This is a genomic window from Collinsella sp. LCP19S3_D3 (assembly GCF_052121455.1).
In the GTDB taxonomy this organism is placed as follows: domain Bacteria; phylum Actinomycetota; class Coriobacteriia; order Coriobacteriales; family Coriobacteriaceae; genus Collinsella.
In genome coordinates this window covers 57,672-110,090 of record NZ_JBQKEF010000006.1, presented here as the reverse complement: position 1 = coordinate 110,090, position 52,419 = coordinate 57,672, and the positions used below count along the sequence as shown (strand labels likewise).

Sequence of the window (52,419 nt, the reverse complement as noted above, 5' to 3'; positions counted from 1 at the left end):
GCAAGACGCACATGGCGTCGGCCCTCTGCGCGCTGGCGTGCGAGAGGAGGCTCGAGGCGCGCTTCTTCACGGCGTCCTCGCTCGTGATGCGCCTGAGGCGCGCCCGCGACGACGGGAGGCTCGACCGGGAGGCCGCGCTCATCGGCAAGGCCCGCCTGCCCGTCATCGACGAGCTCGGGTTTCTCCCGCTCGACGCGGACGGGGCGAGGCTGCTCTTCCAGGTCTTCGCCGACGCATACGAGAGGCAGTCGGTGGTAATCACCACGAACCTGGAGTTCAGCAGGTGGGGGTCGGTGTTCGGGGACGACCAGATGGCCGCCGCCGTGATCGACCGCATCGTCCACCACGGGAGGCTCGTCCAGTTCCGCGGCGAGTCCTACCGCGTCCGCCATGCCCTCATGCAGGAGGGCTAGCCGCTCAAAAAGCGTGCGCGCTTCCGATGCTCAGGCTGCTCAATTTCCGATGATCTTTTTGCTCAAATCCTCTTGACGAAACACAGGCAAAGCCGAATGGCGACGCCGCGCGTCGTCGTCGGCTTTGCTCCCTGCAAAGCCGCACCGGAGCGAAGACGGGTCAAGGGAGGTCCATGACGACCTCCACCAACCGGAGCGGAGCGGAGGTTTGTGTGGGGTCTCATGGGCCCCCTTGACGCGGCGTAGCGGAGGTGCCACCCGGCCGCGAAGCCGTGGCCATACGGCGGCGTATGCCGCCTATCGGCAACAAAAAGGCCCGCCTTCGGCGGACCTAAAAGGAAATGACCGTCTTCAAGGTAAAGCGAGGATCCCAACACGCGAACCGGGTGCAGGCTATCAAACCGGGTTCTTGATCTCCGCCGAATCGAAGGCCCAGACCCACCAGCGGCTCAATTCAAGGCGATCATGGCCGATCGCCCTCTCAAGGTACAGGATTGTCTCCCATCGACCGAACCTGACCGCATACTGCCGATTACTGCTTCCGTTCAACACGGGGCCAGGAGGAGAGACTTTCAGGATCTCGTCGATTGGAAACCGCCTGCCGTCGGGCCAATCGACCGCGAACGGACGAACCTCGCCCGAGCTCGTCACCATCACCATGACATCGACATACTGCTTATGGGCGCGGCAGTCATGGTCGGGACCCACCGAGCGAACGGTGCATTCACCTGTAAAAACCGCTTGCGCCGAGCTCATATATGAACCGCCGCCATGCCGGAACCCTTGGCCACGAACCATCTGCCGCCCTCCCACCAGATGGTTTTGCACTGTTTCGCGATGCAGACGCCGACCTCGACACAAAGGTTGCCGAAGATCGCGCGACCATATTCCCGCCTGTCATAAATAGACTCGACTGTCCACGACCGGCCGTCGGGCCAGTGGATCACCCGGGAATCCGCCGGCCCATGGTTGAAATTGACGGACCCCTTGGTATCAACGTCGATATAGATACGACGCTCCTCTACCGGTATCCCACACGTCCCGGCCAGCGAATGCTTCTTGAACAATACGACCCCCATAGTACGAACATATGTTCGATACTATAGACCAATATTTCTACCGTTGAGGAGCATTTTCATGACCGAGCTCGAACAAAATCGGATCTTCGATATCAGCTACGAGATGAGGGGGCTCGCGGCAACGCTCGTCGCCGCCTCACGCGGCGATATCCAAGACCCAGAGAGAGTCATCGAATTCGCCGCAGGCCAAGTTGACCGCCTTGCCGGAAATCTTGTCGATTGCATCACGGATAACGACGCCACAGCGACCGCACAAGGATAGACCTGGCCCCGATATTCAATAGAAAACGCCCCGGCAATTTACTGCTGGGGCGTTTTTTAGAGCTCAATCTCCGCGATTATTTTTTTCATCTCGAGGGCCCATCCGAGCTGTTCCTCGATGTACCCCGGCCATGCGTCCTGGTGGCCCTTGATGGGGTGGCCCGCCTTGTAGAAGCGCAGCCCCGAGGCCTTTTTCGCATCGAAGGTCACCGCCGTCAGCCCGAGGTGATCCTCGAAGACCCCGCTGTTGGCGATGGCGCGGTGCCCGATCTCCTTGTCGTCGTCCACGTACAGCTCGATGCCCGTGCGGCCCTTTTGCGTATCGATGAGCAGGGCGAGATGGTATGCCGAGACCCCCAGGCGAAGCGTCGACCAATGGTCCTTGCTGGGCTTCTGCGGGCTGAACTCCTTGAGGAACTCCGGATGGCCGCCCGCCACATCGCGGTAGGCCGTCCAGTACGCCAGCTTGACCTTTTCGGTCTCGCTGAGCCCCTCGGAGAGCTTCACGGTCTTGGTCCACTCGTTCGGCTGCTCGACCACGCCGAAGCGCGGGGCGGGCAGGGAGTCCCCGATCTTCCAGAGCTCGACCTCGACCAGGAAGAACCCGAAGTCGCTGTCGGTGTGCTGGTTGAGCCACTCGATGGCCTGGCGGTGCTCGTCGCGGGCGTGCGCCACGACCCAGATGACGACCTCGGCGCCCTTGCCGGCGGCATACGTGATCACCTTGCCGAGGTGGTCGTGGTTGGTGTCCTCGAGCTGGTTCTCGATGATCACCTTGCGGCCCGTACCGGACTCCTGCGCGTAGATATCCACGTTGAACGAGCCGACCGACGACTCCGTCTCTATGAGCTCGAGCTCGATTCCGACCGCCATCCCGAGGGTTGCGAGATTCTGCTCCTCGGCCAGCCACTTGGTGAAGTCGTGGGCCTCATGCGGCCACACCTCGCGCAGGGGAACCTTCTGGATGGTGTCCAGGTTATAAGTCTTCATCCGTCACCCTCTCGCCCGATGCGTGCCTTTCGCAGTCTTCAAGTTAACTGCCATATCTGGCTCCTCTTTTTGTTCTAGTTTACCGAATCGGCTTATAGCCCAACGGGGCCCGACCGTTCCGCAGTTGCGGGGCCTGTCGCCTGTGGCAATGACCTGAGCTCCCCTGCAAGTCTCCTGGACCCGCCCTTGAGGCTAACGAACGTGAGGCCGCCCGAGATGAAGCCGCCGACGACCGGAACGACTTTGCTCACCGCGTCGCCGAAACTGCTTTTGGTGATCTTGACGCCGATCCCGGCAAGGACCTTTTTGATGATCGGGTAGTAGCTTGTCTGCATAAGCGCCTTGCTGGCGACCTTCTTGGCCACATTGGCCTGAACCGTTTTGGAAAACGCCGTCAAGGCGGAGTTGGCACCGCTCACCCCGGACATCACGGCCAGGAGAAGGGCGAAGGCCGCCAAGGTCTCATCGTCCATCTCGTCGCAATCGTCGATGAAGGACCGCCAGCCGTAGAGATACGCCAGTTTCTGCATGATTCGAAAGGCGTGGACATAGTACTGCGTCACGTCCGCCGGGATCGTCCCGAGCATCGCGAGTCCTCCGGGCAATCCCGCGGAGAACGAAAGGACGGTCGATTTCTTCGTCTCGAAATCAATAACGTCCATGGCGATGGAGTCGACAAGGCCGGAATCCATCCCGGCGGATGCCGGACTCGTTGAAATCGCGAGCTCCACTCGCTCTTCCGAGACGCCTCGCTTCCGGAACTCAGAACGGAGGAAATGGTCGCGCTCGATCGCCACGCCCTTCAGCCTCATCACCTTTTTTAGGAAAGCAATGGCGTATCTCTGGGCTTCCTCCTCCTGCCGATCGGCCTCGGCCTTTAGGCCCCCAACACCTTCTTTCACAGAATCGGGCTCGGATAGCTCCGCCCCATCTTTCAGCTTTACGGCACTCCTCTTCACGCTACTCACCGACTTTTTCAGCATAGAGATTGAACAGATGGGCAACGATCCCGTTTTCGTCGCCATTGAAGTCGACGCCATATGCCGATTCAACCGCCGCATCAAGCTCCGCATGCGCCTTCATAAGATCCGGAAAGAGGAATTCGTTGTCCGGATTGTACATGTCCGCAAGGGTCGCATCGGGGTGCTCTGCGCGGGCGTCTAGAACCTCCTGTGCGCAGGACTCGATATATCCGTGCTGTTCGGTCGAGGCATCAGGCCAGACGAAGTTGTTATAGACGATGGTGTTCGTATAACGATAATCACTCTTTAAACGGCCGGCGACCTGTCGCATCCAAGCGTTGTGGAACTGGCTTTCTAGGATGCCGAATTCATAAAGACCAGCATTCGAAACCGAAAAAAGCATGTCTCCTGGGATCATCTCGTTGGTCACAAAGCCCATGGGGACGTACTTTCGGCGACCGGAAGAAACCTTGGGAACCGCGATGTAACTCTTACCCTTGGGCGGACGCACCTCGTCGAAGAGCCATGGGGTTGCGGCTTTCTTCTGTGTTGCTGCCTTCTTTGATGTAAATCGAAATTCCCTTACGGCCTGGACGCGGGTGCGGACCAGCGGGAGCTTTGTCAGTACCGCCGGGTCGACGCCATCTAGCCAGATGCAGTAGCGCGGTATGCCGTTGATGTATTCGGCACCCATTGAAAATGGCTTGATATATGGGGCGGCATCCGGTTCGCGGCACAGCAGCTCGTCGCGTTCCTCCTGCGTGAGAAGAAGGTTTCCACCATCGGTCGGCTTACCACCCGCCATCATTGCAGGGACATCGCAAATTGGCTTTGCCCTCCTTGAAACGAAAGCATCCGGTGCGGCTGCAAGATATGCGTTGATGTGTGTTACCTCGCTCTTGCTGCCACTGCAATCGAATAAGTCTTTTTTAGTGCCATTAACCCGGGAGAAACCAACAATGACCACGTGCACATGAGCTTCGTCGGCGGCTTGGGAGTTCCATACGAAGGACTTGTGGGCGAAGTTAATATTGACCTTGTCTTCAAAAAGTGGTTTCCACAACGGTTCCACCTGCTGCCCCTGGCATATGGAGTTGGTTGATACGAACGCGCAGCGCGCCTGCGTCTCACGCGTGTAGTCAGCCGCTTTGCGATACCAACAAGCCACGTAGTCGAGCACGCCGCCCGTTTTGCCAAATATGTCGACGCGGTCGGCCTTTTGCTCCTCGTTGAGGTTCGAATACCCGATGAACGGCGGGTTTCCGAGGACATAGTCGACCTCGTCGGCCGGAACGACGTCGTTCCAATCGATGCGGAGGGCGTTGGCGTTGACGATGCCCTCATAGTCGGTAAGCGGCAGTTCCTGGTAGACACGTTGTGTCACCTTTGCCGTGTCGGCATCTGCCTGCTTCTCGGCGATCCAGAGTGCCGTGCGGGCGACGCAACAAGCGAAGTCCTCCAGCTCGATGCCGTGGAAGTTCCTCAGGCTCACGAGCACGTCGCGGTCTCCCGAGTCCTCGAAGCTGAACGATGCCTGATCGCCCTGAAGCTCGAAAAGTATGCGGTTCTCCAGACGTCTCAGGCAGAGATAGCTTTCGGTGAGGAAGTTGCCGGAACCTGCGGCCGGGTCGAGGATGGAGATGCTGCCGATCTTCTTATGCAGGTCCTTGAGCGCACGGGTCCTCGCGCCGCCCGCGACGGGCTTGGCGCAGGCCTCATCGAACTCGGCTTTGAGACCGTCGAGGAAGAGCGGGTCTATGACCTTGTGGATGTTCTCGGGGCTCGTGAAGTGCTGACCGTTTGCGCGGCGGTGGTCGTGGGACAGCGCGCCCTCGAAGATGGAGCCGAAAACCGTGGGGCTCACGCCCGACCAATCGAACTCCTGGCACCCCTCGACGATGAGCGTATGGCGGAAGTTCTCGGACAGGGGCGGAATCTCCGTCTTCTCGCGGAAGAGGCCGCCGTTCATGTAGGGCAGCTTCTTCAGCCAGGACTCGGCATACTTGTCGCGGTCCTCATCTTTGGTGTCGAGCCAGACGAACAGGTCCTTGAGGCCTCGCCTGAGATCACCCGCCTGGAAGTGCGAGACGTAGTCGCGGAAGGCGTTGGGGGCAACGAGCCCCGAGTCCTCGCAGAACATGAGGAACATGAGGCGCGTCATGAGCACGGAGAGCGCATGGTGGTTCTCGGGCGTGTCGGGGTCATCGAACGCCTCGGCAACCAGGTCGTGCAGCTTTGACATGATCTTGCCGGCCTCTACGGAGACGGCACGGGAGATCGTGGCCGGGGCCTCAGCCCCGCCCTTGAGGAACTGAATGGCTGCGAGGTTCTTGGGGAGCTCCGCGAGCGGCAACTTGAAAAGCGGCTCCCGACATAGCGAGTCCCGCTCGCGGTCGAAGACCCAAAACTCGGCAAAATTGCAAGCGATGATATAGCGCGGCTGTTGGGAGAGGGGCATGCCCTGGGCGTAGGCGTTGCCCTGCTTCGCGGGCGTCACTTTACGGCCCTGGCGCGTCTCCTCCTTAGCGAGGTCGATCCCAAGCGACTTCTGCTCGACGAGGGTTTTTGCCGACGGGATGAAGACGTCGATATACCCTTCATGCGTGCTCGCATCGGTGGAGACGGGCTTTTCGAACTCAAGCCGTGACACCGCGTCCTCGACGCCGAGGACGTTCTGGTAGAAGTCAATCCAGAACCGCTGGGTATCCTGGTTCTCATTTCCTTTGTTCGCCCACCTGCTTGCAAAAGCTTCTGCATCGGCTTTCTTCCCCGGCATACGGATCCTCACTTGATAGCCTTTTCCACTAAGAAAGATTCTACGTGCTAGTCCGGTCTTTTTTACCAGCGTTTAGCTTTATTGCACTCCGGTAGGCTTCTTTGTGCGTGATTCCGTCTTATTTTCTTCGCCATTTCTTCGCCGCACTATTTAGCCAAAAGAAAACAGCCCAGAGAAACAATGCCTCTGAGCTGCTAAAAGTCTTGGTCGCGGGGGCAGGATTTGAACCTACGACCTCCGGGTTATGAGCCCGGCGAGCTACCAGACTGCTCCACCCCGCAATGTCTGGGCGCCTCATATGCGCAAGAAAGAATATTACTCGGGAGTTCGGTGGACGGCAAGGAAAATCTCGTAGAGCATAATTCCTTCATATTTAAAACCCCTCAGCCCATATCGCCGTAAACGAATCGCAGCCGAGCGCCGTCGACAGCACGTATACAATGGTGCGCGTCCTTTTATGCCGAAACCGGGAGTAGACATGCTGCTCGCTATCGATATGGGAAACACGCAGACGGCCATGGGCCTGTTTGACGGAGACGAGCTGGTGCAGTCGTGGCGCATGCCCACTGACCGCTCCTATACCGCAGATGAGATCCATGTGCGCCTGATGGGTTTTTTTAAGATGTACGGCCTTTCGCTCGACGCGGTCGACGCTATCGCCTTTGCGGGCGTGGTGCCGCAGCTCTCGCGCGAATGGCATGCCGTGGCCGACCGCATTGCCGCAGACGCCATCGTCATTGGGCCGCAGACGGCCGCCGTGACCAAGCTGCGCGCGGCGCGTCCCCAGGCCGTAGGTGCCGATCGCGTCGCCAACGCCGTTGCGGCTGAGACTTTCTACGGCGCGCCGGCAATCGTGGTGGACTTTGGCACCGCAACCAATATCGACGTCATCGATGAGGACGGTTATTACATTGGCGGAGCGATCGCGCCGGGCATCCGCATCTCCATGGATGCGCTTGCCGCCCGTGCCGCCAAGCTCGCCAGCGTGCCGCTCGAGGCGCCCGAGCACGCCATCGGCCGCGATACCGAGGAGTGCATCAAGGTCGGCGCCGTGGTGGGCACCGCCGCTATGGCCGAAGGCCTGGTCGCGCGCATGAAGCGCGAGCTGGGCCGCGAGGATGCCACCGTTATCGCCACGGGAGGCCTCGCCGGCATCGTCGCCGATTCGACCGATGCCTTCGACGTGGTCGATGGACAGCTCACCATTAAGGGTATCTGCGAAATCTACCGCCGCATGCAGGAGCTGGGGTAAGACAGGGACCGGAGCCAAGCGTGAGCACTGTCTTAACCCCTCGGTTTCTCTGGCGCACGGACTAGGTGACTCTAGTTCTCCAACCCCTCCGTGAGCCAGATCAAGCGACTACGTTTCATCAAAACAGAAAGACCGACACAAATGCGACAGCGTCGCTTTCGTGTCGCGACGCCGCCCCCTCGGCAAACACGGCGTAGTGTTGCACTAGGTCCGAATGCCAGGCGCACAAGCCCGGCCTCCGTCCGCATCCCGCCTTTCGAGGGCATCCGCAAGCACTTGATAGTAGATAACCGGATCCTGCGCCGCAGCGAGGCCCGACACCTGCCCGTCGCCGGTCTCCACCACAATCCAGGTTCCATCAGCTCGCTCCGCAAAGTCCACGGTGTAGTAGGGGCTCCCAAGATTTGAGCACGCCAGTACAAGCTCCTCGGGCGGCTTCGCAACATTGGTCGGCTGATTTGAATTCCGCCATACGTTGAGGAGATTCCCGTCGAGATAGAAAGCTCTCCATTCATTCGTTGCACCACCGTAGCGGGCCAGATCAACGTACTCTTTGCAGACAATACCGACCGTGAAAAGGTCCCCGCGGAGCTTGACGAACTCTTTAACAATCCCGTCCATGCGCTCTTGGCTCACGGGAGTGTGAAAGCTAACGGGAAACCTCGTCCCTTTGACCGACTTTACATAGTCCTTGACCATAAACTCCGTGAACATGCGGTTGATTACCCCCGCATCAGTCCGATGGCCTAGAAAATCAGAGCGCGAGCTCTCCACGCTCCTCGAACAGTTCCAGATCGAAAAGCCCCACGTCAAGACGCCCCTCAGCACACGCAGACTCATATTCGATGCGCATCAACCCATCTGGAACTATCTTTTCAAAATAGTCAGCTGGAAAGAGTACGTTGGCAACCCTTGGCATAGCAGCCCCCCTTCGCAAACCTCAACCTCACCTTTCTTGCACGTCCACCGACGGCAACGCGACGCTTGCCACAAAGAGCGGTACGCCGGTGCGAGACACGAGCGCTGCATAGAAAGGCCTGTCAAGCGTTATCTTGCGCGGCTCTGGCGGGTTCTCCGGCGGAAGACCCGCGACAGCGACCATCACCGTGTACGCGCCGGCCTCTACGCCGTTCTCATCGACAGCGAACTTCGCGCCATGGACAATCTGCGTTGAAGTCCCCCCTACCCCCACCATAGGTGTAAGCTCCATCGCAGTTGCCGTAGAGACGCCGGCGGCCTTTAGCAGCGAGCAGACGTCCGAGAGCGTCGACTCGCATTCAAAGCGAGGAATCCCCAGGTCGACGGGCTCCCATTCTCCCTCGCCTTGGGACAGACGCTCGAATAGCCCAAGCGCGTCATCAACATGATCATCCTCGCCGCTCGGAAGAACAAAACACACGCCGGCATCGGAGCTGAGCGGCAACGAGAAGGCAACCCTGCCGTTCTCGACGATCACCGCACAATCGCGCTTGCCACGCATAAACGCTGCTTGAACATCGCCGTTCTTTGCATGGAAGGTCTCAACTTTGGTCGATTCGCCGTCAAACGGATCCGCCCATGCATCCTTCATGTAAAGCACGCTCACAAGACAGGCAAGAGCCACTGGTGATAACTCGATGCTTGGCGACAGTAGGCCGTGAGTTTGTTCGGCTATCCAATCGGTCACCCGTTGGCTAACGCGCGGATCGGCCAAGTCATCGATTGACACATGCACGCTGCATTTGTCGCACTCGTGCAGAAACGCCTCCGATGGGCTCGCGGACCTGGAAAGCCAAGCTGCCGTTGCCGAGCTCGCATCATAACCGTCATAGCCCCAGTTCCGCTCCGGCTCGATGCCGAAGGGATCACGCTCGCTAAACATGTCGCCATCGCCCAGGAGCATGTCGAGCTCCCGACATGTGGCGCCCGAGGCACCCTTTCGTACAATCGTCAACAAGCTCGCGACGCACGCAGGCGACCAAACCCCGTTCTTGTCTTGAGCGAGTATTTTCTCGGATAGGGATTTTGCAACCCTCCATGCCTGTGGACACGCCGAATTTGCTTTGTCAGTCATAGTCTGCTCCCATCGTTAGGACATAAACTATTATTTCGCACGGCGCGGACACAAATCTCGCACCGGAAAGGCAGCCCAATGGTTTTCTAAGAGGCTCAAAGCCTTTCTATTCCTCAAAAACGAAAAATTTTCAGTTTTGAGGAACAGGCTCGATGCACGCTACGCCTCGCCGCACAGCCACCTCGCCAGGTCCACGATCTGCACTCCGTCGCGGTCCGTGGCCTCGTGATGCGTGCGGGCGAGAATCATCTTGGGGTACGCGTCGCCAATGCTCAGCAGTGGTGAAATCTCGCGTTCAAATGTCTTATCCGAGCTGATGTCGTCGCTCACCTGAATGTAGAGCTTCTCGCTTCGCTTGATTGCTATAAAGTCAATTTCCTTTTTATAGAGTACGCCGACGTATACCTCATATCCGCGGCGCAGCAGCTCGATGGCCACTATGTTCTCGTACACGCGACCCCAGTCCATATTGCGTGTACCGAGCAGCGCGTATTTGAACGCGTGGTCTGCCAGGTAATACTTCTCGCCGCTCTTAAGGTATTTCTTGCCGCGAATGTCATATCGACGAACTTTATAGAAGGCAAACGCATCGCACAGGTACCCCATGTACGCACCGACCGTCTTGTTCGTAATCTTTAGCCCATCCGCATTTAATGCATCGGTAATGTTGCGTGCCGACGTAATGTTGGAAACGTTGTCCATCATGTAATCGGCAATGCGCAGCAGCGCCGATTCGTTTCTCACGTTATGCCGCCGCACGATATCCCTCACGATGAGCGTCTTAAAGACATTGGAGAGATATTGATAGCGGTGCTCTTGCAGTGGATAAGGGTAAGAGCCGGACATACCGCCGGTTCTCGCGTACTCATCGAAGTCACGGTCGACCTCGCCCTCGTCGCCATAGAGACGATACTCCTCAAACGAGAATGGGAAAACCTCGATCTCGAACGTGCGCCCCGTAAAGAGCGTCGACAGATCGCTCGACAGCAAAAAGGCACTCGATCCGGTAATGAAGATGTCATACTGCTCGGATGCGTGAAGGCTGTTGATCGCACGCTCAAAACCGTCGCACATCTGAACCTCATCGATAAGCAGAAAGTTTTGTTTGCCGGGCACCCGATGATCTTTTACATAAGCGAGCAACGCGTGATACTCGAGCAGGTTCTCGAACTCATCGAGGTTGTAGTTGATATGGATGACATTCGAATTAGGCAGATTTGCCTCCACGTAATCGCGGAGGGCCTCGAGCAATTTTGATTTACCGCTGCGGCGGATGCCCGTGATGACCTTGATATCCGGCACGCCAATAAGACGCGTCAACGTGTCCATATATGACGCTCTATTGATGAGTTTCATCGGGGCCTCCTCGCAGTCTTTTATCGCTATTCCTCAAAAACGAAAATTTTTCAGTTTTGAGGAATAGGCTCTATAGCGAATATACCTCGCGAAAGGCCGAGCTGCCTTAATTCTATTCCTCAAAAACGAAAAATTTTCAGTTTTGAGGAATAGGACCGCGATGCCACCCTGTAGTCGTGCAAAGACCCTCCCCGGCAGAGGCAGTTCACTCTGCCGGGGAGGGTCTTGTAGTCATCGTTATCTTTGAGCGCGAACATCTCGCGTTACAGTCCGCGAATCCGTACGGCCTCGGGCGGAAATTCCTGCTCGCCGGCATCGGTCTTGATGGTCGCGCGACCCCAGATGTCCAGGCCCGCAAACACACCAACCGCAAGCGGCAAGCCGTTGGGTGACACCGCCGCAACCTGGCGGCCCAGCAGCGGCACCATGTCGAAGTACTCGCCCAGCACGGGAGCCAGCGGGCCGGCGGCGCCCTGCGGCGTGTTGGCAACAACCGCCCAGGCGTCCACGCGGGCCAACACGGCGGTAGCCAGCGCTTCGACCAGCGCTTCATCGGTCACATCCACGCCAAGTTCGCCCAGCGCCGCGCGCTCAATATCCACCGTCACGGCACCGAACATACCCGCGGCACCGGCGCCACCGTTGACGGCGACGCGTGCAAACGACGTCTCAAACGCGGGCGCGCCGCACACAATATCGCTCGGCCACTGAATGCCCACCTTGCCGACAAGGCCCAGCCCCGGCGTCGATGCCGTTCCCGCGAGCGCGTCCATCATGCCCATCGCCGCCACAAACGGCAGGCCATGGAAGGCGTGCATATTCACATCCGGGCGCACGACCAGCGAAAACGTCAACGACGCCTCGCCCGCGCTCCAAGCGCACCAGCCCGCGGACACGCCCTCGCGGCCCGCGTCACGCGCCGCGTCGAGCTCGGTACCGGCGGCAACAGCATTCATCTCGATCATCTACATACGCCCCAATTCGCCCACGATATGGCCCACGCGATCCTCGGGCTCCTTGACCTCGACGCCGTTGTAGCGGAAGAACCGCGCCGGGTCGTGCATCAGGTCCTCGAGCGGCACCAGCACAAAGTCGCGTTCGCCAATGAGCGGATGCGGCAGGCGCAGCTTCTTGCCGCCGTGGATCTCGCCATCCATCCACAGCAGGTCCAGGTCGATGGTGCGCGGGCCGTTGACCTTGGCCTTCTTGGATCGGTCGCGCCCCAGCTCGGCCTCGATCTTCATAAGCTCGTCGAGCAGCACCAGCGGCGCCAGCTCGGTCTTGATCTCGATGACAGCGTTGGCAAACGCGTCCTGGCGCGTCTCGTAGGCCGGCTCGCTCTCGTAGATGCGCGAGCAGTTGGACACACAGGTGAGCGGAATCTCGACGATCATGTCGCGCGCGGCGCGGATGTTGTCGCAACGATGCCCCAGGTTGGAGCCCACGGCCACAAACGCGCGACGCGGCTGCGGCTTGGCAACAGCCCAGTAGCCGTTCAGGAACTGCGCAAAGCCGGTGACATCGTGCACGCGCACGATGTTGGCACCGGCCTGGATAGCGCCCAGGCACACACCAAATGTGGCGGCATCGCGCTCGGCGGCCTCGGTCACGCCCGAGACGGCGCCCACAAAGCGCTTGCGCGACACGGCGCACATGAGCGGATAGCCCAGCGACGCCATCTTGGCGGTCTCGCGCTGGATGACGATGTCTTCGTTGGCCGTCTTGCCAAAACCCGGACCCGGATCGATGCAGATACGGTCGCGTGACACGCCGGCGTGGATGAGCGCGCGGGCCTGATCGGACAGAAAGCCCATGACGCGGCGCATGATGGGCGCCGAATCGGGCAGGGTAAAGCGGCGGAGCTGCGAGGTGGGCACATAAGCCTCCTCGCGGCGGGCGCTGCGGCGCATCATGGCGGCCAAGTGATCGCTGGGCTCCGGCGCGGGCTCAGGGGTCGCGGCCTCGGCGGCAGGGGCAACCTGCTCGGCGGCCGGCGTCTCCTGCTTCTGCTCGCCCGTTGGCTCGGGCGCTGGCTCCGGATCGCCAAACGGCAGCGAGGGCTGCACCACGCCACCCGGCAGCTTGGCCTCCGTCTTGGGCTCGCCCAGCAGCTTGCCGCGACGACGGCGGGCGGGCTTCTCGGCCTCGCGCGCGGCCTCGGCAGCCGCCTCGCGCGCCTTCTCGGCAACAAACGCCGCGGCAGAGGTATCGAGCTGCACCGTTGCATGCGTGCGAGCGGGCGCGGCGACCTCGCCGGCGTGCATCACGATGACGCCGCAGGTGCTCGTCGCGACAAACTCGACCATCTTGGGGTCGGTGAATCCCGTCACGTCGTTGACGATCGAGGCGCCGCAGCGCACGGCCGCCTTGGCAACCGCCACGTGACGCGTGTCGATCGAGACGATGGCGCCCTCTTTGGCCAACGCACGCACAACGGGCAGCACGCGGCGAGCCTCCTCGTCAGGGTTGACCGGGGTAAAACCGGGGCGCGTGGACTCGCCGCCCACGTCGATGATGTCGGCACCGGCGTCGAGCATCGCCAGGCCGTACTCGATGGCGGCATCCGGGTCGAAATGCTCCCCGCCGTCGCTAAACGAATCGGGCGTCACGTTGAGGACGCCCATGATGCGCGGACGGTCAAAGCTGAGCTCGTACTTTCCGCACCGCCATGTCTTGCTGTCGTTCGCCATGAACATCCTCCTAAAATGCCCGCGCCGCCACGCTCGGGCGCAGGCGGCGGGGTCGCTTTGCAATTAGTCTTTCTATTGTATCCGCGCACGCGGGCTAGAACGCAAACGCGGCAGCGATGTCGCAAGAAATCAGCAGGTCGGCATTTGCATCCTGATCGGTGGGAGCAAGATTGCATATGGCCAGCGTATCGCCGGTAAAGTATCGCGTAAGACCCGCCGCCGGATACACCACGAGCGAGGTCCCGCCCACAATGAGGGCATCGGCCGCGGCAATGGCGGCAACGGCGTCGGTCAGCACATGCTCGTCGAGCGGCTCCTCGTAGAGCACCACATCGGGCTTAATGCGCCCGCCGCACGCGGGGCACACGGGCACACCCGCGGCGTCCTCGTGCCCGCGGGCGCAAATCCACTCGGCGCTATAGACCGCGCCGCACGACTGGCAAATGTTGCGATGGACCGATCCGTGCAGCTCGAACACGCGCTGCGAGCCCGCCATCTGATGCAGACCGTCGATATTTTGCGTCACAACGGCATTTAGTTTGCCGGCACGCTCCAGCTCGGCCAGCTTGGTGTGGCAGCGGTTGGGCTTGGCGCCAAGTGAGATCATCTTGGTGCGGTAGAAGTCGAAGAACTCGGCCGGATGCGCCTCGTAAAAGCTATGCGAGAGCATGGTCTCGGGAGGGTAGGCAAACTGTTGGTGATATAGGCCGTCCACGCTGCGGAAATCGGGAATGCCACTCGCCGTGGAAACGCCGGCGCCGCCAAAGAAGACCACACGCTTGTGGGTACCAAACAGCTCCGCCAGTGCGGCGGAGGCCCGCTCGGGATCCGATATCGCCTGCGTCATATGAGTCCTCCGTCCTTGTTGGTCGGGCAGCGTCGGGCGACATCCCAGCATGCGGCCTTTGAGTCAGCACGCGCGGAGCCCACCACCGCCCCTTTTGCGCTAATCTTAAGCCTGCAAACCCCGTCGAAAGGACACCATGCCTCAGACTTACACTTTCGCCTCGTGGAACGTCAACGGTCTGCGCGCCGTGCTCAAAAAGGACCCGAGCTTTATCCAGATCGCACAGGAGCTCAATGTCGATATCCTGGCGCTGCAAGAGACCAAGCTGCAGGAGGGCCAGGCCGATATCGACCTGCCCGGTTATCACCAAACCTGGAGCTACGCCGAACGTAAAGGCTATTCGGGTACTGCGGTCTTTAGCCGCCAGGAACCGCTGCGCGTGCTGCGCGCCGATGCGCTGCTGCCTTACGCCGGCGAGGGCGCGGCAGCCGAGCTCGTGGCGCAGGCCGCGACCGAGGGCCGCGTCTGCGCGCTCGAGTTCGACAAGTTTTGGTTTGTGGACGTCTATACGCCCAACGCCCAAAATGAGCTCGCGCGCATCGATGTGCGCATGGCCTGGGACGATGCCTATCGCGGCTTTTTGGCGGGACTCGAGCGCGAGACCGGCAAGCCCGTGGTGACCTGCGGCGACTTTAACGTCGCGCACGAGGAGATCGACCTTAAGAACCCCAAGTCCAACCGCGGCAACGCAGGCTTTTCGGACGAGGAGCGCGGTAAGTTTACCGAGCTACTCGACGCCGGGTTTACCGATACCTGGCGCGCGGCAAATCCCGACGTCGAGGGCGTCTACAGCTGGTGGAGCTACCGATTTAATGCCCGCAAGAACAACGCGGGCTGGCGCATCGATTACTTCCTGGTGAGCGACGCCATCGCCGGCAACGTGCGCGACACCGGCATCCGCGGCGACATCTTTGGCAGCGACCACTGCCCCGTCACCCTCACCCTAGAGCTCTAGCCCCAGCCGACCCCTCGGGGACGAAGCAAAACGGATCATGTTCACCTCGCGAGGGAATCCACGCGGCACACCCGCCACGAAACTGCCCCATCTACTACGTTTAAGCCACTACCCTCAACCACGGCGAACAACGCAAAAAGAAAACCGCAGGTAGAAAGCCTGCGGTTTTTCATAAAACGCGGTCATGGTCGAGGGTATCAAGCTAAACGTAGTAGATGGGCTAGTTTCGTGGCAAGCGCCGTCAACTGATTCCCTGGGGACGTCTGGGGGCGGAAGAAAACGGATCGATTTGGCTCTCTAAGGGCCACGACGCCCATCATGTCAGCCGGCCATTCCAAAACTATGCCGGTTTACGGGGCTGAATCGCAAATCCCCAACCAAACGCAATTCAAGCAAAATAAAACCGCAGGTAGACGAATCGTCTATTTTCGGAAAAAGCCGGCATGGTCTGCCTGTGCCAATCTAGCCCCGTAAACCGGCATAGTTTTAAAATGGCACTTCGACAGTATTGATTCTCGCCCCGGCGCAGCCGCCACTACAGCCCGTATTTCACGACGACACGGTTAATGCGACGACACCAAGGTTTGTAGAGAGCGGCCAAGAACACGCAGGTCGCAAGGCCGTGTGTGATATCGAACGGTACCGCCGTGGCAAGACGCGCCACGGCGCCCGCCCACGTGAGCGGTTGCACAAAACCGATGATGTCGTAGGCGTTAATCACGGCGCCATAGAGCAGGCCCGACGCAAAGCCGTACGCCATCAGCGCCGGCATGCGCACGGTTCCATCGGCACGGTCGAACGCACCCGCATGCGCCAGCGCACCGCCAACGTATCCCACGAGCCCCCAGGCATACATCTGCCACGGTGTCCACATGCCCTGCCCAAAAAAGAAATTGCTGGTCAGCGCCGCCAGCGCGCCAACCATAAAACCATTGCGGCGACCAAGCGTCGTCCCGGCGATAATGGCGATGGCGCTCACCGGTTTAAAGTCGGGAATGGGGCCAAACAAGATACGCCCCGCCGCGGCCAACGCCGCCAGAACCAGCGAGGGCATAATCTGGCGCAAACCCGGACGAGATGCCTCGTAACCCGCAAAGAACAGCGCGAGCACCAGCGCCACCACGACAAGCATGGCAAGCGCTGCCTGCTCAATGCCCGCCAACAATGCTGCGGCCATTACAGCCGGCACCGCCAGCAGCAGCGGGATTTCCAGTTTTGCGAGTATGCGCAGGACGCGATAATCCGCCATCCCATCACGCCCTATAAAACACATTGTCGGCAAAAAAGTCGGCGGGCGGCTCCATGCAGGCAATCTCGCCGTCGAACATCATGGCAATGTCATCGGCAACCTGCTCGGCAAAATCCAGATCGTGCGTTGCCATGATGACGGTACCGCCAGCCTCCGCATGGTCGCGCAGGGCGCGGGCGATGATGCGACGGCTGGCCAGGTCCAGACCCTTGGTGGGCTCATCGAGCAATAGCAGCTCGGGGCCGATCAACAGCAGCTTTGCCAACGCAAGCAGCTGGCGCTGCCCGCCCGAAAGATCGTACGGATGGCGCCCATCCAAGCCGGACAATCCCAGACTCGTCGCGCGCTCTCGCGCCATAGCCTCGTCATATCCGCAGGTCGAAGCCCATTCCATCAGCTCCTCGCGCACCGTCTCGGCAACCAGCAGCGCCTTGGGATTCTGAGGCAGCAATGCCGCTGAGGCCGCCCCGCGCTCCATATGCCCACGCTGCAACTTGACCGTCTTGGCCAGCACCGAAAGCATTGTCGACTTACCGCAGCCGTTACCGCCCACAACAGCATGCACCGCGCCTGCCGAAAACGACGCATCGAGCCCGCGCAGCACCCAGCCGGACGCTCGATCGTAGCGAAACCAGCCCCCTGCCAGGGTGGTAGCCGACCCAGCGTGCATTTTTGGGAGTATTCGGCATCCACCGGCGCACGACGGCGCCCCCGAGTCGTCTTGCGACAAGATTTGCGCCTCAAATTCAGCCGATTTGTCCGATTTCGGTCTTTTTTTTGCGCCCGGAGCGCCCACGCGCGGGTCCAAATATCCCGGCCGGCCACTGGCGCTGCTGAAAACTCCGTTTTTTGCACGCCACGAGCCACCCCACCCTGGCACCTCGCCAGAAAACAGCTCTTCGCGATGCCCCAAGGAGGCGATGTCAGCGACCTCGCATACGCGCCCACCCTCAATCCGATACGCGCACGTCGCGTATTCAAGCATCGGGCGCGGCTGGTGCGTTGCCACAACAACCGTGCAGCCCAGCTCGCGATTCACGCGAAACAGCGCATGCAGAAAATTTTTCTCGGCAACGGGATCCAGTTGGGACGTGGGCTCGTCGAGCAGCAGCACGCGAGGGCGCAACGCCAGCACGGCTGCCAGCGACAGCAGCTGCTTGCGTCCGCCCGAAAGCGTATCGGTATTGCGGTGGAGCCAATCCTCCACCCCAAAGAAATAACTGGTCTCGGCCACGCGACGACGCATCTCGTCGCGCGACATGCCTAAGTTTTCCAGGCCAAACGCCATCTCGTGCCACACGGTTTCGCACACAATCTGGTTCTCGGGGTCCTGAAACACATAGCCCACGCGCTCCGCGGACGCGCGAACGTCCATGTCGGCAACGCTTTCGCCCAGCATGCGCAGCTCGCCGGAGCATTCGCCCGCCGGCGAAATCTCGGGCTTGAGCAACGAGAGTAATGTCGACTTGCCCGACCCGGTACCACCGACAAGCAACGCAAACGTCCCTTGGGGAACACGCCAATCGAGCTCCTCGAACACCGGCACTTCGGCCCCGGGGTAGGCAAAGCGCAGGCCCCGCACTTCAATCGCCGGTATATCCGAGCCGCACACCGCGTCCGCCATGATGCTCCCGTCCAACCGAGCCATCAGCCAAACCTCTTCTCGTCAATCGCATGCACCACGCAGGGCAGCGCCATCCAGGTCGCGTATACAACATAGCCAGGCCACGGCGCCGGCACCGAAAGCTGCGGGTAAAACGAATACTGCATCGTCGCGGTCCACGCCACTGCCGCCGTGGCCACGCCAAACAGCGCAAGCCCAACCAGCGCGGCAACGTCGCCGCGCGCCAGCCGATACCGCGCGTACGTCGTGCGACGCGCCGCGGCGCCCCACCCACGGGAGCGCATGGCGTCCGCACGCTCCAGCGAATCTTCCATGCCCCAGCCCATCAACACGCTCGATGCCCGTAGGCGCGAACGCACGGGGTCGGCCGGCGCGCGGCCCGGCACATCAATCGCATCCTGCACCGCCAGCACCGTGCGACCGCGACGCAAAAACTGCGGGATAAGCCGCATACACATCGAGATCATGAGCGCGATCACCGGCGCGGTGTTACCCAAAAGCGCAAGCACCCTGTCGTAGCTAAGCATCGACGCCGCGGCCTCAAACCACAGCACGCTCGCCACAAACAGCCCGCCCATGCACAGGCCGTATACCATGCTCTCCAGATACACCGTACGCATGCCAATACGGAACAGTTCCGTCGAGCCCGAAGCGCTAAATAACGGGTTGAGCACCGCGATAATCAAAATCACCGGCAGCTGCCAGCGAAGCGCCCCCAACGTGCGTGCGACGCCGCGCGTCGCAAACCCATACGCCAGCCCGCCCGCAAGCGACAGCGCAAGCAGCACCGGTTGCATCGAGAACATGGTGAGCCCCAGCGTCAGCACCATGTAGAGCGCCGGCACCGCCGGATGCGACATCGAGAATGCCGCGACGGGCTCGTTGCCCGATTCCTCTCGCATGATATCCACGGACACCCCCATCCCCTCGCTCAAACGCCAACGCCGCAGTGCCGCCGCCATGCACAACCAGCGCAAACGTCACGCCGGCGGCACCGACATCAGCCGCCATGCGCCAATCGTTACGCGCTCATCATATGCCTGCGGTATCATATTGCGCCGTGTATCGTTTCCAAACACACGTCTCTATAACGTAACAGGAGATCACATGGACGCAACCGCAATTATCCTCGCCGCCGGCGAGGGCACCCGCATGAAGTCGAACCACTGCAAGGTTTCGCACAAGATCCTGGGCAAGCCCATGGTCCAGTGGATCGTCGACGCCACCATCAAGGCCGGCTGCAGCCGCGTCGTGGTCGTCATCGGCAGCCACGCCGACGAGATGCGCGCCCTTATCGACGGCGCCTACGCCAACAACGCCACCAAGGTCGAGTGCGTCGAACAGACCGAGCGCCTGGGCACCGGCCACGCCGTAAAGGTCGCGCTCGAGGCATGCGGCATCATGCAAGGCCCCGTCGTCGTGCTCAACGGCGACCTGCCGCTCATCACCGCCGACACCGTCGCCAAGTTCGCGAAGACCGTCGCTACCGGCGAGCTCGCCTGCACCGTCATGACCATGACCCCGCCCGATCCCTTTGGCTACGGCCGCATCAAGCTGGGCGCCGACGGTCAGATCGAGCGCATCATCGAGCAGAAGGACTGCACGCCCGAGCAGGCCGCCACGCTGCTCGAGTGCAACGCCGGCTGCTACGCCTTCGACGGCGCGCAGCTCGCAGCCCACATCAGCGAGATCGGCAACGACAACGCGCAGTCCGAGTACTACCTGCCCGACATGCTCGAGATTCTCAAGGGCCACGGCCAGGCAGTCTCCATCTTCCACTGCGACGACTACCGCGACGGCCTGGGCGTCAACAGCCGGATCCAGCTCGCGCAACTCACCGCTATCGCGCGCGACCGCATCAACGAGCACTGGATGGCCGAGGGCGTTACCTTCATCGACCCCACGCAGGCCTGGATCGGCCCCGACGCCGTCATCGGCCGCGACACCGTCGTGTGGCCGCAGACGCACCTGATCGGCCACGTCACCGTGGGCGAGGAGTGCCAGCTCGGCCCCAACAGCCGCCTCACCGACACCACCGTTGGCAGCGGCTGCACCATCGATGAGACCATCGCCATCGAGGCTGTCATCGAGAACGGCGTCGACTGCGGCCCGCGCGCCTACCTGCGCCCGGGCACCCACATGCTCGATGGCTCCAAGGCCGGCACACACGTGGAGATCAAGAAGTCCACGATCGGCGAGGGCTCCAAGGTACCGCACCTGTCCTACATCGGCGACACCACCATGGGTTCCGGCGTCAACGTGGGAGCGGGCTCCATCACCTGCAACTACGACGGCGTGCACAAGCACAAGACCGTCATCGGCAAGGATGCCTTCATCGGTTCCGATACCATGATGGTCGCGCCTGCCCAGATCGGCGACGGCGCACTCGTGGCCGCCGGCTCCGTCATCACCGAGCCGGTCCCGGCTGACGCACTCGGCCTGGGCCGCGCCCGTCAGGTAAATATTGAGGGCTGGGCCGCCGATTATCGCCGCCGTCTGCACGAGGACGACGAGGTATAACGTTTTACCAAGCATCTAAGGAGCTGTTCCCATGGAAATGGCTCCTTTTTCTATGCTGACCTGCGCGACCGGATGAGTGGTCGGTTCGTGTCCGTTGACGGTAAAGACGTTATCAAGACCCGATAAACCCCGCCGCGCGGTTACAATGCAACAAGGCATCTATATGGCATTCGATATATAAAGGAGAAGGGTAATGCCGATTAATGATCCCGAGAAGTCGGAGAATATGCGCAAGTCCATCCGCGTGTATTCCGGTTCCTCCAACCGTCCCCTCGCTCAGAAGATCGCTGAGTACCTTGGGGTCGAGCTTTCGGGCCTTACGCTAAAGCAGTTCGCCAACGGTGAGATTTACGCCCGCTACGACGAGACCGTCCGCGGCGCCGACGTCTTCCTGATTCAGTCCGTGGCCGGCGGCAACGTCAACGACATGCTCATGGAGCTGCTCATCGCCACCGACGCTGCCAAGCGCGCATCCGCCCGCTCCATCACCGCCGTCATCACCCACTACGGCTATGCCCGCCAAGACCGCAAGGCCGGCCCGCGCGAGCCCATCACCGCCCGCCTCGTCGCCAACCTGCTCGAGCGCGCTGGCGTCAACCGCATCATCACCCTCGACCTGCATCAGGGCCAGATTCAGGGTTTCTTCGATATCCCGGTTAACCACCTGTCCGCACTGCCGCTGTTTGGCCAGTACTACAACGACATGCACTTCGACACCGACAACCTGGTTGTCGTCTCCCCCGACGTGGGTCGCGCCAAAGCTGCCAAGAAGCTCTCCGACATGCTCGGCTGCAGCCTCGCCATCGCCCACAAGGGCCGTCCGCGCCACAACGCCGCCGAGGTCATGGGCATCATCGGTGACATCAAGGGCAAGACCTGCATCATCAATGACGACATGATCGACACCGCTGGCACCCTGTGCGCCAACGTCAAGGAGCTCAAGGCCATGGGTGCCGGCGACATCTACGTGTGCGCCACCCACGGCATCTTCTCGGGCCCGGCAATCGAGCGCCTGAACGACGCCCCCATCGTCGAGTGCCTCGTCACCGATGCCATCCCCGTCGAGGTTGGCGGCAAGATCAAGACCATCTCGGTCGCCGAGGAGTTCGCCGAGGCCATCTCTGCCGTTTACCACGAGGAGCCCGTCTCCACGCTCGTCGGCGGCGACTTCGCGCTGTAATCCAGCGCGCAGCGCATCATCTTTGGTGTTTTTAAAGGGTCGGAGGCTCGCTTCCGACCCTTTTTTCTGCCCCTCGATAACCCGCCTTGGACAGTTAGTTCAGATTTGTATTAATTTGGGCATTCGTTTGGGCCATTTAATGTATCGAAAGCTCTCTTGCCGGCATAATTCCGCTCGATTCCTCCTCCCATGGATCTCTTCACCATGCCATTGGCCCCATTTTGCCCACCGAGTCCCTCAACAGCGGCAATACACCCAGGTCGCCTTGTACAAATCTGAACTAACTGTCCAGCACCCATCTCAGTAGATGCCTCCAAGGCCAACCCATCACTCCATTCTCCACTTTTCCAAGGCATTCCGTATGATGTCGTTACCGCCCGCGGCGCGCGACGCCCCTTTGAGCGAAAAGAACGGCACGGCCATATCATTTCGCCAACGGCTTAGTACCTTATAGCTATGACAACCGTAATTTCACACCTCTCCGCCCTCCGCGCAATTCGCCGCGCTCGACGGGCGTACTCCGCCCTTCCCTGGGACGCCATCGATGACGAGCAACAGACACAAGCCCTCGTAGGTTGCGTTCCCAACAAGGACGCCATAGACTTTGCGGCCCTTGCAATACTTGACGCCTGGAGCGAAGACGACTCCGAGCGTCTAGACCTCTTTGTTGCGAGCGGCAGCAACAGACGACCCGACGGACGGCTCCTCCAGCACACCATCACCGCCCCTCTCCCCCAGGGCGCGATCATGCACATCGAAGCCGACATCTACGCAACGTCTCCCGCCATGACGGCCATGCTTTGTTCCAAAAATGAATCGGTTGCCAAAACCTTGATGCTTCTCATGGAACTGCTCGGAACCTACTCACTTCCGCCCGAAGCAACTTACCCCATCGCCTACGACGACACGTGGCCCGAGGCCAACAGCTTCGAAACGATGGACGATCTCGATTGCCAGGGCGATCAACCGACACCCGAAAAGCAATCCGAAACCCGCTACGAACAGGCACACTACAAATGCGAGCCCGCCACAACCATCGAAGAGCTCGAGGCAGTCGCACGGTTTGCCAAAAGTAGTTCCTACGCCTCGTTTCGCACAGCTATCAAACTCGCCCGGGCCGGATCCGCATCCCCAGCGGAATCATTGATGTTCGCCGTCCTGGGCGCACCCATGCGCTTTGGCGGATTCGGGTGTTGCAGCCTGCCCATGGGAGGCCTGCTGCTCAACTATCGAGTCGATTTCGACACCCTTGCGGTCAACATGTCCTCGGGCATCCCCTACGCCATCTGCGACTTATATTGCCCAGCCGCCGGAGTCGACAACGAATACAACGGAATTGGACATGAGCTTCAAAACGCTCGCATCCACGATGGCAATCGCAACAATGGCCTTAAGGCCATGGGTATCCACGTCCTGGTTATCAACCGTGACCAAATGAAGGACCTTGTTGCACTCGAAGCCTTCGCCCAGACGATGCATCGACTTGCGGGAGTTCGATTCCGCTACCGCATCAAGGGTTATCGCAAGCGTCAGGCCGCCTGGCTCAACACCCTGCGGGCCGGAATCGGCCTCGCGCCGGTCTAAAAGACTTTTACCCAGTGCTACCGAGCATGGCCGGACAGTTAGTTCAGATTTGTATAAACAGACGGCTCATGTCGAGGTGGTTTGCCGCCATCCCGGCGCCAATCACCTCATTTGAAGACTCAAAAAATCTGAAATAGCACAAATTGTGCTCCCCAAAGCGCCGTGACAGTTCCGTGGCCCCGATTTTGGCAGTCAAAGATCTCTTGGTTTATACAAATCTGAACTAACTGTCCATCCCGGCTTCTGACGACTGTCCAAACGCCCTCATGCGGCCTCAATCACCCTCCATTTGACAGCAGCAACGGGGTCGCTCACCATAGCAGGCGACAAATCGATGAAAGGAAGCACATGGCAGCTGCACAGCCGCTTAAGATTCGCATGGTTGCCGGACTTGGCAACCCTGGCGATGAGTATGCCGAGACCCGCCACAACGCAGGCTTTAAGGCGATCGACGAGCTGGCGCGTCAGGCCGGCGTCACGTACTGGAAAAACCAGGCCGGCGCCGAGGTCGCGCTCATCAACATCAACGATCCAGAGGAAGAGGGCGGCAAGCGCCAGATTGTGCTGGTCAAGCCGCAGTCGTACATGAACACCTCGGGAGGCCCCATCTCCAAGCTTTGCCGCGAGTACAAAATCAAGGCCGAGGAGCTGCTCGTAATCCACGATGAGCTCGACATTCCCGCCGGCGACGTGCGCGTCAAGGTGGGCGGCGGCCACGCCGGCCACAACGGCCTGCGTTCCATCATCGACAAGATGGGCAGCCGCGACTTTAGCCGCATCCGCACCGGCATCGGCAACCCTCCCGGCAAGATGGCTGTCGCCGACTACGTGCTCAAGCAGCTGCGCGCCCGCGAGGCCGAGGACTTTCAGGACACCTGCGCCCGCGCCGCCGACGCCGCCGGCCTGGCGATTGTGCACGGCGTAATCTATGCCCGCGACCACGTCAACGGCTCCGCCTCTGCCAACGGCAAGCACTAAAACCTACCAAAAAGGGATGTTTATTTTGGCAGGTTTTATATGCGAAAACGCCGCAGCGGCCGCATCGCAATAAACCCTGTGCCGCCATACATACCCAACACCCCAAAAGGGGCCGGCCTCACCGATGTGCAAGGCCGGCCCCTTTTGTCGTTTTATCTGATAAAACCCGCCAAAATAAACCTGTCTCTTTGTGCTAGATCACTTTTCCCGCCTGCCAAAGATACACGTAAGCAACATGTCCATGAGGGTATAATTTACACCGTATGTCTGCACAACGCCTGTGCGCGTACGGTTTTATTCGGGCTGCCGTCCATTTCCGTGGAGGCACGGTTCGGTTGCCCTAACAAGAGAGGGGTTCTATGTATAAGATCCTGGAGAAGACGCAGTTCTCGGAGAAGGTGTTCAAGTTCCGCATCGAGGCGCCTGCAATCGCCAAGCATGCGCACGCTGGACAGTTCCTCATGGTTCGCGCCAACGAGACGGGCGAGCGTGTCCCGTTTACCCTGGCCGGCTGGAACGGTGACGAGGGCTGGGTCGAGTTCATCTTCATGGTGATCGGCAAGACCACCGAGATGCTTTCCACCTACGAGGCCGGCGAGTCGCTGCGCGACGTCGTGGGCCCGCTGGGCGTTCCCACCGAGATGGCCGAGGGCCCCTGCGCCGTCATTGGCGGCGGCGTCGGCCTGGCAATTGCCTTCCCGGTCGCCAAGCACCTGGTCGAGACCGGCCACGAGGTGCACGCCATCATGGGCGCTCGCACCAAGGACCTCCTGCTCATGGAGGACCAGTTCCGCGAGCTCCTCGACGAGGACCACATCCACATCACCACCGACGACGGTTCCTACGGCGAGCAGGGCGTTGTCACCGCTCCGCTGGAGCGCCTGCTGCAGGACAAGGCCGTGAGCCAGGTCTTCTGCGTCGGCCCCGTTCCGATGATGAAGTTCTCAACCCTCACCGCCCAGAAGTACGACACCCCCATCACCGCGTCGCTCAACCCCATCATGGTTGACGGCACCGGTATGTGCGGCTGCTGCCGCGTCGAGGTGGGCGGCGTGACCAAGTTTGCTTGCGTCGACGGCCCCGACTTCGATGCCACCCTGGTCGACTGGGATGACCTTCGTGCCCGCCAGGCCGCTTACCGTTCCGAAGAGGGCGAGTCCCTCAAGGCCTATGAGGAAAAGAGCTGCGCATGCCACTAGTTAACGGTCGTTTCGTTGCCGATATGAAGTCGCCCCGCACCCCCGATAACGAGGAGCCGGCTGCCGAGCGCGCCTGCGACTTCCGCCCCGTCGACAAGGGCTTCACCGAGGAGATGGCGCTGGCCGAGGCCGAGCGCTGCCTCAACTGCAAGAAGCCGTTCTGCGTCGAGGGCTGCCCCGTCAACATCAACATTCCCCGCTTTATCGAGCAGATCCGCGAGAAGGACTTTGGCGGCGCCCTCGATACCATCCGCGAGGACTCCATGCTTCCCGCCATCTGCGGTCGCGTCTGCCCGCAGGAGAACCAGTGCGAGGGCAAGTGCATCCGTGGTAAGAAGTCCGAGCCCGTGGCCATCGGCCAGCTCGAGCGCTTCCTGGGTGACCGCCCCGAGCTCGCCTCCACGCCCAAGATGGCTCCCAAGAACGGCAAGAAGGTCGCCGTCGTCGGCTCCGGCCCGTCCGGCATCACCTGCGCCGGCGAGCTCGCCCGCAACGGCTTTGACGTTACCGTCTTTGAGGCCTTCTTCACCGGCGGCGGTGTGCTGGTCTACGGCATCCCCGAGTTCCGTCTGCCCAAGGCGGTCGTCAAGCGCGAGATTGACGGTCTGGAGGACATGGGCGTCAAGTTTGAGTACAACTCCGTCGTGGGCAACATGGCCACGGCCGATGAGCTGTTCGAGCAGGGCTTCGACGCCATCTACGTGGCGACCGGCGCTGGCCTGCCCAAGTTCCTCAACGTCCCCGGCGAGAACCTGCCCAACGTCTTCTTCGCAAACGAGTACCTCACCCGCGTGAACCTGATGAAGGCCAACAAGTTCCCCGAGTACGACACCCCCACCAAGCATGGCAAGAACGTCGTCGTCTTTGGCGGCGGCAACGTGGCTATGGACGCCGTCCGTACCGCCAAGCGCCTGGGCGCCGAGCACGCCATCATCGCCTACCGTCGTACCGAGGACGAGATGCCCTGCCGTCGCGCTGAGCTGCACCATGCCAAGGCCGAGGGCGTCGAGGTTCTGCCGCTCGTCTCCCCGCTCGAGTTTGTCGCTGGCGAGGACGGTTCCGTGTGCGCCGTCAAGGTCCAGAAGATGGAGCTCGGCGAGCCCGACGAGTCCGGCCGTCGTCGCCCGGTGCCCATCGAGGGCGCCATCGAGGAGATTCCCTGCGACGTCGCGATCTCGGCTATCGGCACCAACGCCAACCCCTTCGCTGCCAAGATCGGCGGCAAGATGGAGCTCAACAAGTGGGGCTACATCGTTGCCGATGAGGAGACCGGCCAGACCACCGATCCCCGCATCTGGGCCGGCGGCGACATCGTCACCGGTGCCGCTACGGTCATTCTGGCGATGGGCGCCGGCAAGAAGGCCGCCGCTTCGATCACCAAGAGCCTGCTGGGCGAGTAATCACCTGCAGCGCTAGCCACCAAACGGCAAAGTCCCCGTCGGGCACACGCCCGGCGGGGACTTTTTCTATGCCTGCCGCTCGATCACCATAAAGGGAACGGGCGCCTTTATGATGGCTTTTGGTCGGCTAGCCTTCGAGCTGAGCCACCTTGTAGCGGTAGGCAGCGGCTATGACGTCTTTGCAGCCCTCGCGGCCCAGCTTGGCGCGGTTGACGACGATATCCTTGCCGCTCGTCATCTTCCACTTTCCGGCGCTGTAGCGCTTATAGAACGCCTCGCGTGCCTTCTGCTGCTGCTTGACCAGCTTGGCGCCCTTCTTTTTGTTGAGCCCACGCTTCTTGCGCACGATCTCGACGCGGTCCTCAAAGGGTGCGGTCACCAACACGGCAATGTGATTAGGGTTGTTACGCAGCAGGTAATCGGACAGGCGACCCTCGATAATGCAGCTCTCGGTCTCACCCAGGTCCAAAATCACCTGGCTCACCTTTTGGAACAACTTGTCCGAGTACGAACGTGCATCGTAGCGGTCGGGCAGAAACGCCATGTTCTCCACGGCCAGACGCTCGTCATAGGCGGCCATCTTATCGAGCGACTCACCCGCGCGCATCGACGCACGCACCAGCAGCTCGTTGTCGTACAGCGGAATTCCCAACTCGTTGGCAAGCATGCGGCCAATCTCGTGGCCCTCGGCGCCAAAGTCGCGCGCGATGGTAATGACCACAGGATTCTTCTTGTTCTCCAGATCGCTCATCGCGATTCCTTTCTCTATGTGACAAAGGGACAGTCCCTTTGTCACATTCATTTTGCCCCCACCTTCGTCCTGGTTTCCCAAGTGCGGCAGATTGCCCCGAAAGAGGAGCGCCGCGTACTAAATGTACGCAAGCGACGATTGAGGGGCAAGGTGCCGTGCTTGGGGAAGCAGGACTATGCGGCCACAATGCGACGTTGATATGCCCTCACCAGCAGCGAGATACCAAAGTTGAGCACAAAGTACATCGCAAACACCAGGCCGTAGAGCATAAGCACCTGCGACAGGTCGATCGCGTGGGCCATCACGACGTTTGCCGTGTACATGAGCTCGGCCACGTTAATGCCCGAAAGATACGAGCTGTCCTTGATGACGGTCGTGCACTGGCTAAACAGCGCCGGAATGATCGTCTTAAACGTCTGCGGCAGAATGATATAGCGCATGGTGGCAAAGAAGCCGAAGCCCTGGCTCTGCGCCGCCTCAAACTGGCCGCGCGGAATCGAGTTGAGGCCGCCACGCACAATCTCGGCCATAACAGCGCTGGTAAACAGTGTAAAGGCGATGGTCGAAATCACAATGTCCAAACCCTGCACCGTAAAGTAGATAAACAGGATCCACAGCAAGTTTGGCGTGCAACGGAACAGCTCGATATAGGCGCTCACCAAAATACGGAATGGACGGGGCGCATAGCTTTTAACGAGCGCCAGCACCGTGCCAAAGATGAGCGAGAAAAAGATCGACAGCGCCGAGATCTCGATCGTCTTAACAAAGCCGCCCCAAATGTAGAGCAGGTTGGTCGCGTTGAAGATTTCCATGCGCTAGGCCTCCTCTACGTTGTCGAGCCCCAGCTCGGCCAGGCTCACGCCGCGCGGGCGCTCCTTGGAGCGGCGCTCGAGCCACTGCACCAGCATGGCGAGCGGAAAGCAGATGATGAAATACATAAGGCAGCAGACGATGTATCCCTGCAGGTAACCGTACAAACTCACAAAGTTGTCGGAACGGTACATAAGGTCGCCGCCGGCCACAAGCGCCAGCACCGACGTGTTTTTGACCAGGTTGAGTGCCTGGTTACACAGCGGCGGCAGAATGATCTTGAACGTCTGGGGCAGCACGATGTACCAGTATGCCTGCGCACGGGTGAAGCCCTGGCTCTGGGCCGCCTCCATCTGGCCACGCGGAACGGCCTCGATACCGGTACGGATGACCTCCGAAATGTAGGCAGCGTGATACAGGCCCACGCCCAAGAAGCCCAGCACAAACGGCGCGATACGCACCGGCTGGTCGGCACCGGTTATGGCCTGCAAAAACTGCGGACCGGCCATGTACATAAAGAGCACCTGCACGGGCAGCGGGGTGTTCTGGTAAAACTCCACGTACACGCGGCTTATGGCGCGCAGAACGCGAGAACGAGTGGTAGAGAACACGCCCAGCAGCGTGCCCAGCACCAGCGACAGCAGCAGACCGGCAACGACTACCTGCAGCGTCACGCCAAAGCCCTCCCAGAAGGGCCCCATGTTTTGGAATGTCGTCGACCAGCGGTCGGCGTCAAACAATCCTTCGAGCATTTGATTCCTTCCTTGGACGATGCGCCTATACAAGACCCCAGGTCTTAACCTCTTGGTCGAGCCAGCCGTCGGCCAGGCGATCGCATATCACCTGATCGACCACGGCCGAAAGATCACAGCCCTTCTTGGTCGCCACGCCGTAGCCCTGCTCGCCAAACTTGACCTCGGGTTGCAGCAGCTCGACGGTCTCGTTCATGTATCCGGCCAGCGTGGAGCGGTCCATGGCAAAGACGTCGATATTGCCGGCATCGAGCGAACTCTTGATGATGGGATAGCCGCTAAAGGCCCTAAACTCGGGCTCGCAGCTAAAGCCGTTGTCCTTGATCATCTGCTCGATCAGGCCCTGCGTGGTTGCACCCTGGCTCACGCCAATGACTTTGCCGTCCAGGTCCTCAATCGAGGTAAAGCCCGAACGCTTCTTGACCATGAGTCCCACGTAGTCGGTGCGGTACGGCGTCGAGAAATCCCAGCTCTTCTTGCGCTCGTCGGTGATGGTGTAGGTCGCCGCGACCACGTCGAGCTGGCCGTTATCGATCAGCGGGCCGCGCGTCTTGGGCGTTACGTCGGTAAACTCGACAAGCTCCTGGGCACGGGCCTCCTTGTAGCTCACGCCAAAGACGGCAGCGGCGATCTGGTAGCACAAATCGACCTCCATGCCCTCAAAGCGGCCCTTGGCGGTGTCGTAATAGCCGTAGCCAGGAACGTCCTTCTTAACGCCGGCATTCAGATGGCCACGCGACTTGATGGCCGCAAGCTTAGACCCCTTGTCGGAGCCCTCGCCGCCGGTGGAGTTGCCGCAACCGGTAAGCGCGGTCCCCGTCAGCGCGAGCATACCGGCGCCCGCCAGCTGCAAAAAGTGGCGGCGCGACACGGCCGCCCTCGTCATATCCGTCATGTCCATCACCGCGCCTAGTGCAGAATCTTGGACAGAAACTCGCGGCAGCGCGGGTTCTCGGGGTTATCGAAGAAGTGCTCGGGTGTGCCCTCCTCCAGGATGCGGCCGTCCTCCATAAAGATGACGCGGTCGGCCACCTGGCGCGCAAAGCCCATCTCGTGCGTCACGCAGATCATGGTGATATCCTCCTGCGCGAGCTCAATCATAACATCCAGGACTTCCTGGACCATCTCGGGGTCGAGCGCCGAGGTCGGCTCGTCAAACAGGATGATGGGCTGCTTGGTGCACAGGGCACGGGCAATGGCGATGCGCTGCTGCTGACCGCCCGAGAGGTTCTGCGGGTACTCGCCGGTCTTATGCGCCATGCCGACGCGCTTGAGCGCGGCGATGGCGATCTCGGTCGCCTCCTCCTTACTCTTCTTTTGCAGCTTGATGGGCGCGAGCGTCAGGTTGCCCAGCACCGTCATGTTGGGATATAGGTTGAACTGCTGAAACACCATGGAGCTGTACTTACGAGCCATCTCCAGGTGATTCTTTTTGGTGAGCGGCGTACCGTCGATGATGACCTCGCCCGACGTGGGCTCCTCCAGATAATCGACGCAACGAATGAGCGTGGACTTGCCCGAGCCGGAAGGCCCGATCATTACGAGCTTCTCGCCGCGCTTGACGGTGAGGTTGATATCTTTGAGCACATGCAGGTCGCCAAAGTACTTGTTGAGATGCTTGATCTCGATCATGTCTGCCATGAATATCCCTTCCCTGCGCTTACACGAATTGCTCTATTTTACGGAAAGAACCACGTTTCCGCAGCCCACACTACATTCCCGTAAAGAACCCGCAACCTTTAACCCACTCATTGGGGACAGACTTAAATGAGTACCCTCTCATTGGGCGCTCATTTAAGCCTGTCCCCAATGAATACCCAGCCCAGCAAAAAGGGGCGCGACCATGACGGCCGCGCCCCTCAAGACCCGAAAATAATACAACCGCCCTTGAAATTGAACGTCAGATTGCCGCGTGTACGGGTTTGCAGCGTCAAGCAGTTGCGCGGTTTGGTAAAACCGCGCAACAAATTACGCAAGCTTTGCGCCGACGATCTTTGCCGCGGCCGGTTTATCGAAGTTGCCGCCGGTGGCCTTGCCGAGCGCCCCCATAACCTGGCCCATCTGCTTCTTTGACGTGGCGCCCAGCTCGGCGATGACCTGCTCAATCAGCGCCTCGAGCTCCTCGCCCGAAACCTGGGCGGGCAGCAGGCTCTCCAGAATCTTGACCTGCTCGGTCAGGTTGTCGGTACGATCTTGATCGGTACCGGCCTTGATGGACATCTCCAACGTCTCGCTTGTCTGCTTAATCAGACGCTTGATCATGCTGTTGACGTCTTCCTCGGTCACGTCGCGGCGCTCGTTGACCTCGATGTTCTTAACCTCGGCCTTGACCTGGCGAATGATAGACAGGCGAACCTTGTCCTTGGCCTTCATGGCGGCAATCATTTCCTGCTGCAGCTCTTCGTTGGTCATCTGCAAATCCTCCTCAATAACATGGGCGGCACTCGCACGAGCACCGCCCCTTGATTACTCAGTCGTCGACGAATCGTCGGTCGAGCTCTTGGTGACGCCCTTCAGGCTCACGTTATAGGGCACGTCCTTGGGCATGGGGTTGACGGTAATGTCGGCATCCTTCGTGTACTTCTCCAGCCACTCGTTGTATGCCGTGCCCGATGCCTGGGTCTTCACCACATTGGAAACGTACTTCTTAATAGCCTTGGGCACCTGATTGATGTCATCGACCTGGCCATCGACATGGAAGTAGTCGGTGCACTTGATGATGTGGTAGCCATACGTCGACTCGACCACGTCGCTCACATCGCCCTTGTTAAGGCCCTCGAGCGCCGTCTGGTAGCTGTCGACAAAGGTGGTGAGCTTATCCCAGCCCACGTCACCCTTCTTCTCCTTGGAACCGGTGTCGTCGGAATACTGCTTCACGGCATCCTCAAAGCTCAGCTCGCCGGAGTTGATCTTATCCAGGCACTCCTGCGCCTTGGCCTTGGCGGCGGCCTTGTCCTCGTCCGAAGCGTCGGAATCAACCTTGATCAGGATGTTCGACGAGCGGCGGGCATCGTTGTAGTTAGACAGGTTCTCGTTAATGTAATCGACAATCTCGCTGTCCTTGGGCTTGCTGGTGGGAGCAACGGCATCCTTAAGCTTCTGCTGCGCCAGGCTCTCCTTGAGCGAGTCCTTGTAGGTGTCCTCGGTATAGCCGTAGGTCTTAAGGGTCTCCTTAAAGGTCTTGGCGCCGCCCGCGCTCTTGCAGGCGTCCTTCCAAGCCTTCTCTACTTCCTCGTCCGAAACCGTCACGCCGTTCTCCTTCTGCGCCTGCTGGAGCAGAATCTGCTGCGTATAGGAATCGATGAGCTGTTTGCGGTACTTCTTGGGCGTCAGGTCGTTGTCAACCAGATACTGCGCCCAATCCTCATCCTTGGTGTAGCCGTAGGACGTGCGCATGCTCATGATCTGCTTGGTTACGGTGTCCTCGGTGAGGTTGGTTCCGTTGACGGTAGCAGCCACGCCGCCGGTCAGTTTGTAACCCGAGTTATTGTTCTCGGTCTGCGACATCAAACCGGAGCACGCCATGGCCGAGACGGAAAGCAGCATTGCCAGCACGCCGATAACCACCAGAACGATCTTGACGGTCTTGGACACATAGGTCTTGCGCTGCTTCTTGCGAGAGCTGGAGGCAGCGCGGGCCTGCTGCTCGGGCGTCGGCGCGGCCTCGGAGTTCTTTTTCTTGTTTGCCATAGTTGGCCTTTCGCATCACGAATCGAACAAACGTCATTGTGTCACAACGCAGCCCCGCGGCACACCTGGTGCATGGGAGACAGGTCAATCTGCACCGTTTTGGTGCAAAGGGGACAGCTCCGACAGCTAGGGACGTTCCTTTTCTGCCGGCAGTTAGGGACAGTCCCCAAATGCCGGCCCTAGAAGTGGCGGCGGATGGCGTCGACCATGCCCTGGGACGAGGTCTGGCCGAGCACGTCGGCTGCGGCGTCAGCATCCATAAAGATATTCATAAGCGCTTGCAGAGCCTCGACCTGGCCGCCCGGCTCGGCAATACCCAGATTGATGATGATCTGCGCCGGCACGGGAGCACCCATGCCCGCCATAGCATTGAACGTCACGGGCGCGGAGGGCTTCATCACCGCGATATAGGGCTTAGCCACAAACCCCGGATCGGTATGCGGAATGGCAATATTGGCCGCCGGCATGGCGAGGCCCGTGGGATAGATGTCCTCGCGCGTACGGACGGCATCGAGCCAACCGGACGCAATGTAGCCGCGCGGAGCAAGCTCGCCCTCAAGTCGCGCAAACACCTCATCCGGCGTCGCGCACTCCCAATCAAAAAACACCAGCTCAGGCGCGAATAGCATCTCGGCGTTATCCGCCATACCGTCCTCCAAAGTTGCATGAGGTTCACAATGCCCCATATGATAGCGAAACCAGACAGTCAAGGTTAGCCGAGGATCCCAATCATCTCGAGTGCGCGGGCAGGCGTCAAGCACACCTCGGGCATCGCCTCCAGCATGCGCCGGTCGCTCGTGACCACGTAGTCAACATCTGCCGTCTCACCCGAAGCGATGATGAGGTTGTCTTCGAGATCCGGCATGCGCTTGCCAAGCATGCGCGCCATCTCGCACTCTGCCAACGAAAGCGGAGAGGCAGTTGCCACCTGCATCATGTGCTCGATGCAGGCCCATGACGCCGAGGTAAACGTCACGTTAATCCCATTCGCATTCCGCCGGGCCAGACGCCGAGGCAGGATATAGAACACATCCTTTGCCGTCGTGGGCGCGTACAGAAGGTCAATCTTTCCCGCTTCGGCCAGTTCAACTAATCTCTTCGCTTCGTCGAACGCCCCCTCTTGCAGGTAATAATCGAGCCAAACGTTCGTATCTACCAAGAGATGCTTTGCCTCGATCATCGACAATTCGCCTCAATATCGACAATCATCGTGTCATACATATCATCTCGTACGGCATCCCAGTCTTCCGCAGATGATCCAACTGGCGCAAAATCCGAAGCATTTAGCCCCAGCGATGAAAAAGCTAGGCCACACCCCTGCTCAGCCAGGCTCTCCGCGCGGGGCGCCTCGCGCTTATCCGTCACCATAAATCCCGGCAACGCTTGATGCTCGACAAGATAGGCCCAAAGCGCACGAATGGCATCGCTCGGCCCCAATCCATTGCGTGTCAGGACCGCATCGCCACCAGCCTTGAGCATAGGATCGATTCGTGTGTTGAGCTGCACCGTTGCTGCACCCATAGCGGCTCCTCTCTACTTGCTAGCAGTATAGCAAACATAAAAGGCCACGCAAAAGGGCCCCGCCCACACACGGACGAGGCCCTATCGGATTTCTTGGAATGGGAATGGTGCCCGTCACGTTATCCAGAGCCCAAAATCAAAGAGATATTAAGCTGATTGGGGCACATGTGATTCCATATGCCCCAATCAGCTTTTTTGATAGTTAACGTTGCAATGAAAACCAAGCGAATCCTTTTACGCACGATGGCGCGCCGGGTCAATTGCCACCTTGCCGCTCTCCAACACGTGGACGCGGCCGTCAGCGAGCATCTGCACGACCTCGGGATACAGCACGTGCTCGATCGCATGGATGTGCTCCTCGAGTGTGTCGACATCCCAGCCTTCCTCAACGGCCAGCGCGCGCTGGGCGATGATGGGGCCGTTGTCGTAGATCTCGTTGGCAAAATGCACGGTCACACCGGTCACCTTGACGCCGCGCGCAAAGGCATCGTCGATCGCATGCGCACCGGTAAAGCTCGGCAGCAGCGCCGGATGCAGATTGACAACGCGGTTGGGGAACGCCGCCAGCAGGGGTGTGTGCACCATGCGCATGTAGCCAGCCATGACCACATACTCGCAGCCGCGCTCGAGAAGCTCGTGCGCAATAATCTCGTCGGCGGCGATAGGGTCGGCGTAGACATCCTTGGAGAGCGTCAGCGTCTGGATACCCGCACGCTCTGCACGCTGCAGGCCCTTGGCCGAAGGACGGCTCGACACCACGAGCTCGATCGAAGCATTGAGCTTGCCGGCGGCGATCAGGTCGACGAGCGCCTGCAGGTTGGTGCCCGAACCGCTGATGAGCACGCCGATCTTGAGCGGATCGGCCGTGTCGGTACCGGTCGGACGGGTGTAGGGCACAAAGTCCAAGCCCTCGGCGGCAGCCGTCTGCTCGTTAGCGCTCATCGGAGTACACGACCTTACCGGAGCCCTCGACGCATTCGCCCACGCGGAACGGTTTCTCGCCCAGCGCGACCAGGGCATCGGTTACCGCGGCCTCATCTTCGGGAGCGACAATCAGGCACAGGCCGACGCCCATGTTGAAGGTCTTGCATGCCTCGTTGGGCGTAAGCTCGGCCTGGTGCGAAACATAGGTGATGACGGGCGGAATGTCCCAGCCCATCTCGGCGCCATTGCGGGTGACCACGGCGTCGACGTCGTCGGCCAACGCACGGTTAAGGTTCTCGGTGATGCCACCGCCGGTGATATGGGCGATGGCGTGCACCGGAGCGCCGCCGCGGAGCAGCTCAAGAATCGGCTTGACGTAGATGCGCGTGGGGGCCAGCAGAGCGTCTGCCAGTGATGCGCCGCCGAGCTCCTCGAGCGGACGGCTCAGCTCCTCGGCCTTAGCGGCGGCCTCGGGCGTACCCGGCTTGATGCCGTCAACGCCGATGACTTTACGCACGAGCGAGTAGCCGTTGGAGTGCACGCCGGTGGAGGGAAGGCCCAGAATCACGTCGCCGGGGCGGACGTTGGCGGGGTCGAGCATCTTGGGACGGTCGACGACACCCACGGTAAAGCCGGCGAGGTCGTAGTCGGCGGGAGCCATGACGCCCGGGTGCTCGGCCATCTCGCCGCCCACGAGCGCGCAGCCCGCGAGCTTGCAGCCGTCTGCCACGCCCTTGATGATCTTTGCCATGTGCTCGGCCTCGATGTGGCCGATGGCAACATAGTCCAAAAAGAAGAGCGGCTCGGCGCCCGAAGCCAAAATGTCGTTGACGCACATGGCGACCAGGTCCTGGCCCACCGTCTCGTGACGGTCCATGATCTGGGCGAGGACGAGCTTGGTGCCCACGCCGTCGGTACCGCTGATCAGGATCGGGTCTTCCATATCCTTAAGCGCGGCGGCCGAGAACAGGCCGCCAAAGCCACCGATGCCGCCGATAACCTCGGGACGGTTGGTATCCTTAACCATTTGCTTAATAGCGTCGACGGCGCGGCCGCCCTCGGCGGTATCGACGCCGGCATCCTCATACGTCACATGCTTGCTGTCGCTCATCTGAGCCTTCCTCTCCCACTACCGTTTGACACACAGACGCCAAACAGTGCTCATAGTTGCGTTCATATCGGCGCACACCGCAGCGGTGCGCGCCGTCATATCAACAAAACAGCAGGTAAAACCTACCAAAATAAACCTGTCCCTAAATGGCAGGTTCTAGGCCTCGCCGTGCTTCTCTTCCCAGCTGCGGTCATCGTATTTCTCGACCACGGCGTCGTCGCCAAAGTGCAGCGGCTTATCCAGGTTGCGGGGCTTAAAGCCCTCCATAAACTTGTCGCGGCCAAAGCTCTCGGGAATAGCCACGGGATAACGGCCGGTAAAGCACGCATCGCAGTAGCCGCCCTTGGGCATGACCTTCAGCAGGCCCTCGACCGAAAGGAAGGCCAGCGAATCGGCGCCAATGTACTCGCAGATCTCATCGACCGTCTTGTTAGCGCTGATGAGCTGCGACTGCACGTCGGTATCGATGCCGTAGAAGCACGGCCAGATGACCTCGGGCGAGTTGATGCGGATGTGAATCTCCTTGGCGCCGGCGTTGCGCAGCATCTTGACGAGCTGCACCATGGTGGTGCCGCGAACGATGGAGTCGTCGATGACGACCAGGCGCTTGCCCTCGATGTTATCGCGCAGCGGGTTGAGCTTCATACGCACGCCCATGGCGCGCAGCTCCTGCGTAGGTTCGATAAACGTACGGCCCACATAGCGGTTCTTGATGAGGCCCTCGCCAAAGGGAATGCCGCTCTCGTGCGAATAGCCCTCCGCAGGCGGCAGACCGGAGTCGGGCACGCCAATGACCAGGTCGGCCTCGACGGGTTCCTCGTGTGCCAGCTGGCGACCCATGTCATAGCGGCAGGCGTAAACGCTCTTGCCATTCATGATGGAATCGGGACGGGCAAAGTAGACCTGCTCAAAGATACAGTTGGCGGGCTCTTCGGCAGCGGGCACGCCTTGCTCGGACACCAAGCCCTCGGCACTGATGCGCAAGATCTCGCCGGGACGGACATCACGGACATACTCGGCGCCCACGATATCGAGTGCACATGTCTCGGAGGCAACGACCCAGCCGCCAGCGCGCGTGACATGAGCGGCAGCGTCGACCGTCGCGGCGTCGTCTTGCGACGGCAGCCGCGAAACGGATGCGGCGTCGGCCTGGTCCAAGCCCTCGTCCACAAGCTTGCCCAGCACCAGCGGACGAATGCCGTGCGGGTCGCGGAAAGCATAGAGCGCCTGCTCGTTGATGAGCGTCATGGCATAGCCACCGCGCACGAGTTCCATCGTCTTGCGAATGCCCTCGCGCAAATGGCCTGTGCGCTGCGTAAAGTAGCCGATGAGCTTGGTCGCGACCTCGGAATCCGAATTGGAGAGGAACGGCACGCCCAGCTCGATGAGCTGACGGCGCAGCTCGTCGGTGTTGACGAGGGTGCCGTTGTGCGCAAGTGCGATGATGACGCTATTAATGGTCGAAAGATGTGGCTGCGAGGCTTCCCAGCTCTTGGCGCCGGCAGTGCCGTAGCGCACGTGACCCACGGCCAACTGGCCGGAGAGCGTCGATAGGTCGGCGTTGGAGAACACACGGTCGAGCAGTCCCAGGTCTTTACGAACCATAACCGTGCCGCCGTCGCCCACGGCGATTCCCGCCGATTCCTGGCCGCGATGCTGCAGCGCACGCAGACCAAAGTACGTCAGTCGAGCCACGTCGCGATCGGGCGCCCACACACCAAAAACGCCGCATTCCTCATGCAGCTGGTCGGAGTCCGGATCGTACGTCGACATGGTCGTCACCTGTCCCGTGGCACGCTCGGCCGCGCGGATGGTTTCTTGAGACATGGCATCCCCTCAGAGCCTCGTTATTTGGCGTTACCTGCCTTATTATACGCACGGCAAGACAAGCTCCCCAGCGCATGAACAGCGGTTTTTAAAAGCCCACCGAGCTTATTATCCGTTTTGCGACCAAACATTTTATTGGGCAACCCGCCCTCGGGGCCAACGGTCCCGTATGTTTCCGTCGCGACGCGTCTCGCCCACCGTTAGGGCTTACATTGCTGCAATTGGGCCATTCGTCCTGTCTTTAAGAGGTCGACGGCGTATCCTTGTAACCTACAACAAAACGAGAAAGGTTCCGTATGGATCGAAACGAACTCGACCCCAGCGTCCCCAGCGCCACGGAGGTCAAGAAGATTCCCCTCATCATTAAGGTGTACGCCGTCCTGTGCATCCTGTCCGGCGTAGGCACGCTCCCTTCGGTCGGCGCCTTTATGTGGCAGGTCATCACCGCGCTCATCAACGGCAACGCCGCCGCCAAGCTCGGCGACAACACGCTCGTCGCGGTCGGCCTTATCGTCGCCGGCATCATGCTCTCGGCGGCGAGCGCGGTCATCTTGATCATCTTTGGCCTGGACCTCATCAAGAACCAGCGCCGCAACGCCGCGCGCCTGTCCTATATCCTTATCGCACTTACCGTCGTTGAGCTTTTGGTCGACGTGATGCTCCAGGGTATCGGGCCGTTCTTGCTGCGCCCCGCCATCCAGCTCGGCATCCTCGTCGCGCTTTCGGCCACTGTTGACCCCACGCTTCGTCAGGAGCGCGAACTGCAGCGCCGCTTGCAGGAGATGCTCGATCGCGACGCCGCCGCCGAGGGCATGCTCGGCCGCGATGAGACCGGCGAGGGCTACATTAAGCTCAACTACTTCAACCTGTTTTGGGTATTCTTTGTCTGCTGCGTGCTCGGCCTGATCCTGGAGGACATCTGGCACATGACGGTCGACGATCCAGGCGTCTACCAGAACCGCGCCGGCATGCTATTTGGCCCCTTCAGCCCCATCTACGGATTTGGCGCCGTACTCATGACCATGGTGCTCAACCGCTTCTACAAAAAGAACCCCATCATTATCTTTTTGGTGAGCGCCCTGCTTGGTGCAAGCTTTGAGGTCTTTGTGGGCTGGTTTATGCAGACCTCGTTCGGTGTGGTCTCGTGGAACTACTCGCATATGAAGCTCTTTGGCATGCCCGATCCGCTCGCCGTGCTTACGGGCGGTCGCACCTGCACGGGCTTCGCCTGCCTGTGGGGTCTGGGCGGACTCATCTGGATCAAGCTACTGCTGCCCAGATTGCTCAAGCTCATTAACATGATTCCCTGGAAGAGTCGCTACTCAGCCACCGTCATCTTTACCATCATCATGCTGGTCGACGGCGTCATGACGCTGCAATCGCTCGACTACTGGTACCAGCGTGTCAACGGCACGGCCAGCGATATTCCCGTTGCGCAGTTCTACGGAAAGTACTTCGATAACGAGTATATGGAAAATCGCTTCCAGAGCATGACCATGAGCCCCAAGGACGCCACGCGCGTGTAGCGAGCGCCGGCACAAAACAGCCCCAACACACCAAAGCCCGCTGGCAGATCTACATGAACTGCCAGCGGGCTTTTGCTACAGACGTACACGGGTTGCCGGCTAGGTGTTACGCTTCGCGCTCGACCTCGCTCACGCACTCGTTCTTGATAGTGCCGACGAGCGCCTGCAGGGCATCGACCACATGCGGGCGAATGTCTCCGCCAATGAGCACGAGCATGATATCGTCGCCCACGGCAAGCTCGCCGCTCGCCAGCCATACGCGCACATAGCCGATGCCGGGCATCGCGCGCGTCGCCTCGATGGCAGCCTGCACCTTGCTGGCGTCGTAGCCAAACACCACGCCGCCCACCTTGTGGCCCGGCGCCACGCCATCGGTCTCGACACCGCGCGCCTCGGACTTGGGTGTCGCACGCACCACGCCATTGTGCGTCAGGTACATGCCACACGCCGGCGCCGAAGCGTCGGCCTTGGCTTCGCGCAGCCACGCATCGACCGAAGGCATCAATTTGCCACTTTCAAGCATCGCTTCCCCTTTTTTTCCGTCGTCGAGTAGCTAATTTGGGACGGGGCTCTTTTAGCTACCCCCGTCACCTAACCCAGCAAAATCATTCTGCATATCCGGGGTAGCTAAAAGAGCCCCGTCCCAAATTAGCTACTCTCGAACCACTTATTCCTCGACCGGCGTGAGTACCATGACGGCGCGCGTATTGCTAAATGACAGTGAGCGGCAGGTCACAAGTGTTACGACCTTGGTTGCCGAAGCGGCACGATCGGTGGCATCGCTCGCCACGGCAGAGGCACCGTCAAGCATCTCGGACAGATAATTCGTCAGCCCGTCGTCGCCCTCAAAGTTGGTCGCGCGCGCCTTGGAGTACGTATCCTCAACCACCTTGGTCGCCAGCGGTCTCAGCTTATACGTGCCATCGCGCGTGATGTAGTACACGTACTCGATGCTGTCGAACGTCGCCTGGTCGGTGGTGTCCGAGATCACATTAAACATCGATCCGTCGTTCATATGGTGGCCGTAGATTGTCGTCTGCTGGTCCACCATGCCCGGCGCGACATCTTCGAAGTCCAAGAAAATCGCACCCGATGCATTGGACGTACCGTCAAACAGCGTGTTGAGGTATTTAGAGTTGTCCTTGGCCTGCACCACGGGATAGTTGATGTTGGTATCCGGCACATAAATCCATCCCACGATCTCGGGATTTGCCTTAGCAAGAGCGTCAAAATCGACAATCGGCACGCCGCTCGCATCCTTATCGCTCACGTACTGCTTCTCGATCTTTTGGTACGAATCGCTCGCCTGCTTGTAGCCAATCTGTGCATTGATAAAGATGGCGGCAGCGGCAACGATCAGACCGACACCGATAATGATGAGCAGGATGGGAAAAACGGAACTGCGCTTTTTGCGCGGCGGTTCGGTGTAATTCGACAGCGCGGCATGCGATGAAGACCGGGGTGGCTTCTTAGCTGCGCTATAAGACGAGGGACGATACGCAGCCGGCGTATCCTGACGGCGATGGGACGTCGGCGTTACGGGGCGCGGCGCACGAGCCTGTTGAGGAGAGGATGCCCGACCCTGCTGCATGGAGCGGGCCGATCCCGACTTGGATGGATCGGGGATCTGAGAAGCCGAGAAACGTTTTCCCTGATAGTCGGACATAACTCTCCCTATGATTACAACGGAACGGCAAGCCGCTTAGGCGTCAGCCATCTCCTGCTTCATCTTCTCGATAATTGCGCGATACTCGGGATCGCAAGCACCCAGAATCTGCGTGGCGTAGATGGCGGCGTTCTTGGCGCCGTTGATGGCAACGCATGCCACAGGCACGCCCGAAGGCATCTGCACCATCGACAGCAGCGAATCCATGCCGCCCAGATCACTCGTCTTCATAGGCACGCCGATAACCGGCAGCGGCGTAAAGGCAGCCACGACACCGCCCAGATGCGCGGCCTTGCCGGCTGCGGCGATAATCACCTTGATGCCACGGTCGGCGGCAGTCGAAGCCCACTCGTGGACCTTCGCCGGCGTACGGTGCGCGCTGGCAATCACGAGCTCATAGGGCACACCGAGCGCCTCGAGCTCGGCGGTGCAGCCTTCCATAACGCCCAGATCGGACTTGGAACCCATGATGATCCCGACAACCGGCTTTTGATCTGCCATAAACAAAGACCTCCTGTTGAGAGCGGTGACGCGGCCAATCCGCGACCCTTAACTACTGAGAGTAGTATAGCTGCTCCCGTCCCTGCGGTCTGTTGGTGCTCTGCGGCGGCCCGGTGTTTTCATCTTCACTCCGGTTGCTGCGCAAAGTCGCTCAGATGAAAACACCGGGCCGCCGCAGAGCACCTTCGACCTACCGGGGATTGCCATGACGTACGTTGGCTGAAATATTAACGTGGGATCTGCCGTTCATTCGAACGGCAGATCCCACGCTCACTTTATTTCTCAACCCTAGTCATCGCGCAAAGTCCCTTCGACAGCACACGGTGCAGCAAAGTCACCGCAGGCCGGGGCGGGAGGCGGACCTTTCTCTCGGAAAACTTCGCGAAGCCCAGTTTCCGAGAGAAAGTGTCCGGCTGCCGCCCCGGCCGACCAGGTCACATTACACCGTGTACTGCGGCAGGTCCTGCAGGGCGATGACGTCCATGCCCATGTCGTTGGCGCTGCCGTGGCCCTGCTGGTCCTCGCGCACCGCCTCGATAGCACTCACGTAGGTGTTGGCGGCAGACATCGCCGTCACGCAGGTCACGCCGCGGCGCACCGCCTCGGTGCGCAACAGATAGCCGTCGCCGCGCGAGCCCGGGCCGTACGGCGTATTGATGATCACCGCGATCTTGCCATCGGCGATAAGGTCACCGATGTTGGGACGTTCGCCGTCGTGCGGGCCGCTGATCTTTTCCACGACCTCGCACGTCACGTTGCCTCCACGCAGCACGCGCGCCGTACCCTCGGTAGAGCAGATGTCAAAGCCCAGATAGCGCAGGATACGGGCGACCGAAAGGATATGGCGCTTGTCGCGATCGCACACGCTAATGAACACCTTGCCGGCGCTCGGATCAGGCAGTTTGTAGTCAATCGCCAGCTGTGTCTTGGCGTATGCCTCGGGATAGCTCTTGGCGACACCCATGACCTCGCCCGTCGACTTCATCTCGGGCCCCAGGATAACGTCGGCTCCCGGGAAACGGCCCCAGGGCATAACGGCTTCCTTCATGCAGAAGCAGTCCAGCTGGCGCTCGTCGCTCGGCAGGCCCAGGCTCGCGATGGAATCGCCCGCCATGATGCGCGCCGCGCACTTGGCCAACGGCACGCCGGTGGCCTTGGAGATAAACGGCACGGTACGGCTGGCACGCGGGTTGGCCTCGATCACGTAGACGGTCTCGCCCTTGATGGCATACTGCACATTGACCAGGCCGCGAACTCCCAGCGCCATCGCGATGCGGCGCGTGGTCTCGCGGAGCTTCGCCTGCAGACTCTCGCTAAAGCTAAACGGCGGAATGCAAGTCGCGGAGTCACCGGAGTGGATACCGGCCTCCTCGATATGCTCCAGAATACCGCCGATGTAGACCTCCTCGCCGTCGCACAGGGCATCGACATCGGACTCGATCGCGCCCTCCAGGAAGCGGTCGAGGTACACCGGGTAGTCGGGGCTAATGCGCGCAGCCTCGGCCATGTAATCGTGCAGATGCTCGGCATCGTAGGCGATCATCATGCCGCGGCCGCCCAACACATAGCTCGGACGAACCAGCAGCGGGTAGCCGATATGCGCGGCCACGGCCTCGGCCTCCTCAAACGAGGTGGCCTGACCCGCCGGCGGGTACATAATGCCCAGCTTGTCGAGCAGGGCGGCAAAGCGCTCGCGGTCCTCGGCAAAATCGATGGCATCGGGCTTGGTACCCATGATGTTCACGCCGCTCTCCTCGAGCATGCGCGCCAGCTTAAGCGGGGTCTGGCCGCCGAGCGTCACCACGACGCCGTCGGGGCGCTCAACATCGATAACGTCCATGACGTCCTCGTAGGTGAGCGGCTCAAAGTACAGACGATCGGACGTGTCGTAGTCGGTCGAGACGGTCTCGGGGTTGCAGTTGACCATGATGGTCTCGAAGCCACGGGCCGCCAGCGCATAGCTCGCGTGCACGCAGCAGTAGTCAAACTCGATACCCTGGCCGATACGGTTGGGGCCGGCACCCAGAATCATCGCCTTGGGCTTATCTGCCGGCGTGGTCTCGTCGGGGGCAACGCACTTCTTGGCGACCGGGCTCGTGCGGTAGATGTTTTCGTAGGTCTTGTAGTGATACTCCGTGGCACTCGAGAACTCAGCAGCGCAGGTGTCGACCGTCTTCATGCTGGGAACCACGCCCAGGCCCTTACGGTAAGCGCGAACAAAGCGCTCGTCCGAGCCGGTCAGCGCGGCAATCTCGGCATCGCTCGTGCCATACTGCTTGAGCAGGCGCATCGCGTCTGCGTCGATGTCCTCCACGCGCAGGCCGCGAATGCTCTCCTGGACCTGCACCATATCGTTGATACGGTTGAGATACCACGGATCGATGCCGCAGATGGCATGGATGCGCGCGACATCCCAGCCACGACGCAGGGCCTCGACCACAAAGAAGATGCGGTGCTCAGTCGGGGTGCCCACGGCCTGAGCGAGCTCGTCGTCGCTCAGCTTATCGGCACCTTCCTTGCCACCAGCGCAAATGCCCTGATGCCCGTCCTCCAGCGAGCGCATGGCCTTGCCAAAGGCCTCCTCAAAGGTGCGGCCGATCGCCATGATCTCGCCCACGGCTTTCATGCGCGTTGTGAGCGTGGGGTCGGTACCCTTGAACTTCTCAAAGGCAAAGCGCGGCACCTTGACCACACAGTAGTCGATCGTGGGCTCAAAGCAGGCAGGCGTTGCTTTGGTGATGTCGTTGACGATCTCGTCGAGCGTGTAGCCCACGGCCAGGCGAGCGGCGGCCTTGGCGATGGGGAAGCCCGTGGCCTTGGAGGCCAGTGCGGACGAACGGCTCACGCGCGGGTTCATCTCGATGACGATCAGGCGACCGGTCTGCGGGTTCACGGCAAACTGCACGTTGGAGCCACCGGTCTCGACGCCGATCTTCTCCAGAATGGCGAGCGAGGCGACACGCATGCGCTGATACTCAAGGTCGGAGAGGGTCTGCGCCGGCGCCACGGTGATGGAGTCGCCGGTATGCACGCCCATGGGGTCGAGGTTCTCGATGGAGCACACGATGATGCCGTTGCCGGCGTGGTCGCGCATGACCTCCATCTCGTACTCTTTCCAACCCTCGATGGACTCCTCGACCAGCACCTCGTGGGCGGGCGAGAGCTCAAGGCCCTGGCTCACGATGGAGACGAGCTCCTCGTGGGTGTGCGCGATGCCGCCGCCGGCGCCGCCCAGGGTAAAGCTCGGGCGCAGCACGCAGGGATATCCCACGCGCTCGGCGATGGCCTCGGCGTCGGCCACGCTGTAGGCATAGCCCGAGCGCGCGACCTCCAGGCCGATCTCGGCCATGGCCTCGTTAAAGAGCTTGCGGTCCTCGCCGCGCTCGATGGCGGCAAGGTCGCAGCCGATCATCTCGACGCCGTACTGGTCGAGCGTACCGTCCTTTGCCAGCTCGACGGCGGCGTTCAGACCGGTCTGGCCGCCCAGCGTGGGCAGCAGCGCGTCCGGGCGCTCCTTCTTGATCACGCGCTCGATAAATTCGGCGGTGATGGGCTCGACATAGGTGCGGTCGGCCAGGCCCGGGTCGGTCATGATAGTCGCCGGGTTGGAGTTGACCAGGATGACCTCAAAGCCATCCTCCTTGAGCACCTTGCAGGCCTGGGCGCCGGAGTAATCGAACTCGCAGGCCTGGCCAATGACGATGGGGCCCGAGCCAATGACGAGGATGCGCTTGATGTCAGTACGTTTAGGCATGTTAGTTCTCCTCGGTCTCGGTCGTGGCGGAACCCTCGTCGGCAAAGTTCCAGCCCTGCAGGCGGTCCTTCGCGGTGTCGATGTCCAGGTAGTTCTCCTCGCCGTCCATGAGTCGCGTAAAGGCGGTAAAGAGATAGTGGGCATCGGTGGGGCCGGGCGAGGCCTCGGGGTGGTACTGGACCGAGAAGCACGGGGCATCGAGCAGCTGAATGCCCTCGGCGGTGCCGTCGTTGAGGTTCACGTGCGTCAGGCGAATGCGGCCAAAGCGCTCGTTCATCACGACGGGCGCGATACCACGGCGCACCCAGACGCGCAGATCGCCGTCGGCCGCATGCTCGGTCTCGCCGCCCGAAAGTTCGGGGACAAGCTTGCCCAAGCTGGGGAACAGCAGGCCAAAGCCATGGTTTTGCGCGGTAATTTCCACGCGGCGGCTGACCAGATTCATAACCGGCTGGTTACCGCCACGGTGACCGAATTTGAGCTTTTCCATCTGGGCACCGCATGCCAAGCTGATCATCTGGTGACCCAGGCAAATGCCAAAGACGGGCACCTTGCCGATCAGCTGCTGCACCTGCTCGTAGGTCTCTACCACGGCATCGGGGTCGCCGGGACCGTTGGACAAAAAGACGCCATCGGGATTCATGTCGAGTACCTGACGCGCGGGTGTATCCCACGGCACGACGGTAAGGTCGCAGCCAGCACGGACCAGACCCTCCAGGATGCCACGCTTGACACCGCAGTCGTACGCGACCACGTTGTGGCGGGCGGGAGCGGGGGCCGCAAGCGCAAAGCCATGCTCGGCAGGCAGATCGCTTCCGGCGAACGGATGGGGCGCAGGGCAGCTCACGGTCTTGACCAGGTTCTCCCCCACCAGCGTGGGAGCAGAGGCCAAGCGCTCGGCAAGCTCGTCGATGTCGAGGACCTCGGTCGAGATAATGCCCATCTTGGAGCCATTGTCGCGCAGGTGGCGCACCAGGGCTCGGGTGTCGACGCCCTCGATAGCGACGATGCCGTGTGCGCGCAGGTACTCCGGCACGCTGACGGCCGAGCGCCAGTTAGAAGGCGTGGCACACATGTCGCGCACGATCATGCCGCGCATGGCGGGAGCACTCGCAGGGCGTACGTCATCGCCGGGGAAGGCGGACTGAACATCGGTCTCATCGATGCCATAGTTGCCAATCTGCGGATAGGTCATGGTAACGATCTGGCCAGCATAGCTCGGGTCGGTCATAACCTCAAAGTAACCCTCGAGTGAGGTATTGAAGCAGACTTCGCCGGTCGCGGTGCCCTCGGCACCACATGCACGGCCATAAAAAATGGTCCCATCCTCAAGGTACAGGATGCAGGGACCGCAAGCACCCTTGCTGGTTTTGGCCAGCATGCGCTGGCACAGTTCGCTGGGCGCGATGGTGCGGGCGGCAGCGCCCGCAATATGGTTGTTCGCCATAGTTCTCCTTCCCGGTCTCTCGGGACCGGCTTAAAGGTGTGTAGTTAGGCCTCGCGGTATTCTAACCGTAAGCATGACTTATGGCGTTAATTACATAGAATTGTTTACAAAATGATAATTATGACTTCTTATGCATAATGATTTTTCTGGGACGGGGATTAAAAAATCATTCTGAAAGCAGAGCTTTGTCGCTGAATAGTCAATTTGGGACGGGGCTATTTTAGCTGCCCCGTCCGTCAATCAACCTAACCGTCGTGCCACCAGCCGGGGTAGCTAAAATGGCCCCGTCCCAAATTGACTACTCGCCAACCGCATACATGACAGAATAATTTTTTAATCCCCGTCCCAGAAAAATCGTCCCGCGTGGGCTTGCGGCTCACGCGGGATGTCATCATTCTATGTGGCTGCGGACTACTTTTGCTTGTCCTGCTCAAGTAATTCGGACGGGGTGCGGCCAAGCTTGCCGCCACGGAAAATCTCGCGGCCGTGCAGGCGGTGCTCCAGGTCACGTTCGGCCTTTTCCTCGTCAATCTTAGTCTGGCTCACCGCCGGGTCCTCGATGAGCGACGATACCGAGTTCACCTGTTTCTGAATACGCTCGGCAATGGTGTCATCCATGCTCACGATACGCATCTTCCAGTCGATATTGGTGGCGTTGGAAGAGCTCTTGGTCCAGACGAACGTCATGATGGCACTCTGGTGGCCCTGGGCGGGAAACATGCCAAAGAAGGAATCATGCTGAATCCTGCTGTCCTCGTCGATATAGGCGTGGACGTTATACACCACACGGTCAATCTTGTCGTTGAGCAGGGCATTGGTTGCGAGCGCCGCCGCCTGAATCTGACCGTTGGACAGCAACTCGAGTTCATTGGCGGAAGACGTGTCCAGCACCGTCACCTCAACCGTGCCCGTACCCTCGTCGGCCTCGTCGACGGTAAAATCGAGCGGGAACTGCGTAAAGCCGTTGCCCCATTCAAGTCCACCTTTGAGCGCGGTCGAGACGGTATCCACCGAAACGCTCTCGGAGAGGTTCGCGGTGTTCAGGCGTCGCATCACGCCGTAGCCGATCTGCATGCCCACAATCAGCACCAGGATGCCGATAACCACGGCCATGGCAGTTTTCGTAATGGTATGGCTCACCTGCGAACCCGAAGGATCGTCCTCGGACAGCGGGTCGATATGTTTTGCCTGGCTCGCGCGATCCTCGCTGCGCAGCCGCGCCAGTGTCGCCTTGTCACCGCGTTTGACGGCAGACTCTTTCTCGCGCATGCGCTCGGTACGCTTTTTGGCGAGTGTAGGATCCAAGACGCCGGATGCATCGATTTCGGAGAATAACTCCGTCACTTCTTCCGGAGTCAGATGGTTCTTATCAGCCATAACCTTCCTGTCATATCAATCAGTCGAGCTCGTGCGCACGCGCACCTTCGAACTGCATTCGATAGTAACGGGCATAAGTGCCGCCACGGGCGAGAAGCTCCTCGTGCGTGCCACGTTCCACAACGCGACCATGCTCAACGGTCGCAATCTCGTCGGCATGCTTGATGGTCGAGAGACGGTGAGCGATGATGATCGTGGTGCGGCCGCGCGCCAAGCGCTCGAGCGACTCCTGCACCGCCTCCTCGCTCTCGTTATCCAGAGCACTGGTCGCCTCATCCAAAATAAGGATCTTGGGATTTTTGAGAAACACGCGCGCGATGGCGACCCGCTGCTTTTGACCACCAGAAAGACGGCTGCCGCGCTCGCCCACCACGGTGTCATAGCCCTGCGGAAGCGACTCGATAAAAGCATCGATGTTGGCGCGATGGGCCGCCTCGGCGATTTCTTCTGCCGTGGCGCCCGGCTTGCCATAGGCGATGTTCTCGCCAATCGTTCCGTCGAACAGATAGACATCTTGCTGCACCAGGCCGATGGATCGGCGCAGGCTACGCTGCGTCACGTCGCGCACATCCTGGCCGTCAATGCTAATGGAGCCGGCGGCAACGTCGTAAAAGCGCGGCAACAGCGAACAAGTCGTTGATTTGCCGCCGCCCGAGGGACCAACCAAAGCGATGGTTTGACCGGGCTTAATGGACAGATCCATATGGTCGATAACGGGACGCGTCCCGTCGCCCGCGCCCAGCTCGACATCCTCGTAGCTAAAGCACACGTCGCGATACTCAACAGCGCCGGCCGTCACCTGCAGATCCGCAGCACCCGGCTTATCCTGAATATCGGGGACAGTCGAGAGCACCTCGTCCATGCGCTTAAAGCCGGCGATGGCTTTCTGATACGTCTCGGCCGAATTGACGAGCGTCTCAAGCGGCGTGCAGAACAGCGAAATGTAGAGCGCGAAGGTTGCCATATCGACCGCCTGCAGCTGGCCTTGGGCAACGAGCCAACCGCCCAGCAGCACCACGATTACATAGAGCACGCCCGAGAGCAGACCATACGTCGCGGTGTAGACGCCCATGGCGTGATACATGTTTTCCTTGGACGAAAGGTAGCGATCGTTAGAGGCACGGAACTTAGAGCGTTCGGTCTGCTCATTGGCAAAGCTTTTGACCACACGCATGCCCGCCAGCGAATCCTGCAGCTGCGCATTGATGCCGCTGATCTTTTTGCGGTTATCGCTAAAGACCTCGCGCATGCGCATATTCTGCCAAAACATAATGACCGCGAACACCGCCGTCACCACGGCCATGGCGAGCGCGAGCACCGGCGCAATGGTAAACAGAATCACAAACGAGCCAATGATCTCGATACCGCAAATAATGATCCATTCGGGCACGTGGTGCGCCGCCTCGCAGATATCGAACAGGTCGTTGACCACGCGGCTCATCATGTCACCCGAGCTGTTGCGATCAAAGTACGCAAAGCTAAAACGCTCGTACTGATCGAACAAGTCCTCACGCATCTTGGACTCCATGCGCGCGCCCATCACGTGGCCCCAATAGCTCACAAAGTAGCGGCAGGCGCAGCGGGTGGCATACATCAGCACCAGTCCCACCGCGATCATACCGAGCGCCTGCATAATGGCAGTCTGGCCCTGGGTAAACAGCCCGCCGCACAGATTGCGCAGGATAATGGGAAACGCCAGGTCAATGGCGGCGAGCACCAGGGCGCAAATGGTATCGGCAACAAAAAGCCCCATCTGGGGCTTGTAGTAAGACATAAAACGCTTCAGCATGTGATCCTCAAAGAAATATCAGCAACGTAAGACCCTGGGACAAAGCAATCAGTAGTACTTGTCCCAGGGCTATCCCCACTCGTTACAGCTCAGAACCACCAAGGCGGTGCGCGATGCTGTCGCAGGCAAGTGCGCCCACGACGGTCTTGGCATCCTCGATCTTGCCGTCGAGCACGGCATCGATCAGCTCGTGCAGCGGCACCAGGTCAACGTTGACAAACTCGTCATCGTCGGGGTTGGGCGCATCGAACTCGAGCTTGGTGGCCAGGTAGATGTGAATAATCTCGTCGCAAAAACCGCAGGTCGTGACAATAGACGTTAAAAAGCGAATGCGCCCGGCCTTAAAGCCCGTCTCCTCATGCAGCTCGCGCCTGGCACAATCGAGCGGGTCCTCGCCTGGGTCGAGCTTGCCGGCGGGAATCTCGACCGTCACGCGGTCGATGGCGGTGCGGTACTGACGCACCAGTACGATCTTGCCGCTCTCGGTCAGCGCCACAACGGCCGCCGCACCCGGATGGCGAACGATATCGCGGGCGCTGCGGTGACCGTTGGGCAGCTCAACCTCAAGACGGTGGACGTCGAGGATCTTGCCCTTCCAGGCGCACTCCTCCGAAAGAATCTTCTCGTGCAGCTCGGCATCGTGCGGGTCGTCGTCGCCCAGCACCAGCGCCGGCTCGTCAGCGACCTCGCCACCAGGCTCGCCCTCGGCGTGCCCATACATGCGGCTGTCCTCTTCGACGATTTGCGCGTCCACGAGCTCTTCGTTCTTCTCGTCCATCCGTCTCATTCCTCTCGGATTTTAGGCATCCCAGGCGTCGCGGCCGCGCAGCGCGCGCAGGCCAATGTCGTGACGCAGGGTCTTGCCCTCAAAATCGATCTTCTCGCAAGCCTCGTAGGCAAGGTTGCGAGCGTTCTCGAACGTGTCGCCCAGCGCGGTCACGGCGAGCACGCGGCCGCCGTTGGTCACGAGCTGGCCGTCCACCACGGCGGTGCCGGCGTGATACACGGTCACGTTCTCCATGGCCTCGGCATCCTCGATGCCGGTGATGACCTTGCCCTTCTCGTAACTGCCGGGATAGCCCGCGCTCGTCAGGACAACGGCCACCGCCCACTCGTCACGCCAATCGAGCTCAATCTGGTCGAGCTCGCAGTTAGCGCAGGCAAGCATGACCTCGACCAGGTCGTTCTTAAGGCGCGGCAGCACGACCTGCGTCTCGGGGTCGCCAAAGCGGGCGTTAAACTCCAGCACCTTGGGGCCGGCGGGGGTAAGCATAAAGCCGCCGTACAGGCAGCCACGGTAATCGATGCCCTCGGCGGCGAGCTCGGCCACGGTCTGCTCCATGACCTTCACCATGGTAGCATGCTCCTCGTCGGTCACGATGGGCACCGGGCTGTAGACGCCCATGCCGCCCGTGTTGGGACCAAGGTCGCCCTCAAGCGCGCGCTTGTGGTCCTGCGAGGTGGCCATGGGGCGCACGGTCTTGCCGTCGGTAAAGGCCAGCAGCGAGCACTCGGGGCCAACGAGCATCTCCTCGATAACCACGGTGTTGCCGGCGTCGCCAAAGGTGCCGCCAAAGCACTCGCGCACGGCCTCTTCGGCCTGCG

47 protein-coding genes and 1 tRNA gene (1 of these 48 cut by a window edge) are annotated in these 52,419 nt (G+C 60.4%); 11 read left to right on the top strand and 37 right to left on the bottom strand.

What is annotated here, in order from left to right:
- A partial coding sequence (locus ACTQXM_RS04085) for an ATP-binding protein (RefSeq protein WP_441537070.1) occupies nt 1-413 on the top strand: 413 nt, incomplete at its 5' end.
- 396 nt (nt 414-809) lie between these two features.
- Here the strand turns inward: ACTQXM_RS04085 and ACTQXM_RS04080 are convergent.
- Nucleotides 810-1,121: a hypothetical protein gene (locus ACTQXM_RS04080; RefSeq protein WP_441547609.1), complete on the bottom strand. Its 312-nt coding sequence runs from the start codon at nt 1,119-1,121 to the stop codon at nt 810-812.
- Between the two features lie 44 nt (nt 1,122-1,165).
- On the bottom strand, nt 1,166-1,480 hold the full coding sequence (locus tag ACTQXM_RS04075; protein ID WP_441537068.1) for a hypothetical protein: 315 nt from the start codon (nt 1,478-1,480) through the stop codon (nt 1,166-1,168).
- Nucleotides 1,481-1,550: 70 nt separating this feature from the next.
- On the opposite strand from ACTQXM_RS04075, the gene ACTQXM_RS04070 reads away from it, so the two are divergent.
- Nucleotides 1,551-1,754, top strand: coding sequence for a hypothetical protein (locus ACTQXM_RS04070; RefSeq protein ID WP_441056418.1), 204 nt, complete (start codon nt 1,551-1,553; stop codon nt 1,752-1,754).
- Nucleotides 1,755-1,810: 56 nt separating this feature from the next.
- On the opposite strand, the gene ACTQXM_RS04065 is transcribed toward ACTQXM_RS04070, so the two are convergent.
- From ACTQXM_RS04065 to ACTQXM_RS04050, 4 genes are all read right to left on the bottom strand, one after another.
- Nucleotides 1,811-2,743 (bottom strand): DUF4268 domain-containing protein, encoded by a 933-nt coding sequence (locus tag ACTQXM_RS04065; protein WP_441537067.1) that lies wholly within the window; start codon nt 2,741-2,743, stop codon nt 1,811-1,813.
- A 92-nt stretch (nt 2,744-2,835) separates the two neighbouring features.
- Nucleotides 2,836-3,726 (bottom strand): hypothetical protein, encoded by an 891-nt coding sequence (locus ACTQXM_RS04060; RefSeq protein ID WP_441547608.1) that lies wholly within the window; start codon nt 3,724-3,726, stop codon nt 2,836-2,838.
- Entirely contained in the window at nt 3,704-6,481 is a 2,778-nt protein-coding gene (locus ACTQXM_RS04055; RefSeq protein WP_441537065.1) for a class I SAM-dependent DNA methyltransferase, read from the bottom strand. Before ACTQXM_RS04055 ends, ACTQXM_RS04060 begins: the two co-directional genes overlap by 23 nt.
- 204 nt (nt 6,482-6,685) lie before the next feature.
- Nucleotides 6,686-6,762, bottom strand: a tRNA-Met gene (locus ACTQXM_RS04050).
- 197 nt (nt 6,763-6,959) lie between these two features.
- On the opposite strand from ACTQXM_RS04050, the gene ACTQXM_RS04045 reads away from it, so the two are divergent.
- Nucleotides 6,960-7,733 (top strand): type III pantothenate kinase, encoded by a 774-nt coding sequence (locus ACTQXM_RS04045; protein WP_427718022.1) that lies wholly within the window; start codon nt 6,960-6,962, stop codon nt 7,731-7,733.
- Between the two features lie 204 nt (nt 7,734-7,937).
- Here the strand turns inward: ACTQXM_RS04045 and ACTQXM_RS04040 are convergent, their stop codons facing one another.
- The 6 genes from ACTQXM_RS04040 to ACTQXM_RS04015 all read right to left on the bottom strand — a co-directional run bounded on the left by ACTQXM_RS04040 (nt 7,938) and on the right by ACTQXM_RS04015 (nt 14,679).
- Nucleotides 7,938-8,447 (bottom strand): ATP-grasp domain-containing protein, encoded by a 510-nt coding sequence (locus tag ACTQXM_RS04040; protein WP_441547607.1) that lies wholly within the window; start codon nt 8,445-8,447, stop codon nt 7,938-7,940.
- Nucleotides 8,448-8,679: 232 nt separating this feature from the next.
- Entirely contained in the window at nt 8,680-9,786 is a 1,107-nt protein-coding gene (locus tag ACTQXM_RS04035; protein WP_441537063.1) for a serpin family protein, read from the bottom strand.
- 159 nt (nt 9,787-9,945) lie between these two features.
- On the bottom strand, nt 9,946-11,142 hold the full coding sequence (locus tag ACTQXM_RS04030) for an ATP-binding protein (protein ID WP_441537062.1): 1,197 nt from the start codon (nt 11,140-11,142) through the stop codon (nt 9,946-9,948).
- A 263-nt stretch (nt 11,143-11,405) separates the two neighbouring features.
- Nucleotides 11,406-12,107, bottom strand: a complete 702-nt coding sequence (locus ACTQXM_RS04025) for a hypothetical protein (RefSeq protein WP_441537061.1) — start codon at nt 12,105-12,107, stop codon at nt 11,406-11,408.
- Nucleotides 12,108-13,832, bottom strand: a complete 1,725-nt coding sequence (gene folP / locus ACTQXM_RS04020; protein WP_441537060.1) for a dihydropteroate synthase — start codon at nt 13,830-13,832, stop codon at nt 12,108-12,110. It lies immediately after the preceding gene.
- A 94-nt stretch (nt 13,833-13,926) separates the two neighbouring features.
- Nucleotides 13,927-14,679: an NAD-dependent protein deacylase gene (locus tag ACTQXM_RS04015; protein ID WP_441537059.1), complete on the bottom strand. Its 753-nt coding sequence runs from the start codon at nt 14,677-14,679 to the stop codon at nt 13,927-13,929.
- Between the two features lie 136 nt (nt 14,680-14,815).
- On the opposite strand from ACTQXM_RS04015, the gene ACTQXM_RS04010 reads away from it, so the two are divergent.
- Nucleotides 14,816-15,634 (top strand): exodeoxyribonuclease III, encoded by an 819-nt coding sequence (locus ACTQXM_RS04010; protein ID WP_154516667.1) that lies wholly within the window; start codon nt 14,816-14,818, stop codon nt 15,632-15,634.
- Nucleotides 15,635-16,169: 535 nt separating this feature from the next.
- On the opposite strand, the gene ACTQXM_RS04005 is transcribed toward ACTQXM_RS04010, so the two are convergent.
- The 3 genes from ACTQXM_RS04005 to ACTQXM_RS03995 are packed head-to-tail and all read right to left on the bottom strand — an operon-like array spanning nt 16,170 to nt 19,409.
- Nucleotides 16,170-16,883 (bottom strand): DUF6580 family putative transport protein, encoded by a 714-nt coding sequence (locus ACTQXM_RS04005; RefSeq protein WP_441033151.1) that lies wholly within the window; start codon nt 16,881-16,883, stop codon nt 16,170-16,172.
- Nucleotides 16,884-16,887: 4 nt separating this feature from the next.
- Nucleotides 16,888-18,507, bottom strand: coding sequence for an ABC transporter ATP-binding protein (locus ACTQXM_RS04000; RefSeq protein ID WP_441537058.1), 1,620 nt, complete (start codon nt 18,505-18,507; stop codon nt 16,888-16,890).
- A 23-nt stretch (nt 18,508-18,530) separates the two neighbouring features.
- Nucleotides 18,531-19,409 (bottom strand): energy-coupling factor transporter transmembrane component T family protein, encoded by an 879-nt coding sequence (locus ACTQXM_RS03995; protein ID WP_441537072.1) that lies wholly within the window; start codon nt 19,407-19,409, stop codon nt 18,531-18,533.
- A 205-nt stretch (nt 19,410-19,614) separates the two neighbouring features.
- Here ACTQXM_RS03995 and glmU point away from each other — a divergent pair, with 205 nt between their 5' ends.
- The 6 genes from glmU to gltA all read left to right on the top strand — a co-directional run bounded on the left by glmU (nt 19,615) and on the right by gltA (nt 27,368).
- Nucleotides 19,615-21,027 (top strand): bifunctional UDP-N-acetylglucosamine diphosphorylase/glucosamine-1-phosphate N-acetyltransferase GlmU, encoded by a 1,413-nt coding sequence (glmU, locus tag ACTQXM_RS03990; protein WP_441537057.1) that lies wholly within the window; start codon nt 19,615-19,617, stop codon nt 21,025-21,027.
- Nucleotides 21,028-21,220: 193 nt separating this feature from the next.
- On the top strand, nt 21,221-22,207 hold the full coding sequence (locus ACTQXM_RS03985; protein WP_154516678.1) for a ribose-phosphate diphosphokinase: 987 nt from the start codon (nt 21,221-21,223) through the stop codon (nt 22,205-22,207).
- A gap of 747 nt (nt 22,208-22,954) precedes the next feature.
- Nucleotides 22,955-23,791, top strand: a complete 837-nt coding sequence (locus tag ACTQXM_RS03980; RefSeq protein WP_441033143.1) for a hypothetical protein — start codon at nt 22,955-22,957, stop codon at nt 23,789-23,791.
- A 348-nt stretch (nt 23,792-24,139) separates the two neighbouring features.
- Nucleotides 24,140-24,769 (top strand): aminoacyl-tRNA hydrolase, encoded by a 630-nt coding sequence (gene pth, locus ACTQXM_RS03975; RefSeq protein WP_427717993.1) that lies wholly within the window; start codon nt 24,140-24,142, stop codon nt 24,767-24,769.
- Nucleotides 24,770-25,128: 359 nt separating this feature from the next.
- Nucleotides 25,129-25,968, top strand: a complete 840-nt coding sequence (locus tag ACTQXM_RS03970; RefSeq protein ID WP_006235793.1) for a sulfide/dihydroorotate dehydrogenase-like FAD/NAD-binding protein — start codon at nt 25,129-25,131, stop codon at nt 25,966-25,968.
- A complete protein-coding gene (gltA, locus tag ACTQXM_RS03965; RefSeq protein WP_427728860.1) occupies nt 25,959-27,368 on the top strand; it encodes an NADPH-dependent glutamate synthase in 1,410 nt (469 codons plus the stop codon). Before ACTQXM_RS03970 ends, gltA begins: the two co-directional genes overlap by 10 nt.
- Nucleotides 27,369-27,495: 127 nt before the next feature.
- Here gltA and ACTQXM_RS03960 read toward each other — a convergent pair whose 3' ends face one another.
- The 13 genes from ACTQXM_RS03960 to purF all read right to left on the bottom strand — a co-directional run bounded on the left by ACTQXM_RS03960 (nt 27,496) and on the right by purF (nt 38,754).
- Nucleotides 27,496-28,119, bottom strand: a complete 624-nt coding sequence (locus ACTQXM_RS03960; RefSeq protein ID WP_441537056.1) for an AAA family ATPase — start codon at nt 28,117-28,119, stop codon at nt 27,496-27,498.
- 173 nt (nt 28,120-28,292) lie between these two features.
- Nucleotides 28,293-28,931 (bottom strand): amino acid ABC transporter permease, encoded by a 639-nt coding sequence (locus tag ACTQXM_RS03955; RefSeq protein ID WP_055285379.1) that lies wholly within the window; start codon nt 28,929-28,931, stop codon nt 28,293-28,295.
- A gap of 3 nt (nt 28,932-28,934) precedes the next feature.
- Nucleotides 28,935-29,681 carry an amino acid ABC transporter permease gene (locus tag ACTQXM_RS03950; RefSeq protein ID WP_035136546.1) on the bottom strand — a complete coding sequence of 249 codons (747 nt, stop codon included), beginning with the start codon at nt 29,679-29,681 and terminating at the stop codon, nt 28,935-28,937.
- 25 nt (nt 29,682-29,706) lie between these two features.
- Entirely contained in the window at nt 29,707-30,582 is an 876-nt protein-coding gene (locus tag ACTQXM_RS03945; protein WP_441537055.1) for a transporter substrate-binding domain-containing protein, read from the bottom strand.
- Between the two features lie 8 nt (nt 30,583-30,590).
- Nucleotides 30,591-31,322, bottom strand: a complete 732-nt coding sequence (locus ACTQXM_RS03940) for an amino acid ABC transporter ATP-binding protein (RefSeq protein ID WP_441537054.1) — start codon at nt 31,320-31,322, stop codon at nt 30,591-30,593.
- 327 nt (nt 31,323-31,649) lie between these two features.
- The gene (locus tag ACTQXM_RS03935; protein ID WP_117862823.1) at nt 31,650-32,093 is read right to left on the bottom strand and encodes a GatB/YqeY domain-containing protein; all 444 of its coding nucleotides are present in this window, start codon (nt 32,091-32,093) and stop codon (nt 31,650-31,652) included.
- Nucleotides 32,094-32,147: 54 nt separating this feature from the next.
- Nucleotides 32,148-33,371 carry a peptidylprolyl isomerase gene (locus ACTQXM_RS03930; RefSeq protein ID WP_441537053.1) on the bottom strand — a complete coding sequence of 408 codons (1,224 nt, stop codon included), beginning with the start codon at nt 33,369-33,371 and terminating at the stop codon, nt 32,148-32,150.
- A 179-nt stretch (nt 33,372-33,550) separates the two neighbouring features.
- Nucleotides 33,551-34,018, bottom strand: coding sequence for a PTS sugar transporter subunit IIA (locus ACTQXM_RS03925; RefSeq protein WP_427793748.1), 468 nt, complete (start codon nt 34,016-34,018; stop codon nt 33,551-33,553).
- 65 nt (nt 34,019-34,083) lie between these two features.
- Nucleotides 34,084-34,551 carry a PIN domain-containing protein gene (locus ACTQXM_RS03920; protein ID WP_441537052.1) on the bottom strand — a complete coding sequence of 156 codons (468 nt, stop codon included), beginning with the start codon at nt 34,549-34,551 and terminating at the stop codon, nt 34,084-34,086.
- Entirely contained in the window at nt 34,548-34,892 is a 345-nt protein-coding gene (locus ACTQXM_RS03915; RefSeq protein WP_441537051.1) for a type II toxin-antitoxin system RelB/DinJ family antitoxin, read from the bottom strand. Before ACTQXM_RS03915 ends, ACTQXM_RS03920 begins: the two co-directional genes overlap by 4 nt.
- 234 nt (nt 34,893-35,126) lie before the next feature.
- A complete protein-coding gene (gene purN, locus ACTQXM_RS03910; protein WP_441033121.1) occupies nt 35,127-35,834 on the bottom strand; it encodes a phosphoribosylglycinamide formyltransferase in 708 nt (235 codons plus the stop codon).
- Entirely contained in the window at nt 35,824-36,927 is a 1,104-nt protein-coding gene (gene purM / locus ACTQXM_RS03905; protein ID WP_427717964.1) for a phosphoribosylformylglycinamidine cyclo-ligase, read from the bottom strand. Before purM ends, purN begins: the two co-directional genes overlap by 11 nt.
- Before the next feature lie 156 nt (nt 36,928-37,083).
- Entirely contained in the window at nt 37,084-38,754 is a 1,671-nt protein-coding gene (purF, locus tag ACTQXM_RS03900; RefSeq protein ID WP_441537050.1) for an amidophosphoribosyltransferase, read from the bottom strand.
- A 296-nt stretch (nt 38,755-39,050) separates the two neighbouring features.
- On the opposite strand from purF, the gene ACTQXM_RS03895 reads away from it, so the two are divergent.
- Nucleotides 39,051-40,280, top strand: coding sequence for a putative ABC transporter permease (locus tag ACTQXM_RS03895; protein WP_441537049.1), 1,230 nt, complete (start codon nt 39,051-39,053; stop codon nt 40,278-40,280).
- A 106-nt stretch (nt 40,281-40,386) separates the two neighbouring features.
- Here the strand turns inward: ACTQXM_RS03895 and ACTQXM_RS03890 are convergent, their stop codons facing one another.
- The 9 genes from ACTQXM_RS03890 to purD all read right to left on the bottom strand — a co-directional run.
- Nucleotides 40,387-40,803, bottom strand: coding sequence for a molybdenum cofactor biosynthesis protein MoaE (locus ACTQXM_RS03890; protein ID WP_154516726.1), 417 nt, complete (start codon nt 40,801-40,803; stop codon nt 40,387-40,389).
- Between the two features lie 144 nt (nt 40,804-40,947).
- Nucleotides 40,948-41,946, bottom strand: a complete 999-nt coding sequence (locus ACTQXM_RS03885) for a class B sortase (protein ID WP_441537048.1) — start codon at nt 41,944-41,946, stop codon at nt 40,948-40,950.
- 36 nt (nt 41,947-41,982) lie between these two features.
- A complete protein-coding gene (gene purE, locus ACTQXM_RS03880) occupies nt 41,983-42,447 on the bottom strand; it encodes a 5-(carboxyamino)imidazole ribonucleotide mutase (RefSeq protein ID WP_154516732.1) in 465 nt (154 codons plus the stop codon).
- Between the two features lie 439 nt (nt 42,448-42,886).
- The gene (carB, locus tag ACTQXM_RS03875) at nt 42,887-46,201 is read right to left on the bottom strand and encodes a carbamoyl-phosphate synthase large subunit (protein ID WP_154516735.1); all 3,315 of its coding nucleotides are present in this window, start codon (nt 46,199-46,201) and stop codon (nt 42,887-42,889) included.
- 1 nt (nt 46,202) lies between these two features.
- Complete coding sequence (gene carA / locus ACTQXM_RS03870; protein WP_441015236.1) at nt 46,203-47,648, bottom strand: glutamine-hydrolyzing carbamoyl-phosphate synthase small subunit; 1,446 nt, start codon at nt 47,646-47,648, stop codon at nt 46,203-46,205.
- Between the two features lie 411 nt (nt 47,649-48,059).
- Nucleotides 48,060-49,025: a hypothetical protein gene (locus ACTQXM_RS03865; protein WP_154516741.1), complete on the bottom strand. Its 966-nt coding sequence runs from the start codon at nt 49,023-49,025 to the stop codon at nt 48,060-48,062.
- 19 nt (nt 49,026-49,044) lie between these two features.
- Nucleotides 49,045-50,814, bottom strand: coding sequence for an ABC transporter ATP-binding protein (locus tag ACTQXM_RS03860; protein WP_441537047.1), 1,770 nt, complete (start codon nt 50,812-50,814; stop codon nt 49,045-49,047).
- Between the two features lie 82 nt (nt 50,815-50,896).
- The gene (locus ACTQXM_RS03855; protein WP_195838565.1) at nt 50,897-51,592 is read right to left on the bottom strand and encodes an NUDIX domain-containing protein; all 696 of its coding nucleotides are present in this window, start codon (nt 51,590-51,592) and stop codon (nt 50,897-50,899) included.
- A 21-nt stretch (nt 51,593-51,613) separates the two neighbouring features.
- Nucleotides 51,614-52,419, bottom strand: partial view of a phosphoribosylamine--glycine ligase gene (gene purD / locus ACTQXM_RS03850; RefSeq protein ID WP_154516747.1) — the 3' portion only. Its footprint extends 499 nt past the window's final position; 806 of the gene's 1,305 nt are visible here — the last part of the coding sequence; the start codon falls outside the window, past its right edge; the stop codon is at nt 51,614-51,616.

Bases quoted from the DNA above. Each gene is read 5' to 3' on its own strand.
- ACTQXM_RS04035 (WP_441537063.1), bottom strand. From the start codon at position 9,786: ATGACTGACAAAGCAAATTCGGCGTGTCCACAGGCATGGAGGGTTGCA.
- folP (WP_441537060.1), bottom strand. From the start codon at position 13,832: ATGGCGAACGACAGCAAGACATGGCGGTGCGGAAAGTACGAGCTCAGC.
- ACTQXM_RS03955 (WP_055285379.1), bottom strand. From the start codon at position 28,931: ATGGAAATCTTCAACGCGACCAACCTGCTCTACATTTGGGGCGGCTTT.
- ACTQXM_RS03930 (WP_441537053.1), bottom strand. From the start codon at position 33,371: ATGGCAAACAAGAAAAAGAACTCCGAGGCCGCGCCGACGCCCGAGCAG.
- ACTQXM_RS04070 (WP_441056418.1), top strand. From the start codon at position 1,551: ATGACCGAGCTCGAACAAAATCGGATCTTCGATATCAGCTACGAGATG.
- ACTQXM_RS04030 (WP_441537062.1), bottom strand. From the start codon at position 11,142: ATGAAACTCATCAATAGAGCGTCATATATGGACACGTTGACGCGTCTT.
- ACTQXM_RS03895 (WP_441537049.1), top strand. From the start codon at position 39,051: ATGGATCGAAACGAACTCGACCCCAGCGTCCCCAGCGCCACGGAGGTC.
- ACTQXM_RS03950 (WP_035136546.1), bottom strand. From the start codon at position 29,681: ATGCTCGAAGGATTGTTTGACGCCGACCGCTGGTCGACGACATTCCAA.
- ACTQXM_RS04055 (WP_441537065.1), bottom strand. From the start codon at position 6,481: ATGCCGGGGAAGAAAGCCGATGCAGAAGCTTTTGCAAGCAGGTGGGCG.
- ACTQXM_RS03885 (WP_441537048.1), bottom strand. From the start codon at position 41,946: ATGTCCGACTATCAGGGAAAACGTTTCTCGGCTTCTCAGATCCCCGAT.
- ACTQXM_RS03890 (WP_154516726.1), bottom strand. From the start codon at position 40,803: ATGCTTGAAAGTGGCAAATTGATGCCTTCGGTCGATGCGTGGCTGCGC.
- glmU (WP_441537057.1), top strand. From the start codon at position 19,615: ATGGACGCAACCGCAATTATCCTCGCCGCCGGCGAGGGCACCCGCATG.
- ACTQXM_RS03860 (WP_441537047.1), bottom strand. From the start codon at position 50,814: ATGCTGAAGCGTTTTATGTCTTACTACAAGCCCCAGATGGGGCTTTTT.
- ACTQXM_RS03925 (WP_427793748.1), bottom strand. From the start codon at position 34,018: ATGGCGGATAACGCCGAGATGCTATTCGCGCCTGAGCTGGTGTTTTTT.
- carA (WP_441015236.1), bottom strand. From the start codon at position 47,648: ATGGCGAACAACCATATTGCGGGCGCTGCCGCCCGCACCATCGCGCCC.
- ACTQXM_RS04025 (WP_441537061.1), bottom strand. From the start codon at position 12,107: ATGATCGAGATGAATGCTGTTGCCGCCGGTACCGAGCTCGACGCGGCG.
- purN (WP_441033121.1), bottom strand. From the start codon at position 35,834: ATGAGCGCTAACGAGCAGACGGCTGCCGCCGAGGGCTTGGACTTTGTG.
- ACTQXM_RS03960 (WP_441537056.1), bottom strand. From the start codon at position 28,119: ATGAGCGATCTGGAGAACAAGAAGAATCCTGTGGTCATTACCATCGCG.
- ACTQXM_RS03865 (WP_154516741.1), bottom strand. From the start codon at position 49,025: ATGGCTGATAAGAACCATCTGACTCCGGAAGAAGTGACGGAGTTATTC.
- ACTQXM_RS03915 (WP_441537051.1), bottom strand. From the start codon at position 34,892: ATGGGTGCAGCAACGGTGCAGCTCAACACACGAATCGATCCTATGCTC.
- ACTQXM_RS03985 (WP_154516678.1), top strand. From the start codon at position 21,221: ATGCCGATTAATGATCCCGAGAAGTCGGAGAATATGCGCAAGTCCATC.
- ACTQXM_RS03995 (WP_441537072.1), bottom strand. From the start codon at position 19,409: ATGCGAGAGGAATCGGGCAACGAGCCCGTCGCGGCATTCTCGATGTCG.
- gltA (WP_427728860.1), top strand. From the start codon at position 25,959: ATGCCACTAGTTAACGGTCGTTTCGTTGCCGATATGAAGTCGCCCCGC.
- ACTQXM_RS03855 (WP_195838565.1), bottom strand. From the start codon at position 51,592: ATGGACGAGAAGAACGAAGAGCTCGTGGACGCGCAAATCGTCGAAGAG.
- ACTQXM_RS03980 (WP_441033143.1), top strand. From the start codon at position 22,955: ATGCACATCGAAGCCGACATCTACGCAACGTCTCCCGCCATGACGGCC.
- ACTQXM_RS04015 (WP_441537059.1), bottom strand. From the start codon at position 14,679: ATGACGCAGGCGATATCGGATCCCGAGCGGGCCTCCGCCGCACTGGCG.
- ACTQXM_RS04040 (WP_441547607.1), bottom strand. From the start codon at position 8,447: ATGTTCACGGAGTTTATGGTCAAGGACTATGTAAAGTCGGTCAAAGGG.
- purF (WP_441537050.1), bottom strand. From the start codon at position 38,754: ATGTCTCAAGAAACCATCCGCGCGGCCGAGCGTGCCACGGGACAGGTG.
- ACTQXM_RS03940 (WP_441537054.1), bottom strand. From the start codon at position 31,322: ATGGCAGACATGATCGAGATCAAGCATCTCAACAAGTACTTTGGCGAC.
- carB (WP_154516735.1), bottom strand. From the start codon at position 46,201: ATGCCTAAACGTACTGACATCAAGCGCATCCTCGTCATTGGCTCGGGC.
- ACTQXM_RS03970 (WP_006235793.1), top strand. From the start codon at position 25,129: ATGTATAAGATCCTGGAGAAGACGCAGTTCTCGGAGAAGGTGTTCAAG.
- ACTQXM_RS04065 (WP_441537067.1), bottom strand. From the start codon at position 2,743: ATGAAGACTTATAACCTGGACACCATCCAGAAGGTTCCCCTGCGCGAG.
- ACTQXM_RS03920 (WP_441537052.1), bottom strand. From the start codon at position 34,551: ATGATCGAGGCAAAGCATCTCTTGGTAGATACGAACGTTTGGCTCGAT.
- ACTQXM_RS04000 (WP_441537058.1), bottom strand. From the start codon at position 18,507: ATGGCGGACGCGGTGTGCGGCTCGGATATACCGGCGATTGAAGTGCGG.
- purM (WP_427717964.1), bottom strand. From the start codon at position 36,927: ATGAGCGACAGCAAGCATGTGACGTATGAGGATGCCGGCGTCGATACC.
- ACTQXM_RS03935 (WP_117862823.1), bottom strand. From the start codon at position 32,093: ATGACCAACGAAGAGCTGCAGCAGGAAATGATTGCCGCCATGAAGGCC.
- purE (WP_154516732.1), bottom strand. From the start codon at position 42,447: ATGGCAGATCAAAAGCCGGTTGTCGGGATCATCATGGGTTCCAAGTCC.
- ACTQXM_RS04005 (WP_441033151.1), bottom strand. From the start codon at position 16,883: ATGGCGGATTATCGCGTCCTGCGCATACTCGCAAAACTGGAAATCCCG.
- ACTQXM_RS03945 (WP_441537055.1), bottom strand. From the start codon at position 30,582: ATGGACATGACGGATATGACGAGGGCGGCCGTGTCGCGCCGCCACTTT.
- pth (WP_427717993.1), top strand. From the start codon at position 24,140: ATGGCAGCTGCACAGCCGCTTAAGATTCGCATGGTTGCCGGACTTGGC.
- ACTQXM_RS04045 (WP_427718022.1), top strand. From the start codon at position 6,960: ATGCTGCTCGCTATCGATATGGGAAACACGCAGACGGCCATGGGCCTG.
- ACTQXM_RS04060 (WP_441547608.1), bottom strand. From the start codon at position 3,726: ATGCTGAAAAAGTCGGTGAGTAGCGTGAAGAGGAGTGCCGTAAAGCTG.
- ACTQXM_RS04010 (WP_154516667.1), top strand. From the start codon at position 14,816: ATGCCTCAGACTTACACTTTCGCCTCGTGGAACGTCAACGGTCTGCGC.